Source organism: Duganella kummerowiae, assembly GCF_053572355.1.
Window position 1 is genome coordinate 281,523 of record NZ_JBKFEH010000015.1, and the last position, 53,611, is coordinate 335,133.

The 53,611-nt window shown below is 66.3% G+C and carries 41 protein-coding genes, 3 tRNA genes and 1 pseudogene (1 of these 45 running past the window's edge); 28 read left to right on the forward strand and 17 right to left on the reverse strand.

All coding sequences use genetic code 11. From position 1 onward, the window contains the following. The 5 genes from ilvN to ACLB1G_RS20965 all read left to right on the forward strand — a co-directional run. Nucleotides 1–190: the end of an acetolactate synthase small subunit gene (gene ilvN, locus ACLB1G_RS20945; RefSeq protein ID WP_491629173.1), read on the forward strand. Its footprint begins 302 nt before the window's first position; 190 of the gene's 492 nt are visible here — the last part of the coding sequence; its start codon lies beyond the left edge, outside the window; it ends in the stop codon at nucleotides 188–190. A gap of 67 nt (nucleotides 191–257) precedes the next feature. Then, a complete protein-coding gene (gene ilvC, locus ACLB1G_RS20950; RefSeq protein ID WP_491629174.1) occupies nucleotides 258–1,274 on the forward strand; it encodes a ketol-acid reductoisomerase in 1,017 nt (338 codons plus the stop codon). A gap of 150 nt (nucleotides 1,275–1,424) precedes the next feature. Next, complete coding sequence (locus tag ACLB1G_RS20955; RefSeq protein WP_491629175.1) at nucleotides 1,425–2,192, forward strand: SIMPL domain-containing protein; 768 nt, start codon at nucleotides 1,425–1,427, stop codon at nucleotides 2,190–2,192. A gap of 87 nt (nucleotides 2,193–2,279) precedes the next feature. Then, on the forward strand, nucleotides 2,280–3,146 hold the full coding sequence (gene pssA / locus ACLB1G_RS20960) for a CDP-diacylglycerol--serine O-phosphatidyltransferase (RefSeq protein ID WP_491629176.1): 867 nt from the start codon (nucleotides 2,280–2,282) through the stop codon (nucleotides 3,144–3,146). 54 nt (nucleotides 3,147–3,200) lie between these two features. Further along, the gene (locus ACLB1G_RS20965) at nucleotides 3,201–4,748 is read left to right on the forward strand and encodes a 2-isopropylmalate synthase (RefSeq protein WP_491629177.1); all 1,548 of its coding nucleotides are present in this window, start codon (nucleotides 3,201–3,203) and stop codon (nucleotides 4,746–4,748) included. Here ACLB1G_RS20965 and ACLB1G_RS20970 read toward each other — a convergent pair. Next, nucleotides 4,745–5,551 (reverse strand): hypothetical protein, encoded by an 807-nt coding sequence (locus ACLB1G_RS20970; RefSeq protein ID WP_491629178.1) that lies wholly within the window; start codon nucleotides 5,549–5,551, stop codon nucleotides 4,745–4,747. The two genes, ACLB1G_RS20965 and ACLB1G_RS20970, sit on opposite strands and share 4 nt — an antisense overlap. Nucleotides 5,552–5,804: 253 nt before the next feature. Between ACLB1G_RS20970 and rpsO the strand changes: the two genes are divergently transcribed. The 3 genes from rpsO (at nucleotide 5,805) to ACLB1G_RS20985 (ending at nucleotide 9,085) form a co-directional block, all read left to right on the forward strand. Further along, nucleotides 5,805–6,074, forward strand: a complete 270-nt coding sequence (rpsO, locus tag ACLB1G_RS20975; protein WP_491629179.1) for a 30S ribosomal protein S15 — start codon at nucleotides 5,805–5,807, stop codon at nucleotides 6,072–6,074. A gap of 210 nt (nucleotides 6,075–6,284) precedes the next feature. Further along, nucleotides 6,285–8,405 carry a polyribonucleotide nucleotidyltransferase gene (pnp, locus tag ACLB1G_RS20980; RefSeq protein ID WP_491629180.1) on the forward strand — a complete coding sequence of 707 codons (2,121 nt, stop codon included), beginning with the start codon at nucleotides 6,285–6,287 and terminating at the stop codon, nucleotides 8,403–8,405. Nucleotides 8,406–8,653: 248 nt separating this feature from the next. Next, nucleotides 8,654–9,085: a DUF29 domain-containing protein gene (locus ACLB1G_RS20985; RefSeq protein WP_491629181.1), complete on the forward strand. Its 432-nt coding sequence runs from the start codon at nucleotides 8,654–8,656 to the stop codon at nucleotides 9,083–9,085. Here ACLB1G_RS20985 and ACLB1G_RS20990 read toward each other — a convergent pair whose 3' ends face one another. Then, nucleotides 9,086–10,504, reverse strand: coding sequence for a c-type cytochrome (locus ACLB1G_RS20990; protein WP_491629182.1), 1,419 nt, complete (start codon nucleotides 10,502–10,504; stop codon nucleotides 9,086–9,088). Nucleotides 10,505–10,620: 116 nt separating this feature from the next. Here ACLB1G_RS20990 and ACLB1G_RS20995 point away from each other — a divergent pair, with 116 nt between their 5' ends. After that, on the forward strand, nucleotides 10,621–11,328 hold the full coding sequence (locus tag ACLB1G_RS20995; RefSeq protein ID WP_491629183.1) for an alpha/beta hydrolase: 708 nt from the start codon (nucleotides 10,621–10,623) through the stop codon (nucleotides 11,326–11,328). A gap of 58 nt (nucleotides 11,329–11,386) precedes the next feature. On the opposite strand, the pseudogene ACLB1G_RS21000 reads toward ACLB1G_RS20995, so the two are convergent. The 11 genes and pseudogenes from ACLB1G_RS21000 to fdnG form a co-directional block, all read right to left on the reverse strand. Further along, nucleotides 11,387–11,510, reverse strand: a pseudogene (locus ACLB1G_RS21000) (methyl-accepting chemotaxis protein); the annotation flags it as partial. Further along, nucleotides 11,459–11,986 (reverse strand): hypothetical protein, encoded by a 528-nt coding sequence (locus ACLB1G_RS21005; RefSeq protein ID WP_491629184.1) that lies wholly within the window; start codon nucleotides 11,984–11,986, stop codon nucleotides 11,459–11,461. The gene ACLB1G_RS21005 and the pseudogene ACLB1G_RS21000, both read right to left, overlap by 52 nt. Before the next feature lie 272 nt (nucleotides 11,987–12,258). Further along, nucleotides 12,259–15,405, reverse strand: coding sequence for a DUF4214 domain-containing protein (locus tag ACLB1G_RS21010; protein WP_491629185.1), 3,147 nt, complete (start codon nucleotides 15,403–15,405; stop codon nucleotides 12,259–12,261). 454 nt (nucleotides 15,406–15,859) lie between these two features. After that, the gene (locus tag ACLB1G_RS21015) at nucleotides 15,860–16,714 is read right to left on the reverse strand and encodes a hypothetical protein (protein ID WP_491629186.1); all 855 of its coding nucleotides are present in this window, start codon (nucleotides 16,712–16,714) and stop codon (nucleotides 15,860–15,862) included. Between the two features lie 23 nt (nucleotides 16,715–16,737). After that, nucleotides 16,738–16,830: transfer RNA gene (locus ACLB1G_RS21020), tRNA-Sec, on the reverse strand. A gap of 12 nt (nucleotides 16,831–16,842) precedes the next feature. Next, nucleotides 16,843–18,744: a selenocysteine-specific translation elongation factor gene (gene selB, locus ACLB1G_RS21025; RefSeq protein ID WP_491629187.1), complete on the reverse strand. Its 1,902-nt coding sequence runs from the start codon at nucleotides 18,742–18,744 to the stop codon at nucleotides 16,843–16,845. After that, complete coding sequence (selA, locus tag ACLB1G_RS21030) at nucleotides 18,741–20,177, reverse strand: L-seryl-tRNA(Sec) selenium transferase (protein ID WP_491629188.1); 1,437 nt, start codon at nucleotides 20,175–20,177, stop codon at nucleotides 18,741–18,743. Before selA ends, selB begins: the two co-directional genes overlap by 4 nt. After that, a complete protein-coding gene (fdhE, locus tag ACLB1G_RS21035) occupies nucleotides 20,174–21,175 on the reverse strand; it encodes a formate dehydrogenase accessory protein FdhE (RefSeq protein ID WP_491629189.1) in 1,002 nt (333 codons plus the stop codon). Before fdhE ends, selA begins: the two co-directional genes overlap by 4 nt. A gap of 80 nt (nucleotides 21,176–21,255) precedes the next feature. Further along, nucleotides 21,256–21,912: a formate dehydrogenase subunit gamma gene (locus tag ACLB1G_RS21040; RefSeq protein ID WP_491629190.1), complete on the reverse strand. Its 657-nt coding sequence runs from the start codon at nucleotides 21,910–21,912 to the stop codon at nucleotides 21,256–21,258. Next, a complete protein-coding gene (gene fdxH / locus ACLB1G_RS21045; protein WP_491629191.1) occupies nucleotides 21,909–22,823 on the reverse strand; it encodes a formate dehydrogenase subunit beta in 915 nt (304 codons plus the stop codon). The genes ACLB1G_RS21040 and fdxH overlap by 4 nt, the downstream gene beginning before the upstream one ends. A gap of 10 nt (nucleotides 22,824–22,833) precedes the next feature. Further along, nucleotides 22,834–25,905, reverse strand: a complete 3,072-nt coding sequence (gene fdnG / locus ACLB1G_RS21050; protein ID WP_491629192.1) for a formate dehydrogenase-N subunit alpha — start codon at nucleotides 25,903–25,905, stop codon at nucleotides 22,834–22,836. Between the two features lie 218 nt (nucleotides 25,906–26,123). Here fdnG and ACLB1G_RS21055 point away from each other — a divergent pair, with 218 nt between their 5' ends. Beyond that, a complete protein-coding gene (locus ACLB1G_RS21055) occupies nucleotides 26,124–29,924 on the forward strand; it encodes an ATP-binding protein (RefSeq protein ID WP_491629193.1) in 3,801 nt (1,266 codons plus the stop codon). Between the two features lie 46 nt (nucleotides 29,925–29,970). Here the strand turns inward: ACLB1G_RS21055 and ACLB1G_RS21060 are convergent, their stop codons facing one another. The 3 genes from ACLB1G_RS21060 to trxB form a co-directional block, all read right to left on the reverse strand. Then, nucleotides 29,971–30,609 carry a trimeric intracellular cation channel family protein gene (locus ACLB1G_RS21060; protein WP_491629194.1) on the reverse strand — a complete coding sequence of 213 codons (639 nt, stop codon included), beginning with the start codon at nucleotides 30,607–30,609 and terminating at the stop codon, nucleotides 29,971–29,973. 86 nt (nucleotides 30,610–30,695) lie between these two features. Then, the gene (locus ACLB1G_RS21065; protein ID WP_491629195.1) at nucleotides 30,696–31,367 is read right to left on the reverse strand and encodes a Smr/MutS family protein; all 672 of its coding nucleotides are present in this window, start codon (nucleotides 31,365–31,367) and stop codon (nucleotides 30,696–30,698) included. Between the two features lie 4 nt (nucleotides 31,368–31,371). Then, entirely contained in the window at nucleotides 31,372–32,325 is a 954-nt protein-coding gene (gene trxB / locus ACLB1G_RS21070; protein ID WP_491629196.1) for a thioredoxin-disulfide reductase, read from the reverse strand. Between the two features lie 232 nt (nucleotides 32,326–32,557). On the opposite strand from trxB, the gene ACLB1G_RS21075 reads away from it, so the two are divergent. From ACLB1G_RS21075 to ACLB1G_RS21115, 9 genes are all read left to right on the forward strand, one after another. Continuing rightward, nucleotides 32,558–34,936: a DNA translocase FtsK gene (locus tag ACLB1G_RS21075; RefSeq protein ID WP_491629197.1), complete on the forward strand. Its 2,379-nt coding sequence runs from the start codon at nucleotides 32,558–32,560 to the stop codon at nucleotides 34,934–34,936. Between the two features lie 119 nt (nucleotides 34,937–35,055). Further along, nucleotides 35,056–35,679, forward strand: a complete 624-nt coding sequence (gene lolA, locus ACLB1G_RS21080; RefSeq protein ID WP_491629198.1) for an outer membrane lipoprotein chaperone LolA — start codon at nucleotides 35,056–35,058, stop codon at nucleotides 35,677–35,679. A gap of 50 nt (nucleotides 35,680–35,729) precedes the next feature. Further along, the gene (locus tag ACLB1G_RS21085; RefSeq protein ID WP_491629199.1) at nucleotides 35,730–37,034 is read left to right on the forward strand and encodes a replication-associated recombination protein A; all 1,305 of its coding nucleotides are present in this window, start codon (nucleotides 35,730–35,732) and stop codon (nucleotides 37,032–37,034) included. A 6-nt stretch (nucleotides 37,035–37,040) separates the two neighbouring features. Beyond that, complete coding sequence (locus tag ACLB1G_RS21090; RefSeq protein WP_491629200.1) at nucleotides 37,041–38,024, forward strand: helix-turn-helix transcriptional regulator; 984 nt, start codon at nucleotides 37,041–37,043, stop codon at nucleotides 38,022–38,024. Nucleotides 38,025–38,111: 87 nt separating this feature from the next. Then, a complete protein-coding gene (locus ACLB1G_RS21095) occupies nucleotides 38,112–38,567 on the forward strand; it encodes a hypothetical protein (protein WP_491629201.1) in 456 nt (151 codons plus the stop codon). A gap of 13 nt (nucleotides 38,568–38,580) precedes the next feature. Beyond that, entirely contained in the window at nucleotides 38,581–39,417 is an 837-nt protein-coding gene (locus ACLB1G_RS21100) for a hypothetical protein (RefSeq protein WP_491629202.1), read from the forward strand. Between the two features lie 49 nt (nucleotides 39,418–39,466). Then, the gene (locus ACLB1G_RS21105; protein WP_491629203.1) at nucleotides 39,467–39,721 is read left to right on the forward strand and encodes a formate dehydrogenase subunit delta; all 255 of its coding nucleotides are present in this window, start codon (nucleotides 39,467–39,469) and stop codon (nucleotides 39,719–39,721) included. An 81-nt stretch (nucleotides 39,722–39,802) separates the two neighbouring features. Continuing rightward, nucleotides 39,803–40,639 carry an alpha/beta fold hydrolase gene (locus ACLB1G_RS21110; protein ID WP_491629204.1) on the forward strand — a complete coding sequence of 279 codons (837 nt, stop codon included), beginning with the start codon at nucleotides 39,803–39,805 and terminating at the stop codon, nucleotides 40,637–40,639. 6 nt (nucleotides 40,640–40,645) lie between these two features. Beyond that, nucleotides 40,646–41,749 (forward strand): serine hydrolase domain-containing protein, encoded by a 1,104-nt coding sequence (locus tag ACLB1G_RS21115; protein WP_491629205.1) that lies wholly within the window; start codon nucleotides 40,646–40,648, stop codon nucleotides 41,747–41,749. A 16-nt stretch (nucleotides 41,750–41,765) separates the two neighbouring features. On the opposite strand, the gene ACLB1G_RS21120 is transcribed toward ACLB1G_RS21115, so the two are convergent. Next, nucleotides 41,766–41,957, reverse strand: coding sequence for a DUF2917 domain-containing protein (locus ACLB1G_RS21120; RefSeq protein WP_491629220.1), 192 nt, complete (start codon nucleotides 41,955–41,957; stop codon nucleotides 41,766–41,768). A gap of 18 nt (nucleotides 41,958–41,975) precedes the next feature. Between ACLB1G_RS21120 and ACLB1G_RS21125 the strand changes: the two genes are divergently transcribed. From ACLB1G_RS21125 to ACLB1G_RS21165, 9 genes are all read left to right on the forward strand, one after another. Then, a complete protein-coding gene (locus tag ACLB1G_RS21125) occupies nucleotides 41,976–43,172 on the forward strand; it encodes an aminotransferase-like domain-containing protein (RefSeq protein ID WP_491629221.1) in 1,197 nt (398 codons plus the stop codon). 56 nt (nucleotides 43,173–43,228) lie between these two features. Beyond that, nucleotides 43,229–43,432, forward strand: a complete 204-nt coding sequence (locus ACLB1G_RS21130) for a hypothetical protein (RefSeq protein ID WP_491629206.1) — start codon at nucleotides 43,229–43,231, stop codon at nucleotides 43,430–43,432. Between the two features lie 97 nt (nucleotides 43,433–43,529). Next, the gene (gene serS / locus ACLB1G_RS21135) at nucleotides 43,530–44,822 is read left to right on the forward strand and encodes a serine--tRNA ligase (RefSeq protein WP_491629207.1); all 1,293 of its coding nucleotides are present in this window, start codon (nucleotides 43,530–43,532) and stop codon (nucleotides 44,820–44,822) included. A 66-nt stretch (nucleotides 44,823–44,888) separates the two neighbouring features. Next, a tRNA-Ser gene (locus ACLB1G_RS21140) sits at nucleotides 44,889–44,978 on the forward strand. A gap of 39 nt (nucleotides 44,979–45,017) precedes the next feature. Beyond that, nucleotides 45,018–45,107: transfer RNA gene (locus tag ACLB1G_RS21145), tRNA-Ser, on the forward strand. 406 nt (nucleotides 45,108–45,513) lie between these two features. Continuing rightward, a complete protein-coding gene (locus ACLB1G_RS21150; protein WP_491629208.1) occupies nucleotides 45,514–46,080 on the forward strand; it encodes a PEP-CTERM sorting domain-containing protein in 567 nt (188 codons plus the stop codon). A 311-nt stretch (nucleotides 46,081–46,391) separates the two neighbouring features. Beyond that, complete coding sequence (locus ACLB1G_RS21155) at nucleotides 46,392–48,515, forward strand: CHAT domain-containing protein (protein WP_491629209.1); 2,124 nt, start codon at nucleotides 46,392–46,394, stop codon at nucleotides 48,513–48,515. 57 nt (nucleotides 48,516–48,572) lie between these two features. Further along, the gene (locus ACLB1G_RS21160) at nucleotides 48,573–50,279 is read left to right on the forward strand and encodes a ShlB/FhaC/HecB family hemolysin secretion/activation protein (RefSeq protein ID WP_491629210.1); all 1,707 of its coding nucleotides are present in this window, start codon (nucleotides 48,573–48,575) and stop codon (nucleotides 50,277–50,279) included. 54 nt (nucleotides 50,280–50,333) lie between these two features. Beyond that, nucleotides 50,334–53,611, forward strand: a 3,278-nt coding sequence (locus tag ACLB1G_RS21165; protein WP_491629211.1) for a beta strand repeat-containing protein, incomplete at its 3' end; no start/stop codon positions are given.

The following is a 53,611-nucleotide window of genomic DNA, read 5'->3' on the forward strand; positions in this document are numbered from 1 at the left end:
GAAGCGCACCGCCGACATCTTCCGTGGCCGCATCATCGACGTGACCGAGAAGTCCTACACCATCGAGCTGACCGGCGCCAAGAGCAAGCTGGACGCGTTCATCGACTCGATAGACCGCGCCGCCATCCTGGAAACGGTGCGCACCGGCGGCTCCGGCATAGGCCGCGGCGAACGCATCCTGAAAGTTTAAACAGTACGTTGGTACTATCCCTGGTACGCACGACGTACTGCATCCATACATAGACATAGGAATTATCATGAAAGTTTTCTACGACAAAGACGCTGACCTCTCCCTGATCAAAGGCAAAAACGTGGCCATCATCGGCTACGGCTCGCAGGGTCACGCGCACGCGCAAAACCTGACCGACTCCGGCGTGAACGTCACCGTCGGCCTGCGCAAGGGCGGCGCTTCGTGGAACAAGGTGGAAAAGGCCGGCCTGAAAGTGGCCGAGGTGAACGACGCGGTGAAAGCTGCCGACGTCATCATGATTTTGCTGCCGGACGAGAACATCGCCCAGGTCTACAACGAAAACGTCGCTCCCAACGCCAAAGAGGGCGCGGTGCTGGCCTTCGCCCACGGCTTCAACGTGCACTACGGCCAAGTGGTTCCGCGCGCCGACCTGGACGTGATCATGGTCGCCCCGAAAGCCCCGGGCCACACCGTGCGCGCCACCTATACCCAGGGCGGCGGCGTGCCGCACCTGGTCGCCGTGTACCAGGACAAGTCCGGCAGCGCCCGCGACATCGCCCTGTCCTACGCCTCGGCCAACGGCGGCGGCAAGGCCGGCATCATCGAAACCAACTTCCGTGAAGAAACCGAGACCGACCTGTTCGGCGAACAGGCCGTGCTGTGCGGCGGTACCGTGGAACTGATCAAGGCCGGTTTCGAGACCCTGGTGGAAGCCGGCTACGCGCCGGAAATGGCTTACTTCGAGTGCCTGCACGAACTGAAACTGATCGTCGACCTGATCTACGAAGGCGGCATCGCCAACATGAACTACTCGATCTCGAACAACGCCGAGTACGGCGAGTACGTGACCGGCCCGCGCGTGGTGACCGAAGACACCAAGAACGCTATGCGCCAGTGCCTGAAGGACATCCAGACCGGCGAATACGCCAAGTCCTTCATCCTGGAAAACAAGGCCGGCGCCCCGACCCTGATCTCGCGCCGCCGCCTGACCGCCGAGCACCAGATCGAAGAAGTCGGCGCCAAGCTGCGCGCCATGATGCCCTGGATCGCCAAGAACAAGATGGTCGACCAGTCGAAGAACTAAGCGGTATCTTCGCTGTGCAAAAAAGCCGGGACTGGTTCCCGGCTTTTTTACGTCCATCGTCGGCTGTTACAAACACTCACCATGTCTTACACGTGCGCTGAGGAAATTCGGTTACAGTGCGCTTGTCTTAAATTTAACTGGAGATGAGCCATGACATTCCTGAAATCCCTGATTGCCGTCGCCGCCGTCACCGCCGCGCTCGGTGCGCATGCCGCCGAGGGGGCGGCCACCGCCGGCACCCTGGTGATCGTCCCCGCTTCCGGCGAGGTCAAGCGCGCCAATGACCAGGCCATCGCCACCCTTGCCATCGAGGAAACCGACAAGGACAAGGCCGCCGCCGCCTCGCGCGTCAACCAGAAAATGAAGCAGGGCCAGGAAATCGTGCGGAAAGAGGACCCGCAGGCCAGCCTCAAGACCCAGGGCTATTACACCTATCCGGTCTACCCCGAGGAGCAGCCGCAGCCCAACCAGCGCGGCACCCCCAAGCCGCGCGTGCCGACCGCCTGGCGCGTGGGCCAGTACCTGCAGGTGACCACCGCCAATATCGACAAGCTGCCCAAGACCGTGGCCGCCGCCCAGCGCATCCTGACCCTGAACAACCTGCAGTTCGGCCTGTCGCCGGAAGCCACCCGCCAGCTGGACGAGCAGCGCATCGCTGTCACCTACAAGACCCTGAACGAGCGCGTCGCCGCGATTGCCAGGGCCATGGGCCGCCCGGTCAGCGACGCTACCGTGGAGACCATCGACTTCGCCGGCGCTGGCAATTACGCGCATTACGCGCAGGAAGGCGGCGTGATGATGGCGCGCGCCGCAGCGGCGCCCATGATGAAAGACAGCAACGCCGTCGAGGAGCCCAGCTTCGAACCGGGCGAAACCACGCTGCAGATGAACGTGGTCGGTAAGGTGCGCTTCAAGTAGCTGTTTTGCAGCGGTGAGGCGCGCCCCGGGCGGGGGCTGCCTCCTCTATAATGATGGCGCTAGAACATCAAGAGAGAACGGAACCTTATGGCCAAATTCCCCCGCCGCCGCGCCAAGGGCGCCGCCCAGCCTGGCGCCAAGCCGTCCCGCTTCGCCCGTTTCGCGCGCCAGCCCAAGGGCGACAAGGGCGACAAGCCGCGCCGCCGCGGCATCTATCTCCTGCCCAACGCCTTCACCACGGCGGCCCTGTTCTGCGGCTTCTACGCCATTGTCATGGCCATGAACCAGAAATTCGAACACGCGGCCTGGGCCATCTTCATCGCCATGATACTGGACGGTCTCGATGGCCGCATCGCCCGCCTCACCAATACCCAGAGCGAATTCGGGGCCCAGTACGACAGCCTGTCCGACATGGTGTCCTTCGGCGCCGCGCCGGCGCTGGTGATCTATGAATGGTCGCTGCGCGGCCTGGGCAAGCTGGGCTGGATTGCCGCCTTCGTCTACTGCGCCGGCGCCGCGCTGCGCCTGGCCCGCTTCAACACCAATATCGAGGTGGTCGACAAGCGCTATTTCCAGGGCATGCCCAGCCCGTCGGCGGCAGCGCTGGTGGCCGGCATCATCCTGATGATGCTGGAGCTGGAAGTGTCCGGTCTGGAGCTGGCCTGGGTATCCTGGGGCATCGCCGTATTCGCCGGCCTGACCATGGTCAGCAACGTGCCGTTCTACAGCTTCAAGGACGTCAATTTCCGCAAGTCGGTGCCCTTTATCGTGGTGTTCCTGATTGCGCTGGGCCTGGCCCTGATCGCCATCAAGCCGGCCGTGACCCTGTTCCCGCTGTTTGCCGCCTATGGCATCTCGGGCTACGCGGTGGCGCTGTGGCGCGCGGCCAAGGGCAAGCCGGTCAGCCTGGTGCAGACCACCCACGAGCCGGTAGATCCCAGCGAGCGTTTGTAAGCGGCGAGCGGATACGGGACACAGCAACGCAGCAAACCAGCCACGGAGCACACCATGAGTACCTCGAACCGCCTCATCATCTTCGACACCACCCTGCGCGACGGCGAGCAGTCGCCCGGCGCGTCCATGACACGCGACGAGAAAATCCGCATCGCCCGCCAGCTGGAACGGCTGCGGGTGGATGTGATCGAGGCCGGCTTCGCGGCCGCCTCGCCGGGCGACTTCGACTCGATACGGGCGATCGCCGCGGCGGTCAAGGAATCGACCATCTGCTCGCTGTCGCGCGCCAACGACCGCGACATCGCGCGCGCCGCCGAGGCATTGCAGCCGGCCGCCCGCAAGCGCATCCACACCTTCATTGCCACCTCGCCGCTGCACATGAAGATGAAGCTGCGCATGGAGCCGGAACAGGTGCTGGAACAGGCCAAACTGGCGGTGCGCTACGCCCGCCAGCATACCGACGATATCGAATTCAGCCCGGAAGACGGCAGCCGCTCGGACGAGGATTTCCTGTGCCGCGTACTGGAAGGCGTGATTGCCGAGGGCGCCACCACCATCAACTTCCCGGACACGGTGGGCTACGCGGTGCCGGAAATCTTCGGCGAGACCATACGCCGCCTGCGCGAGCGCATTCCGAATTCGGACAAGGCCATCTGGTCGGTGCACTGCCATAACGACCTGGGGCTAGCGGTGGCCAATTCGCTGGCCGGCGTGATGATAGGCGGCGCGCGCCAGATCGAATGCACCATCAACGGCCTGGGCGAACGGGCCGGCAATACGGCGCTGGAGGAAGTGGTGATGGCGCTGCGCACCCGCGCCGCTTACTACAACCTGGAAGTGGGCATAGACGCCACCCAGATCGTGCCGGCTTCCAAGATGGTGTCGCAGATTACCGGCTTTGCCGTGCAGCCCAACAAGGCGGTGGTGGGCGCCAACGCCTTCGCGCATGCGTCCGGCATCCACCAGGACGGCATCCTCAAGGCGCGCGAAACCTATGAAATCATGCGCGCCGAGGACGTGGGCTGGACCGCCAACAAGATCGTGCTGGGCAAGCTGTCGGGCCGCAACGCCTTCAAGCAGCGCTTGCAGGAGCTGGGCATAGAACTCGATTCCGAGGCCGAGGTCAACGCCGCCTTCGCCCGCTTCAAGGAGCTGGCCGACCGCAAGGCCGAGATCTTCGACGAGGATATCCTGGCCCTGGTCTCCGATGGCGAGCAAGGGCAGGGCAGCGAACATTACCGCTTCGTGTCGCTGGCGCAGCGCTCCGAGACCGGCGAGCTGCCCCATGCGCGGGTGGTGTTTTCAGCGGGCGGGGTGGAGCACAGCTGCGAGGGGACGGGCGACGGCCCGGTCGATGCGACCGTCAATGCGATCGAATCGCAGGCCGCGTCCGGGGCCGAGTTGGTGCTGTTCTCGATCAACGCCATCAGCAGCGGCACCCAGTCGCAGGGCGAGGTGACCATGCGCCTGTCCAGGGAGGGGCGCATCGTCAACGGGGTCGGGGCCGACCCCGACATCGTGGTGGCGTCGGCCAAGGCTTACCTGGCCGCGCTCAACAAGCTGCACTCGAAAATCGAGCGCGTCAATCCCCAGGGGAATTAGAAGCGCAGCTTGACGTAGGCGGCGGGGCCCTTCAGGCGGATGTTGACATCGCCGTCGGTGCGGCCGTCGCGCTCCAGGCTGATCTTGGACACGCTGTAGTCGGCCACTAGGCCCACGTTCTTGGCGAAGAACCATTCCACGCCCACCATGCCGCTGTAGATGTGGCCGGTGATGTTGCCGCCGTTTTTCTTGATGCCGCTGGCCTCGGCGTACATGCGCACCTCGGGCGTGAAGGCGTGGCGCCAGCCCAGTTCCAGCAGCGGAGCCCAGGCGCTTTCGCTGTCGTCATAGCGGGCGTTGCCGGCGATGTTGTTCAGGGTGCCGCTGGCGGTGCCGCGGATGGCGCCCTTGTAGTAGGCCGCGCCCACGCCGATGCCGAACACGTCGTTGCCCTGGCCCAGCCACCATTTGTAGGCGAAGTTGGCCAGGTCCAGCTTGAGCTTGGCGTCCAGGCGGCCATTGCCGGTCAGGGGCTGGCCCAGGTAGTTGGCGCCGCCGGACAGGCGCGGGTTGTAATCCTTGTCGTAGCGGTAGTAATCGAAGGCCAGGCCTTGCGAGTCGCCGATCAGGAGGTCGGCGCGCACGCGCGGCAGGGTGACGCGGTCGGGCTCGTAGTCGCCGCTGTCAATGTTGCCGTACTGGGTGTTGGCGGTGGCCTTGATGGTGGGATCGGCCCAGAAGGCGCCGGCCGAGACGCTGGCGCGGTCCAGGGCGGGCGAAGGCTGGGCCCAGGCCGGGGCGGACAGGGTGAGGGCGGCTGCGGCGCCCAGCAGGAAGCGGGCGGCGGGCAGGGTGCGGGTCATGTTTTTCTCCGGATAGTAGATGTGCAAGGTTGTACTCAATCCAACGATGAGTTGCGGAAATCATAGCAATTGCTCGCTTTTCATCACGTCGGGCGCACCCTCGACGTGGCGTGGGATTTGTCCTACTCGGAATGGTTGTTGGCCGCGCGGTTTTTGGTTATACTCGCGGGTCTGGCCGTTTGGCCGGATTTTTAATGAAGTTCACGGTGGGCAGGGTAGTCACTCCGCGCACCGCATGTGAAAGGTAAATATCATGACCGTAGAAAACATCAACAAAGCCGCCATCATCGCGGACAACGCCCGTGGCCAAAACGACACCGGTTCGCCGGAAGTGCAAGTGGCACTGCTGACCGCCCGCATCAACGAGCTGAACGGCCACTTCAAAGAGCACACCAAGGACCACCACTCGCGCCGCGGCCTGATCAAGATGGTCAACCGCCGTAAGAGCCTGCTGTCCTACCTGAAGAACAAGGACGCAACCCGTTACCGCGACCTGATCGCCAAACTCGGCCTGCGTAAGTAATTCTTGCAGTCCCCCGGTTTCTGACCGAAATGCCTGCGCCAGTTCGCTGCCGCAGGCATTTGTCATTGGAACCGTGGAAAAAATGCCAAGAAGAAGCAACTCTTGGCGGCATGGCATCCGTCATGTAGCAAAGCCGGCCCTGGAGGGCCGGCCGTGGTGAGGTGAACGACAGCCCCTGAAAATCTGTCGGCAAATAGAAAGGGATTACCCATGTTTAATAAAGTAACGAAAACCTTCCAGTACGGACAGCATACCGTGACCCTGGAAACCGGCGAGATCGCACGCCAGGCTTCCGGCGCCGTGCTGGTGTCGGTGGACGACACCGTGGTGCTGGCCACCGTGGTGGCGCGCAAGGACGCCAAGCCGGGCCAGGACTTCTTCCCGCTGACCGTGGACTACGTCGAGAAGACTTACGCAGCCGGCAAGATCCCTGGCGGCTTCTTCAAGCGCGAAGGCCGTCCGTCGGAAAAGGAAACGCTGACCTCGCGCCTGATCGACCGTCCGATCCGTCCGCTGTTCCCCGAAGGTTACATGAACGAAGTGCAAGTGATTGTGCACGTTCTGTCGGTGAATCCCGAAATCGACCCTGACATCGCCTCCATGATAGGCGCCTCGGCCGCCCTGTGCGTGGCCGGCGTGCCGTTCAACGGCCCGATCGGCGCGGCCCGCGTCGGCTACGCCAACGGCCAGTACATCCTCAACCCCACCGTCAGCCAGCTGAAAACCTCCAAGATGGACCTGGTGGTGGCCGGTACCGAAACCGCCGTGCTGATGGTGGAATCGGAAGCGCAGCAGCTGTCGGAAGAAATCATGCTGGGCGCCGTGGTCTACGGCCATGAGCAGATGAAGACCGTGATCGACGCCATCCATGAGCTGGTGCGCGACGGCGGCAAGCCGGAACACCAGTGGACCCCGCCGGCCAAGAATGAAGCGCTGATCGCCAGCGTGACCCGCTTTGCCGACGCCAAGATCCGCACCGCCTACCAGACCAAGGACAAGCAGGCCCGCACCGAACTGCTGCGCGCCATGCAGAATGAAGTGCTGGCCGACGTGGCTGCCGAAGCGGCCGCCGCCGGCGCCGCCGCACCGGACGCCGTGGAAGTGGGCAACATCCTGTTTGAGCTGGAAGCCAAGGTGGTGCGTTCGCAGATCCTGGAAGGCGAGCCCCGTATCGACGGCCGCGACACCCGCACCGTGCGCCCGATCTCGATCCGCACCTCGGTGCTGCCGCGCACCCACGGTTCGGCCCTGTTCACCCGTGGGGAAACCCAGGCCCTGGTGGTCGCCACCCTGGGCACCGCCCGCGACAGCCAGAAGATCGACGCCCTGATGGGTGAGTTCACCGATTCCTTCATGCTGCATTACAACATGCCGCCCTTCGCCACCGGCGAAACCGGCCGCGTGGGCACTCCGAAGCGCCGCGAAATCGGCCACGGCCGCCTGGCCAAGCGCGCCCTGGTGGCCGCCCTGCCGTCGGAAGAGGAATTCAGCTACTCGGTGCGCCTGGTGTCGGAAATCACGGAATCGAACGGTTCCTCGTCGATGGCCTCCGTGTGCGGCGGCTGCCTGGCCCTGATGGACGCCGGCGTGCCGATGAAAGAGCACGTGGCCGGTATCGCCATGGGCCTGATCAAGGAAGGCGGCCGTTTCGCCGTGCTGTCCGACATCCTGGGTGACGAAGACCACCTGGGCGACATGGACTTCAAGGTGGCCGGCACCCGCAACGGCATCACCGCCCTGCAGATGGATATCAAGATCCAGGGCATCACCAAGGAAATCATGCAAGTGGCGCTGGCGCAAGCCAAGGAAGGCCGCGAGCACATCCTGGGCGAGATGCAGAAAGCCGTGCCCAGCGTGAAGACCGAGCTGTCCGACTTCGCGCCGCGCCTGATCACCATCAAGATCAACCCCGAGAAGATCCGCGACGTGATCGGCAAGGGCGGCGCCGTGATCCGCGCCCTGACCGAGGAAACCGGCACCCAGATCGACATCAGCGACGAAGGCGTGGTCACCATCGCCTCGGTGGACGCCGCCGCCGGCCAGGAAGCCAAGCGCCGCATCGAGGAATTGACCGCTTCCGTGGAAGTGGGCAAGACCTACGACGGCACCGTGCTGAAACTGCTGGACTTCGGCGCCATCGTGCAAGTCATGCCTGGCAAGGATGGCCTGCTGCACATCTCGCAGATCGCCAACGAGCGTGTCAACGCCGTGGCCGACTACCTGAAGGAAGGCCAGCAAGTGCGCGTCAAGGTACTGGAGACCGACGACCGCGGCCGCCTGAAGCTGTCGATGAAAGCCGCTGCTGAAGAAGCCGCCGCAGCCGCACAGTAAGCTGCACCACTCTCAGACAGAAACCGCCGGCGCGCAAGCCCGGCGGTTTTTTTTCGCCGGTACGGAACTTCTGGTATGCAGCGCGGTCAAACTGCTCATCAATCGACCGCGCTGGGGACCCATGAGTATCCACTACGAGGACGACACGGCCGCCTGGCCGACCGCGAGGCAGGGCTGCGCGGCTGTCCTGCCGGGTGTCCGTGGAGCGTGCAGCACATACTCGATCCAGACTTTTTTCCGGAGGAGCCATGAGTACCGATTATGAGGAGGATGCGGCCGCCTGGGCGCTGGAACAGGTGGCCTTGTTGCGGGCAGGGCGGTGGTCTGAACTCGACATCGAGCACATCGCTGAGGAGATCGAAGACATGAACCTCAGTAACCGGCACCAAATCGCGCATCGGATGGCGATACTGATGGCCCATTTGCTGAAATGGAAATACCAGCCTCAGCGGCGTGGCGCGAGCTGGGAGGGAAACATACGCCACCAGCGTGACATGATCAATCGCCTGCTGCGCAAGATGCCGAGCTTACGTCCCTTGCTGGACAAGCCGCGCTGGCAGGCCGACGTCTGGAAGGATGCGCTCGATAACGCTATTCATCAGACCCGACTGCGGACTCTTCCGCAGGTCCGGCCCTGGACATTCGAGCAGATCCTGGACAACGACTTCTTCCCGGACTGACTATTTGCCCTCGTAGCTGACGCGGAAGATGCGCCCGCCGAAGTCGTCCGAGATCAGCAGCGAGCCGTCCGGCAGCTGCGCCACGTCCACCGGGCGCGCCACCACCTCATCATCCTTGCCGCGCAAGAAACCTTCCACGAAGGGCGTGTCGCTCACCACCTTGCTGTCGTACAGCGTGATCAGGCGCACCTGGTAGCCGCTCTTGGTGCTGCGGTTCCAGGAGCCATGCTCGGCCACGAAGATGCTGTTGCGGTAGGAAGCCGGGAATTGCTGGCCGGTGTAAAAGGCCAGGCCCAGCGGCGCCACGTGCGGGCCCAGCTTGGCCATGGGCGCTTCGAACTGCGCGCAGCTCTTGCCCTTGGCGTAGTCCGGATCCGGCACCACGCCGCCGTGGCAATAGGGGAAGCCGAAATGCAAACCGGGCCTGGGCGCCACATTGAGTTCGCAGGAGGGCGTGTTGTCGCCCATTTCGTCGCGGCCGTTGTCGGTGAACCATAGCGCCTTCGTCACAGGATGGAAGGAGAAGCCCACCGTGTTGCGGATGCCGCGCGCGTATTCCTCCAGCTGGCTGCCGTCCGGATTCATGCGCCAGATACGGGCGCTCTGGGTGGTCTCGGTGTCGCACACATTGCAGGGCGCGCCCACCGGCACGTACAGCTTGCCGTCCGGTCCGGCCTTGATGACTTTCTCGCCATGCCATTTATCCTTGGGCAGGGCGGTGGAGACCACCTTGTAGGCCGGCTTGCTGGCATAGCTGCGGTCGATGTCGTCGAAGCGTATCACGCGGCTGATCTCGCCCACGTACAGGGCGCCGTTGAGCAGGGTGACGCCGATGGGCGAGTCCAGGCCCTCGGCCACGGTGACCACCTCGGCCGACTGCCGGTCGGCGCGCGGCACCAGCGCATAGACCTTGCCGGCCTTGCGCGAGCCGACATAGACCACGCCGCTGTCCGACACCGCCAGCGCGCGCGCCGTGGCCGCGCCTTCGGCATACAGCGAGATGCGGAAACCCTTGGGCAGCTTGAAGCCGCCCAGGTCGAAGCTGGACGGCTTGGCGCCGGCAGCAGCCGTGGTGGCGGTGGCTCTTGCCGCCGCCACGGCGGGCTTGGTGGCGCGCTCGCCCACGTAGTCGGCCAGCACTGCGATCTGCTCGGCGCTCAGGGCCGGCGACCAGGCCGGCATGCCCTTGTCCGGCACGCCCTTGCTGATCACTTTCACCAGGTTGGCCTTGGTTGGTGCGCCGTGTATCCATGCATGCTGCCCCAGCGTGGGGCCGGTGCCGCCTTCCAGGCTGGCGCCGTGGCAGACCGCGCAATGGTTCTGGTACAGCTGTGCGGCGCTCAGCGCGGGCGCGGCGTGGGCCTGTGTGGCGGCCAGCGCCAGGCCGAGGGCCGTGGCGCGCAGTGCGGAATGATTCATTTGCGGGTTCCGGTCAGGTTACGATCCGCTATTGTGCCACCGCGCGGCGCGCATGGACAATCCGGCAGCGATTGCCTACACTGCGTCGTTTCATACTAGGGCGAGGCGGGAGCGGCATGACGGCAGGCGTAATCGATTTCAGCGTGGCGGTCGAGGGTGCGCTGCTGCGCGGCGACCAGTATGTGGGCGCGGACAGCAACCGGGTGCTGTACGTGCACGGCGCCGGCAACAGCAGCCGCCATGGCCACCGCCTGCTGCGCGGTGCGCTGCAGGATCGCGGCATAGGCAGCACCTGCTTCGATTGCATAGGCCATGGCGAGACCGGCGGCGCGTTGGCGCAGTCGTCGGTGGCCAGCCGCACGCGCCAGGCGCTGGCGGTGGCGCACCAGCGCGAGCTGCCGCAGCCCCTGGCCATCATTGGCGCCAGCATGGGCGCCTACAATGCGCTGCGCCTGACGCGGCATGCGCAGGTCGATGCGCTGGTACTGATCGTGCCCGGCGTGTACACCCCGCCGGCCTACGAGGTGCCGTTCGGTCCGGAATTCTCGGCCATCATCCGGCGCGAACGCAGCTGGGCGGATAGCGACGCCTGGGACATCCTGGCCGGTTTCCGTGGCCGCCTGCTGGTGATCGCGGCCGAACACGACGCTGTGATCCCGCTGGAGATTCCGCAGCGCTTGGTGGCCGCCGCCCGCCAGGCGCAATCGAGCGTGCTGCACGTGGTGCAGGGCGCGCAGCACAACCGCCTGTGGTCGCTGCTGGCCGAACAGCCGGCGCGCTTCGATCACGCCGTCGGGCTGGTGGCCGATACGGTGCGCGGCTGAGGCTCCAGGGGGAACACGGCAACCGCCTCCACCAGGTTGTGCGCCTGCGTGTTCACGTTGCGGACCTGGCTGGCGACCACGGCAAAGCCGCGTCCCTGCTCCCCGGCGCGGGCGGCTTCCACCGCCGCCTTCAAGGCCAGGATATTGGTCTGGAAAGCGATACCATCGATGACAGCGATGATGTCCACGACGCGGCGTGAGCTCTCGGAAATCTGGCCCATGGTAACCACACCTGGCCGACCATGGCGCCGCCGTGTTCGGCCGCGCTCCTGACGGTGGAAGCAAGTTCGCTGGCGCGGTCGGCAGTGGCGGCGTTCTTGCTGACGCTGGCGGTGATCTTGTCCATCTGCGCCGCGCTCTGCTGCAAGTTGGCCGCTTCCTGCTCGGTACGGGCGGACAGGTCGGAATTGCCGGCGGCGATTTCCTGGGAGCCCGATTCGATGGCGCTGGCAGAGGCGCGCACGCTGGTGACCATGCGCGCCAGCGATTGCTGCATGTCGGCCAGGGTGGCCAGCACGCTGTTGGGCGGGGCGGCGGCGCTGCTGGGCAGCGGGCTGAGGTCGCCCGAGCTGACCTGCATCGCGGCGGCGCACAATTGCTGCGGGCCGGCGCCCAGCGAGCGGTGCACGCTGCGCTTGATCATGGTGCCCAGCAGCACGGCGCACGCCACCGCTACCTACACATTGGGGGAACAGGAGGGCGATGGCCGGGAAGGAAAGCGAACGCTGGCAGGAGTGGGGCCAACGTGCCGGGAGCGCACGTTAGGTTGCTGTGACGTAATGGTATCGCTGAGCCTGCTTTGGTGTATAGCGTTGCGCAGTGACTTGTGGTAAATCCGGCAGCGGTGTTGCGGCAAGCCCGGCGCACTGCACGGCGTGCGCCGGGCTGAGCAGCCGGCGCGCTTCAATCCGGTCCGGACAGGGGCCCGCCCTAAAGGTAGGCCAGGTAGCTGATGCCGTTCTTGATCGTCCCGATCAATTGCGTTTGATTTTCGGGGCTCTCGCTGAAGCTGCTCAGCACGTCAGCACTGTTGGCGCCACGGTCCAGCACATCTGTCCAGTACGCCGCGCCGGCCGCGTCAGGAGCGCGGTGCAGCACGTTCTGGTACAAGTACGTGACCAACTCGCTGTTACCTGGATGGGCGCCATACAGGCTGGCGAATTCTGCGCTATGGACAAAGCTTTCTGCTACCTCGTGCAGCGTAGCGCCACGGTCCATCTGCGCGATCCAGTAGCCCAGCCCTGCCTTGTCGGGGGGGCGGCCGAAGGCGGCCTGGTACAGGCGATAAGCCTGCCCGGCAGCGCCGGCCACGTCGAAGGCGATCGCACTGTCGCTGAACTGAATCCGCTCCATGTTCACCAGCAGTACCGTGCTGTCCCTGGTGCTGAGCGTGACGCCTTCCGCCGCCACGCCCACGGTGTAGGCGCTGGATGGCCCCGTGACGGTTGCCGTGTCGACGCCTGCACCGCCATTGACGGTGTGGCTTCCCGTCTCGACCGCGATGATGTCGGCCCCGGCGCCGCCCAGCTGCGCCTTGCCGGCCTGGACCTGCAGCTTGAGCGCGGCGCCGGGCAGGGAGCCATTACCGAGTGCGTCTATTGCAATCGCCTTGAAGGAATAAACGCCGTTTGCCAAGTCATCCGATTGCCATAGCCAATGACCGTTCTGGTCCGCCTTCGCGCCGCCCATTATCTCGCCATCGCGCAGGATGGAGACCAGTGCGCCCGCCTCGGTATCGCCCTGCAGTACGGGGCGCGATCCCAGCGCCGCGCCGTCCGCACCCAGCTGTACCTGGATGACGGGGCTGGCTGGTGCGGTGGTGTCGGTGGTGACGCTGACCGGTATGCTGGAAACCGATGTTCCGCCCGCGCCGTCTGTCGTCACCGCGCTAAGGACGTGCTTGCCATCTGTCAGCAATAAAGCATTGGCGCTCCAGAGTCCGGTGGCGCCGGCCTTGGTGGTGGCGACCACGGTATCGCCCTCTTTCACGTCGACGATGGCATAGGCGTCGGCGGTGCCGGACAGGGCCACTTGCCGGCTGGCGTACACTTCCTTGTTTTCCACCACTTGCATGGTGGGAGTACGCATGGTCACCGGCATCGGCCCGACCTGCAAGGTGAGGGCCGGGCTGGGACTGGACGCGTGGCCGAAACTATCGCTGGCGGTGGCGCTGATCGTGTAGCGGCCATTTTCCATTGCCAGTTCCAGTTTCCAGGCGCCCCACTGATCGGCCTGCACCTTGGCCAGTTCGACACTGTTATTCCACAGCTGTAGCCAGCTGCCGGGTTCCGCCACTCCGCTGAAGGTTACGTTGTTGCCTTGGGGAGTGCTGGCTTTCAGGCTGGGCCGGAAAGGCGGCGTGGAGTCCATTGTCAGGGACAAGGTGTTGCTGGAGATCGAGAGCTTGCCGGCGGTATTGCTGGCTATCGCGTAGACCTGGTGCATGCCATCGGCCAGCAGGGCGGTATAGCTGAACAGTCCGGCGGCGGTGGCGGTGGTAGTGCCCAGCAGCATGCCTGCTTCGTAGAACTGTACCTTGCTGCCGGCCCCGGCCTTGCCGCTCAGGATGATGCTGCCTGTGCCGCTGCTCAGGGCGGTGGTATCGAGTACCGGGGCAGGCACGCCGGTTCCGCTTTGCTCGGCTGCGATGCCATAGCTGACCGTACCGATGGTGCTGTACACCTGCAGGTAGTAGCTGCCGGTCGCGGCGGCGATGTAAGTCATCTTGCCGACCGAGCCGCTCTGGTCGACCAGTGCCGCGCCGACTTTGCTGCCGTCGGCGGCCAGCAGTTGCAGGGCGGCGCCGAGCGCCGGCAGGCCAGTGCCGCCGGCTATGCTGTCGATATAAAAGTCATAGCTCACTCCGGCTTCCAGCCTTAACTGGTACATATCGATATCGCCGGTCTCCTCGATTGCGCCCCAGCGCGCGGCCGCACCCAGGGATAGCAGGGCGGCGCCGGCCAGCGTATCCGCCACATCGTCCTGCAGTGCGGCCAGCTTGTAGGAAACCCGGTACGAGGCCGTGCTGTTGAAGAAGGCTTGCACATCCAGGGTATGGTAGCCGGTGGAGGTGGCCTTGTAGCTCAGGTATTGATGGCTGCCGGCGGTACGCACGCTCCCCAGGTAACCATCGAAGTCCAGCGACTGCAACAAGGGCGTCAGGCTGCCCGCGCTGCCGGACAGCGTTTCTATGTCGAATTCGTACACTTTGCCGGCGGTCAGCTTGGCTGCGAAGAAGTCGCGGTCGCCGTCGCGGTCCAGGCGGCTCTCGACCGCCACACCGGCACTGAGTACCTGCGGTGTACCCGCTGCATCCGACACGTCGCCTGCCGCCGTCAGTGGGGCTTCATGCGCTGCCACGGTATAGGTGCCGGTACTCTTGCCCAGCTGTTCCGAGACCGCGAGAAAAAAGCCGCTGAAGCTGAGGCTGTCGACCGGGACCGTGAATTCAATGCGGGGATCACCGTCCAGCCCGCCCTTGGTGGCGGTGGCAAGCACTTTGCCATTGGCGTCCATCAGCGCCAGTTGCGGAACCGCGGCGCCATCCTGACCCAGGCTATTGCCCGAACTGGCGGCCGAGTAAAGTTCCAGCGTATAGCGCTTGCCCGGCATCAGATACACGGCTACCCAATCCACATCGCCCGCATGTTCCAGGTTGCCGCTGATGCCGCTGCCCGGCGTGACGCGGCCGGTGGTATAGATATCCGGCGTGAAGCCGTCGTGTTCTATGGTCTTGGCGACTTGCAGGTGGTAGTTGCCGCTGTCGGTACCGATGCCGCTTACCACGAGGGTAGTTTCCTTCCTGCTGGCAAAGCTCAACTGGAGCACGATGCTGGTCTGGCCAATCAGGTAGACGAAGGGCGTCTGGCTCCATTTGCCGTCAAGGTAAAGGTCGACCGTGAGGAGGGCCTGCGCCGGCTTGTCCAGTATGATGGTGTAAGGCTGCCAGGGGTCCAGGTCCAGCTTGTAGACGTCGGCATCCATCCAGCCGTCGATGCTGCCGTCCGCCGCCGTATTGCGGGGCAGGGCAATGGGCGTCGCCAGCGTGTTCCCCGCCTTATCCGTATCGCTTTGCACCGCAGTCGCCATCGAGAGGTATAGCCGCCCAGGGCCGAATGGCTGTCGGCCTTCACATAGTAGTCGCCGCTGGCCAGCGGGGTGTAGCCGAAGGTCTTGCCGGCTTGACCGTATTGTGTGGAAATGTATGCTCCCGGTCCGCTGGTGCGGCCATCCGCGCTCTCCACGGACAATGAAAAAGCCAGGAGCGACGAGAAGTCGGTGCCGGGATCGCCATCCAGCGAGAAGAGATAGGATTTGCCCGCATCCAGGTGCACGCGGAACCAGTCACTATCGCCAGCCTGCTCGAAGCTGGCGTGGATGCTGCCATTGTTGCTCAGTTTGCCTTTGGTGCTTGCATTCCCTGCGTAGTCGTCGCTCGTAGCCAAATCGATCTCGAATATTGTTCAATGTTAATTGACACTATAGCATTCAAGAAAGTAAATGTGATGTGAATACATGCCGGGGTGACGTATCAGCGCAGCAGCCAGCGGCGCGACAGATAGTCCAGGGTGATCACGTGGCCGTTCAAGTGCCGCAGGCCCAGCAGGCCGGCCAGTTTCTGGCCTGGCTTGAAGGCGTCCAGCACGCAGTATGAGGCTTGCATTTGCGGCACCTCCAGCATATTGCCGATGCCGACCGGGGCCGCGACCTCGGTCTCGTAGCAGGGTATCTGCTTGCCCCAGCTGTTGACCTGGAAGGTGGCCACGCCCGGACCCTCGGCGGCCGGCAGGCCACCGGTCAGGCGCGACCAGCCCTGTGCATCGAGCGCGCTGACGCCAAAGCGCGCCGCGCCCGTGTCCAGCATGGCGTAATCGACGGCGCCGCCGGGCAGCCGCAGTTCCACCAGCAGGTGGCCGCCGCTGCCATACCACTGCGCGTAAATCAGCGGCTGGGCCTCGCGTTGGCTGGCCAGCAGCGCCGCTTCATCGTAGCGATAGCGGTCCCGGGCCAGATCCAAGGTCAGCGTGCCGCGATCGAAGAAGGCATTGCCCAGCGAGGCCAGTCCCTCGCAGCTGCCGGTCCGCAGCGATGCGATGATGGCCTCGCTGGCGCCGGCTTCGCTGCGCACGCCGCCCACCTCGACCGGGATCATGCGGCGCGGCGCATCGTGGCCGCTGTCGCCATGCCACAGCACGGCGCCGTTGGCGCCGGTGTCCAGCTGCACCTTGCAAGCCACGCCGTCCAGTTTCGCGTCCAGCATCAGCGCCAGGCGCTCCCTGGGCTGGCCCGGCGCCACGCTGCCGTATTGCCAGGTGATGGGTAGCCAAGTGGCGGGCGCCGCTGTGGCGGCAAGGGGCAGGCACAGGGCGAGGAATAATGCGCGCATCGCAACCTTGAATGAGGAATGGGCGGAAGGCAGTAGGAGTCGAACTTACGAGGGAGCGGCTGACGCCCCCCACCGGGTTTGAAGCCCGGCCCCATCACCGGATGAGTATGCCTTCCGTGGGCCCTGGATCAGCTGCCGTGATAGGACCACGTCACATTGGGCCGCAGCAGGTGGGTATTGCCCAGGCGGCGAGTATAGCCGACACGGTCGAAGAACTCCAATATCTGGATGGCGCGCTTGCGTCCCAGGCCGGTGGCGTCGCGGAAGCTGGCCGCCTGCACTTCCGGCAGTCCGGCCACCAGCTGCGCCAGTTCCGCCAGCCGGGCCGGATGGTAGAACAGGTCCGGCACCACCTGGCTGATCTCGCCGCTCTTGGACAGCTTGCGCAGCAAGCGCCGCACTTCCGCCTCGGGCATGCCGTGCTGGCGGCCCAGGTCGCGCACCCAGGGCGGATCGTAGCGCCCGTCCAGCAGCGACTTGAGCAGCGGCGCGGCGGCCGCCTGCTCCTGTTCGCTGAGCTGGGCGCTGTGTTCGGGCAGGTGCAGGCTGCGGCCGCGCTGGCATATCTGGCCCTGTACCAGCATGTCGTCCACCAGGCGGCTCCACAGCCTTTCCTCCATCTCGGGCGAGACCATGCGCTTCAGGCGCCACAGTTCCGGTCCGGCCTCGTCCGGGGCGCGCTGGTGGAACTGCGCCAGGCCGTCCAGGATGCGCTTGCGCAGCGCCAGCACGTGCGGCGCCGGGATCAGCAGGGTATCGCCGCCCTGCAGCACGATCTGCTGCACGTCCGGGGGCAGGGCGATGCGGCCGGCCGGCAGCTGCGCCAGCCGCACCAGGGCCGACATGCGCATGCCCAGCGGGCTGTGCGCCAGCAGGGCGGCGCTGTCGCCGTCGGCGATGAAAACGGCCAGCGCCTCCAGCCAGGCCAGGCGCGCCGGGCTGCGCCGCTTGCGCGCCGGGCCGAAGGGATCGAGCACCACGCCGCCGCCTATGGTGGCGGTGGCCTGGGCGTTGCGCACCACGTAGCGGTCGCCGGGCGCCGCGTGCACGGGCGCGTCCAGCACCAGCTGCGCGCGCGCGGTCTGGCCGGGGGCGATGCTGTCGCCGTCCAGCGGCACCACGTGCGCCGTCAGGTGGGCCGCGCCCAGGTGCACGTGCAGGGGCGTCCAGGCCTTGAGCGGCTGGCCGGCGCCCGCCGACAATGTCAGTTCCGTGTCCATGCGTTCGCAGCACTCGGCCAGCGCCGGCGAGACCACCCAGCTGCCGCGCGCGATGTCGTCCCTGGCTACGCCGGCCAGGTTGAGTGCCAGGCGCTGCCCGGCGCGGCCGCTGTCGGCGGCGCGGTTCTGGGCGTGGATGCTGCGCACGCGGACCTGCTGCCCGCCCGGCGCCAGGGTAAGCACATCTCCCACCGCCACCCTGCCGGACAATGCGGTGCCGGTCACGATGGTGCCCTGGCCGGACAGGGTGAACACGCGGTCCACGCCAAGCCGGAACAAGCGCTGCTCGTCCAGCGCCGGCAGCGCTGCCGACAGCGCGGTGAGATGCGCCAGCAGGGCCGCCACGCCAGCATCGGCGGGATCGACGGCGCTGGTACGGAACAGCGGCGCGCCGGCGAAATCGGTGCCGGCCAGCAGGGCCCGCAGCTCGGCCTCGACCTGCTGCAGGCGCGCTTCATCGGCGCGGTCGGTCTTGGTCAGGGCCACCATGCCGCGCTTGACGCCCAGCAGGCGCAGGATGGCCAGGTGTTCCAGGGTCTGCGGCATGATGCCATCGTCGGCCGCCACCACCAGCAGTGCGGCGTCGATGCCGGTCACGCCGGCCGCCATGGTGCGGATGAATTTCTCGTGCCCGGGCACGTCGATGACGCCCAGCGTGTGGCCATTGTCCAGCTGGCGGTAGGCGTAGCCCAGCTCGATGGATATGCCGCGCGCCTTTTCCTCCTTGAGGCGGTCGGTGTCGACCCCGGTCAGGGCGCGGGTGAGGGTGGTCTTGCCGTGGTCGATATGGCCTGCGGTGCCGACTATCATGCTGCCAGATGCTCCAGTTGGGCGATGAAGCGCTGCTGCTGGTGCTGGTCCAGGCAGCGCAAGTCCAGCCACAGGGCGTCCTGCGCCACGCGGCCCACCACCGGGATGGGTAGCGCGCGCAGGCGCTGCTCCAGCAGGCCGAGCGCGTTGCTGATGCGGGCCCCGGGCGCGCTGCGCACCACCAGGCCGTGGCTGGGCAACTGGTCGACCGGCAGGGCGCCGCTGCCGATCTGGCTCAGCATGGGTTCCGAGGACACCGCGTAGGCTGGCCCCAGCACCCCTTGCAGCAGCGGCTGCAGGGCCTCGGCCTGGGCGCGCATGGCGGCGGCGGGACGGGTCAGCAGGCGGATGGTGGTCAGGCGTTCGGGCAGCAGGTCGGGCGCGCGGTACAGGTTGAGCACCGGCTCCAGCGCGGCCAGGGTCAGCTTGCCGACCCGCAGGGCGCGCTTGAGCGGGTTGCGCTTGATCTTCGCGATCAGGTCGGCGCGGCCCACGATCACACCGCACTGCGGGCCGCCCAGCAGCTTGTCGCCGCTGAAGGTGACCAGGTCGGCGCCGGCGGCGATGGTCTCGCGCACCGTGGTCTCGTGCGGCAGGCCGTATTGTTCCAGGTCCACCAGGGTGCCGCTGCCCAGGTCCACCGCGACCGGTATCCCCTTGCTGCGCGCCAGCGGCACCAGCTCGGGCAGTTCCACGCTCTTGGTGAAGCCGGTAATGGCGTAATTGCTGCAATGGACCTTCATCATCAGCGCGGTCTGTTCGCCGGCCGCCTCGGCGTAATCCTTGAGGTGGGTGCGGTTGGTGGCGCCCACTTCACGCAGGGTGGCGCCGGCGCGCGTCATGATGTCGGGGATGCGGAAGGCGCCGCCGATTTCCACCAGCTCGCCGCGCGAGACGACCACTTCGCGGCCCTGGGCCAGGGTGTTAAGCAGCAGCAGTACGGCGGCCGCGTTGTTGTTGACGATGGTGGCCGCCTCGGCCCCGGTCAGTTCCAGCAGCTGCTGTTCGACCAGGTTGTCGCGGTCGCCGCGGGCGCCGGTTTCTATGTCCCACTCGAGGTTCATGGGCCAGCGCAAGGCCTCGGTCACCGCCTGCACCGCCTCGTCGGGCAGCAGGGCGCGGCCCAGGTTGGTGTGCAGCACGGTGCCGGTCAGGTTGAACACGGGCCGCATTTGCGCCTGGTTGGCCTGCTCCAGGTGCTGCTCCAGGCGCGCGACCACGGACGGGATGTCCGTATCGAGACCGGCGCTGGCCTGGCTGTCGGCCAGCAGCAGGGCGCGCAGCGCGGCCAGCACTTCGCGCGCGGCAGCCGTCACCTGGCTGCGGCCGAAGCGCTGTATCAGGGGCAGGCTGGCCGCGTGGCCCAGCACCAGGTGCACGGCGGGCAGGCGCAGGCGCGCGCCGGCGGTGGTGGTGGTGTCCTTGTCGCTCATTCGTCCTTGAACCACAGCAGGGGATTGCCGCTGGCGCGGGCGTAGCCGGCTTCGCCCACCAGCACGTCCAGCGCCAGGCTGGCCAGGTCGTCGGCCAGCGGCTCGACGTGGAAATCGTGTTCCTGGTTGAAGATCTTGCGGTAGGTGTGGCAATCGTCGCAGGTTTCCGCGCGCGCCACCTTGCTCGGGTCGTTGGCCTTGTTCCTGCTTTCATCGGCGGCAGCTTGCGCACCCTCCGGCTCCAGGCTCTGGTAGGCGATCTTGCCATTGCCCTCGCAGCAGCTGCACTTGACGCGCACCATATGCCATTCGCTGCAGCAGGTGGCGCAGTGCAGGTAGCGGTAGCCCTGCGACTGGCCGCCGATGCGGATCACGCTGGCCACCGGGTGGGCGCCGCATACGGGACACAGGGTGTTGGTGACCAGCGGCTGCACGCGCGGCGAGTCCAGCTGCGCCGCCTGCATGCTCCACACCACCTGCAGGGCGGCCGCCACGAAGGGCGCGTGCAGCGGGTGCACGCCCTCGGTCAGCTCGGACAGCACGGCGTCGGCGCAGCCTTCCAGTTCGGCGGCATCGAGCGCGCGCAGCTCGGCCAGCACGGCGGGCAGCTGCGGCTGGCCCTCGGCCAGCGGCTGCAGCTGGTCCAGCAGGCCGCCGAACACGGCGCGCCACATGGGCGGGCGGGCGCCGGTGACGGGCAGGGGCGGCATGTGGTGTTCCAGCGCGAGCTCGATCTGGCGCTGGTCCGGCAGCGGCACCGCGTCCGGCGCCATGGCTTGCACCAGGCCGGCCTGGGCCTCGGCCACGGCCGCCATCAGCAGCACATAGCCGCGCAGGGTGTCGCCGACAGGGATGCCCTGGACCTCGTTGTTGGCCAGCTGGCGCAGGCGCGCGGCGCGCGCGGCAAACAGGGCGCGCGGCTGCGGCAGCAGCAGGCGCGGTATGGCGTTGTGGTCCAGCGCTTCGATCTCGCCGGGTTGTAGTAGACGTTGTACCAAGGTGGATGACCCCATAAAGGCAAACAGGCCGGCTGCACGAGGCAGCCGGCCTAGTCTGTTTATTCTAAACGAAATGAAAACTAGTCGCGTGGTTCGCGGGGCAGGTTACGGGCCACCTGCTCGAACCAGCGCGGATGGTGCTTGCGCGCCCACCCATACGTCACCGTGCCGCGCACCATGGCGCCGATGGAACCCTTGACCCAGAAGGCGGCGTAGATGTGGACGATGATGGAGCAGATCAGCACGAAGGCGCAGAAGGCATGCAGCAGGGCCGCCAGGCGCACCACCTCGATAGCGAAGTAGAACGCGAAGTAGGCGCGCCAGATCACGATGCCCGACAGCAGCAGGCCGCACATGGAGGCCAGCAGCACGAAGAACAGCACCTTCTGGCCGGCGTTGTACTTGCCGACCTTGGGCAGCTTGTCCTCGCGCGCATGCAGCACGTCGTCGACGCGGCTCAGCCACTCCTTGTCGCCCGGTTCGAAGCGGTTGTGGTGCCAGAAGCGTACCACCAGCAGCGCGAACGAGACAAACATCACCAGCCCGATGAAGGGATGGAGGATGCGGGTCCACTGGCCGCCGCCCAGGAACACGGCCAGCCAGGCCGTGGCCGGATGGAACATGGCCAGGCCGGAGATGGCCAGCAGGATGAAGCAGATCGCCGTCACCCAGTGGTTGCTGCGCTCATTGGCGGTATAGCGTTCGATGAGCGGATTGCCGTCTTTATCGCGTTTCATTTGGCGTCCTCCCGGATGCGGTTGGCCTCATGCAGCGCTTCGGCTTCCTCTTCCTTGCTCACTTCGTTGGGGCCGACGCGCGAGTAGTGGAACCAGCCTGCCAGCGCCGTGACGGCCATGCCGGCCAGGGCCAGCGGCTTGGTCAATCCCTTCCACAGTCCCACGGTGGGGCTGATCGCGGGATCGGCCTTCAGGCCGTGGTACAGGGTGGGCTGGTCGGCGTGGTGCAGCACGTACATGACGTGGGTGCCGCCCACCCCGGCCGGGTCATACAGGCCGGCGTTGGCGTAGCCGCGCGACTTGAGGTCCTCGATGCGCTCCTCGGCGTGGGTTTTCATGTCCTCCTTGGTGCCGAACACGATGGCGCCGGTGGGACAGGTTTTCACGCAGGCCGGTTCCTGGCCCACGGCCACGCGGTCCGAGCACAGCGTGCACTTGTAGGCGCGGTCATCCTTCTTGGAGATGCGCGGCACGTCGAACGGGCAGCCCGCCACGCAGTAGCCGCAGCCGATGCAGTTCTCCTGGTGGAAATCCACAATGCCGTTGGTGTACTGCACGATCGCGCCAGGCGAGGGACAGGCTTTCAAACAGCCCGGGTCCTCGCAGTGCATGCAGCCGTCCTTGCGGATCAGCCATTCCAGGTTGCCGTCCTCCTTTTCGTGTTCCGAGAAGCGCATCACGGTCCACGATTGCGGCGACAGGTCGGCCGGGTTGTCGTACACGCCGACAGTCTCGCCGACGTCGTCGCGCAGGTCGTTCCACTCCATGCAGGCGGTCTGGCAAGCCTTGCAGCCTATGCATTTGGAGACGTCGATCAGCTTGGCCACGGTGCCGGTGACCGGCGTGCGCGCCACCGGAGTCTGCACCGTGGTGGCCGACATGCGTTTGATATCTAGTGATTGCAGTGCCATCGTTATCCCCTTATGCCTTTTCCACCCGCACCAGGAAGGACTTGAATTCCGGTGTCTGCGAGTTGCCATCCCCTACCGACGGGGTCAGGGTGTTGATCAGATAGCCGGGCTTGGTCACGCCCTTGAATCCGAAGTGGATGGGCAGTCCGACCGTGTGGGTCTTCTTGCCGTCGATGGTCAAGGCCTTGATACGCTTGGTCACGACTGCCTTGGAAATGATCTGGCCGCGCTTGGACGTGATCTTGACCCGGCCGCCATTGGCCACGCCGATTTCCGCCGCCAGGTCCTCGCCGATTTCCACGAACTGCTCGGGCTGGATGATGGCGTTCAGGCGCGCATGCTTGGTCCAGTAGTGGAAGTGCTCGGTCAGGCGGTAGCTGGTGGCCACGTGCGGGAATTCCTCCTTCTTGCCCAGCTTGGCCCGGTCGCCCGCGAACATGCGCGCACCGGGATTGCTGGTGGCCTTGGGATTGTTCGGGTGCAGCGGGTTGTGGCCTATGGGCGACTCGAAGGGCTCGTAGTGCTCGGGGAACGGACCCTCGTTCAAGCCGTCGCGCGCGAAGAAGCGCGCCACGCCTTCACCCAGCATGATGAAGGGGCCCATGCCGTTTTCCGGCGGCTCGTCGGCCTTGTAGTCGGGCACGTCGGCCCCGCCCCAGGCGCTGCCGTTCCAGCCGATCAGCTTGCGGGTCGGGTCGAACGGCTTGCCCTTGGTGTCGCAGGAAGCGCGGTTGTACAGCACGCGGCGGTTGGCCGGCCAGGCCCAGGCCCAGTTCAGCGTATTGCCGATGCCGGTGGGGTCGCTGTTGTCGCGGCGGCCCATCTGGTTGCCGGCGGCAGTCCAGCTGCCGGCAAAGATCCAGCAACCGGACGCCGTGCTGCCGTCGTCGCGCAGCTGGGCGAAGCCGGCCAGCTGCTCGTTCTTCTTCAGGATCACCTTGGTCGGGTCCTTGGGATCGGTCAGCTCCTTGAGCGCCTTGCCGTTGTATTCCATGGCCAGTTCTTCCGGCTGCGGGAAGTCCGGACGGGCATACGGCCAGGTCAGGTTGAGGATGGGGTCGGGGAACTTGCCGCCCTCGGTCTGGTACATCTTCTTCATGCGCAGGAACAGGCCGGCCATGATTTCCAGGTCGGAGCGGGTGGCGCCGGGGCCTTCCGCGCCCTGCCAGTGCCATTGCAGCACGCGCGAGGAGCTGACCAGGGAACCGCGTTCCTCGGCGAAGCAGGTGGTCGGCAGGCGGAACACCTCGGTCTGGATCTTGGTGGGATCGACCTGGTGGAACTCGCCGTGCGGGCGCCAGAATTCCGAGGTTTCCGTGGCCAGCGGGTCCATCACCACCAGGAACTTCAGTTTCGACAGTCCATCGACCAGCTTTTGCTTGTCCGGGACCGAGGCGATCACGTTGAAGCCCTGGCAGATATAGCCGTTCATCTTGCCCTGGCTCATGAGCTCGAACACTTGCAGCACGTCGTAGGGCTTGTCCAGCTTGGGCAGGTAGTCGTAGGCGAACTTGTTGTCTTCGGTGGCGGCGTCGCCCCACCACGACTTCATGAAGCTGACGTGGAACTTCTTGTAGTTGCTCCAGTAGGACAGCTGGCCCGGCCGCAGCGGCTTGATGGCGCGCTTGCCGATATAGGCGTCGAAGTCCTGCTCGGCCTCGCCCGGCAGGGTCATGTAGCCCGGCAGCAGGTTGGACATCAGGCCCAAGTCGGTCAGGCCCTGGATGTTGGAGTGGCCGCGCAGGGCGTTCATGCCGCCGCCCGCAATGCCGATGTTACCCAGCAGCAGCTGCACCATGGCGCCCAGGCGCAGGGTTTGCGCGCCGGTCGAGTGCTGGGTCCAGCCCAGGGCGTACAGGATGGTCGCGGCGCGGCCCGGCACGGCGGTCGAGGCCAGGGTTTCCGCCACTTTCAGGAACTTCTCGGGCGGCACGCCGCACGCTTTCTGCACCATTTCGGGCGTGTAGCGCGAGTAGTGTTTTTTCAGCAGCTGGTAGACGCAGCGCGGATGCTCCAGGGTCGGATCGACCTTGGCATAGCCATCGGCGTCCATCTCGTAGTTCCAGCTGCTCTTGTCGCTGTACTTGCCGGCCACCGGGTCGTAGCCCGAGTAGATGCCATCCTCAAACGCGAAATCCTCGCGCACGATGAAGGGCATGTCGGTGTAGTTGCGCACGTATTCGTGCTGGATTTTGTCGTTGGTCAGCAGATAGTTGACTATGCCGCCCAGGAATACGATATCCGCGCCGGTACGGGTAGGGACGTAGTAGTCCGCCACCGACGCCGTGCGGGTGAACCGGGGATCGACCACGATCAATTTGGCGCCACGATGCGCCTTCGCTTCCGTGACCCATTTGAAGCCGCATGGATGCGCTTCTGCTGCATTACCGCCCATGACGAGGATGACATCCGCATTCTTGATGTCCACCCAGTGATTCGTCATCGCGCCGCGGCCAAACGTCGGGGCAAGACCTGCCACCGTCGGGCCGTGTCAGACACGGGCTTGGTTGTCGAATGCGAGCATGCCGAGACTGCGCATGGTCTTATGGGTCAGATAACCTACTTCATTGGTGGCTGCCGAGGCGGCCAGCATGCCGGTGGTGAGCCAGCGGTTGACGGTCTTGCCGTCTTCAGTTTTTTCGATGAAATTGGCGTCGCGGTCGGCCTTCATCAGCTTGGCGATGCGGGTCAGGGCATCGTCCCACGACATCTTGGTCCATTCGGTGGCGCCAGGGGCGCGGTACTCGGGGACCAGCAGGCGGTTGGGGCTGTGGATGAAGTCGATCAGGCTGGCGCCTTTCGGACACAGCGTGCCGCGGTTGACCGGATGGTCCGGATCGCCTTCGATGTGGATGATGCTGGCGCTGGCGTTCTTGGCGCCGTCGCCCAGGCCGTACATCAAAATACCGCAGCCGACGGAGCAGTACGGGCAGGTGTTGCGGGTTTCAGTCGAGCGCGCCAGCTTGTACTGCCGGACTTCGGCCAGGGCCGTGCCCGGCGCAAAGCCGAGTAATGCGATGCTCGATCCCGCGATGGTGGCGCCAGTTACCTTGAGAAACTGCCGCCTCGACATCTGGTTCATGATCGGAACCTTTCACGAGAGGGGTGGAATGACCTCAACAGTGTATCACTTCGGTTGGAAACGTTCTGTACGGGAATGTACGGATTGTTGTTGCAAGGCCAAAGGAATAGCTTCAGGTCACTATTTAGTAATAGGCAAGGTTGTCTAGCGTGCTCGACGCACAACGGCGCTGTGTTACAGTCGCCCTGCCACCCGACAGAAAGCCCGACGAGAGTCCGATGAGCCAGCCCAGCAGTGCCCCCGCCAGTTCCGCCCCCCACAGCTTTCTGGCTTCGCCCGGCGAGATGGGCCGCCTGATTGCCGCCTACGACTGGTCGCGCACCCCTTTGGGGCCGCTGGAGCGCTGGCCGCAAAGCCTGCGCACCTCCGTCAACCTGATGCTCAACTCGCGCCACGCCATGTGGATAGGCTGGGGGCCGGACATCACCTTCCTCTACAACGACGCCTACATCGACGTGCTGAGCCGGGCCAAGCACCCGGCCGCCCTGGGACAGCCAGCCAGCGAGGTGTGGGCGGAGATCTGGGACTTTTGCGGCCCGCTGGCCCGCAAGGTATTCGAGCAGGCCGAGGCCACCTTTGTCGACGACGTGCAGCTGTTCATGAGCCGGGGCAGCTATCTGGAAGAGACCTGGTTTTCCTTTTCCTACAGTCCCATCAACGATGAGTCGGGCGCCGTGGGCGGCCTGTTCTGTCCGTCCACGGACGCCACCGCCAGCAACCTGAACCGGCGCCGCCTGGCCACCCTGTCGCGCCTGTCCTCGCTGGCCCTGCGCGAGGACACAGTCAGCGGCGCCTGTGCGGCGGCCGCCGCCACCCTGGCCGGCAACCCGTCCGACCTGCCGTTCGCGCTGCTCTACCTGTGCAGCGAGGACGAGGCCGTGCTGGAGCGGGCCGTGCACCTGGCGCCCGGCGCGGCGCCGGCCAGGGTGGCGCTGGCGGCGCCACCCGCCGTGCCGGGCCTGCCGGCGGCCGTGGACCGGGACGACCCGTTTGGCGTGGCGCTGGCGGCCGCCAACGGCGCCAGCCTGCTGCTGGACCTGGCCGGGGCCCCCGGCCTGCCGCCCGGGCTGGCCAGCCAGCCAGTCACGCGCGGCCTGGCGCTGCCGCTCAACCAGCCCGGCCGCGAGCGTCCGGCCGGCGTGCTGGTGGTGGGCGTCAGCCCGGCGCGCCAGCTCGACAGCGAATACCGCACCTTCCTGGGCCTGGTGGCGGGCCAGGTGGAAGTGGCCATCCAGAATGCCTCGGCGGCCGAGGAACAGCGCCGCCACGCCGAGCAGTTGACCGAACTGGACCGTGTCAAGACTGCGTTTTTCAGCAATATCAGCCATGAGTTCCGCACCCCGCTGACCCTGATGCTGGGCCCCCTGGCGGACGCCCTGGGCGACGGCGCCGCGCCGCTGGCGCCGGTGCAGCAGGAGCGCCTCAGGCTGGTGCAGTCCAATGCCCAGCGACTGCAGAAGCTGGTCAACGCCCTGCTGGACTTTTCGCGCGTGCAGGCCGGGCGCATGCAGGCCGCCTTTGCCGAGGTCGACCTGGGCGCGCTGACCGCCGACCTGGCCAGCGGCTTCCGCTCGGTGCTGGAAAGCGCCGGGCTGGCGCTGGAAGTGCGCTGCGAGCCGCTGGACGGCCCGGTGGTCGTGGACGTGTCCATGTGGGAAAAAATCGTCCTCAACCTGATGTCCAACGCCTTCAAGTTCACCTTCGCGGGCGGAATCCGGGTCTGGCTGCGGCGCGAGGATGGCATGGCCGTGCTGAGCGTGGCCGACAGCGGCGTGGGCATCGCCGCGCGCGACCAGGCCACCATTTTCGAGCGCTTCCAGCGCGTGGAGGGCGCGCGCTCGCGCACCCACGAGGGCTCGGGCATCGGCCTGGCCCTGGTGCGCGACTTGGTGGAGCTGCACCAGGGCCGCATCACGGTCGACAGCGCGCCGGGGCGCGGCTCCACCTTCACGGTGGCCATGCCGCTGGGCCGCGCCCACCTGCGCGACGAGCAGCTGGCCGGGCTGGAGGGCGGCGGCCCGCCCGCTGGCGCGCCCAGCAGCGCCGCCATCGCCACCTACACCAGCGAGGCCAGGCGCTGGCTGCCGCAGGCCGGCCGCGAGGCCTCCGAACAGGATACGGAAGGCGGCCAGGCGGCCGCTCCGGCGCCGCAGCTGCTGATCGCCGACGACAATGCCGACATGCGCGGCTACCTGCGGCGGCTGCTGGGGCGGAACTGGCGCATCAGCGTGGCCGGTGACGGCGAGGAAGCACTGCGCAAGATACGCGAGCGGCGCCCCGACCTGGTGCTGTCGGACGTGATGATGCCGCTGCTGGACGGCTTCGGCCTGATCGCCGCCCTGCGCGCCGATCCGGACCTGAGCGACCTGCCGGTGGTGCTGCTGTCGGCGCGGGCCGGCGAGGAAGCCCGTATCGAAGGCTTGAACGCGGGCGCCGACGATTACCTGGTCAAGCCCTTCTCGGCGCGCGAGCTGCAGAGCCGGCTGGACACCCAGCTGGCGCGGGCCCGCATGCGCGCCGTGGAAAAGGCGCAGGCCGAGCGCATGGCCGCCATATTGCGCCAGGTCCCGGCCGGCATCGCCATCCTGCGCGGCCCGCACCATGTGTTCGAGGTGGCCAATGCGAGCTACCTGGAGCTGGTCGGCCACCGCGACCTGCTGGGCAAGCCCATGCGGCTGGCCATGCCGGAGCTGGAGGGCCAGCCCTTCTTCGGCCTGCTGGACCAGGTGTACGCCAGCGGCGAGCCCTATGTCGGCCAGTCGCAGCGGGTCGAGCTGGCGCGCGGCGATGGTGGCGCGATCGAGGAACGCTATTTCGATTTCGTCTACCAGCCGCTGCGCGCGCTGGCCGGGCCGGTGGAAGGTGTGATCGTGGTGGCCTTCGAGGTGACCGAACTGGTGCGGGCGCGGCGCGAGGCCGAACTGGCCAACCGCGCCAAGGATGAATTCCTGGCCATGCTGGGCCACGAGCTGCGCAATCCGCTGGCGCCCATCGTGATCGCGCTGGAACTGATGCGCATCAAGGGTACGGCCGGGTTGAGCCGCGAGCACGCCGTGATCGAGCGCCAGGCCCGCCACCTGGTGCGGCTGGTGGACGACTTGCTGGACGTGGCCCGTATCGCCCAGGGCAAGGTGGTGCTGAAGCCCGAGCCGGTGGAGCTGGCCCAGCTGGCGGCCCAGGCGGTGGAAACGGTCAGTCCGCTGCTGGAGGAAAAGCAGCACAGCCTGCGGCTGGAACTGCCGCCTGAACCGGTGTGCCTGAACGCGGACCCGACTCGTTTCGCCCAGGTGCTGTCCAACCTGCTGACCAATGCCGCCAAGTACACCAACAACGGCGGCAGCATCGTGCTGCGGGCGCGGGTGGAGCAGGGCATGGCCGTGATACAGGTGGTCGACAACGGCATCGGCATCGAACCCGAGATGCAGGCCCTGTTGTTCGACAGGTTCGTGCAGGAGCGCCAGGCGCTGGACCGCTCGCGCGGCGGCCTGGGGCTGGGGCTGGCCATCGTCAAGAACATCGTCGCCCTGCACGGCGGCACGGTGGCGGTGCATAGCGACGGCGCCGGCCATGGCAGCACTTTCGAGGTACGGGTGCCGGCCAGTGTGCGCGCTGACGCAGGGTTGCGCCACGCGGCCCAGCAGTCCGCCGCCCGCTACCAGCCACATGACACCGTGCTGCTGGTGGACGACCATCCTGACGTGCTGGACATGCTGGGTACGCTGCTGGAGAGCCAGGGCTACCGGGTGGTGGCGCTGGCCGATCCGGCCGCCGCGCTCAAGCTGGACGAGTCGTTCGCGCCTGCCGTCGCCATACTCGACCTCGGCCTGCCCGGCATGGATGGCTACGAGCTGGCGCGCGCGCTACGCCAGCGGCCCGGCTTCCACGACACCCGCATGCTGGCCCTGAGCGGCTACGGCCAGGCCGAGGACCGGGTGCGCTCGCAGGCTGCCGGCTTTGCCGGCCACCTGGTCAAGCCGGTCGGCGGCCCGGAACTGCTGGCGGCCATCGCCACCGCTTGACTTAGTTCCTCCACCATCGAAAGGCGGAGGGGAAAGGAAAGTAAGCTTATCCTATTTGATGACCTTTCAGGCGCCAGCCGAACTGCCAGGTCACCAGCCGTATCACGGTGATGAAGGCGGCGCTGGCCCATAGCGCGAAGTCGTCCGAGACCGTGGTGTACTGCAGGCCGATGTACATCCAGGCCCCGAAGAAGGCGCAGATGGCGTAGGGCTTGCCATCCCTGAACACCATGGGCACCTCGTTGCACACGATGTCGCGCAGCACGCCGCCGAAGATGCCGGTGATCACCCCCATCATCGAGGCAATAAAAATCGGCATTTGCGCGGCCTGGGCCTGCGCCACCCCGGCCACGGCAAACAGGCCCAGGCCGATGGCGTCGGCAATCACGATCACGCGTTCGGAAATGATCTGGCGCAGGGTCTTCATGAGCGGCGCCGCGATCAGCGCCAGCACGAAGATGAGGATGGCGTATTCCTGGTGCATGACCCAGAACAGGGGCCGCTTGTCGAGCAGGATGTCGCGCAGCGTGCCGCCGCCGAAGGCCGTGATGAAGGCCACCGTGAACACGCCCACGATGTCCATGCGCTTGCGGCGCGCTTCCACGAAGCCCGATAGCGCCCCCACCAGGATCGCCATGATTTCGATGATGGTGATCAGGGAGACGTGGACGGGGACGTGCTTCATCTAGGCGATTAACAAAAAGTTGCTGACCGCATAGGTTAACACGTGCCCGCGGGCACGTGGTACTTAGTTTCTACTTGGGAATGTTTTTAGTAGCGCGCAGGCTGCAGCGCGGCGCGCAGCAGCACCATCAGCGCGCCTTCGCCGCCGCCCGCAGGGCGCGCCTGGCAGAAGGCAATCACTTCTTCCTTCTGCACCAGCCAGCTGTGCACCATGGACTTCAACACCGGTTCCTGCCCCCTGGAGCCGAAACCCTTGCCATAGATGACGGATACGCAGCGGTGGTTGCGCATGGCGGACTTGCGCAGGAAGGCGCCGACCGCCTCGCGCGCCTCGTCGCGCCGCAGGCCGTGCAGGTCCAGCTCGTCCTGCACCGGCCAGTAGCCCTTGCGCATGCGCTTCATCACATCCGGACCGACGCCGGGCGCCACGTAGTTCAGGGCCGGGTCTTCTTCCAGGTAATGGTCGACCTCGAACAGGTCCGAGAGCGACTCGCGCAGCACGGCCGCGTCATCCTCGGCCTGGGTCAGCTTGCGCGCCGGTGCGGCGGCCGGCGCCGAGGACTGCGGCCGGCCGGGCACGTAACGGTCGCTGTCCGGCAGCTTCTGCACGCCGGACAGGCTGGCGCGGAAGATGTTCGCCTCGACCTTTTGCACCTGCTCGCGCTTGGCGCGCTCGGCCTCGGCGGCGGCGCGCTCCCGGGCCTGTTCCTTGAGCTGCTGGCCCAGGGCTTTCAGGCCGGCGAAGTCCTTCAGGCCCATGGATTTACTCCTGGGCTTCCAGGTAGCGCTGGGCGTCCAGGGCCGCCATGCAGCCGGTGCCGGCGCTGGTGATGGCCTGGCGGTAGATATGGTCCTGCACGTCGCCGGCGGCAAACACGCCCGGCACGCTGGTGGCGGTGAACATGCCGTCGGTGCCGGCGCGGGTCTTGATGTAGCCGTTGTGCATCTCCAGCTGGCCCTCGAAGATGCCGGTGTTGGGCTTGTGCCCGATGGCCACGAACAGGCCGTGCACCTTGACTTCGCTGACGGTGCCGTCCACGGTCGATTGCAGTTTCAGGCCGGTGACGCCGCTGTCGTCGCCGGTCACTTCCTGCAGGGTGTGGTTGTACTTGATCTCGACCTTGCCTTCGGCGACCTTGGCGTTCAGGCGGTCGATCAGGATGGCCTCGGCGCGGAACTTGTCGCGGCGGTGTATCAGGGTCACCTTGTTGGCGATGTTGGACAGGTACAGCGCTTCCTCGACAGCCGTGTTGCCGCCGCCGATGACCGCCACTTCCTGGTTGCGGTAAAAGAAACCGTCGCAGGTGGCGCAGGCCGACACGCCCTTGCCCATGAAGGCTTGCTCGGACGGCAGGCCCAGGTACTGGGCCGAGGCGCCGGTGGCGATGATCAGGGTGTCGCAGGTGTACTCATGGCTATCGCCGATCAGGCGTATCGGTTTTTCGTTCAGCTTGGTGGTGTGGATGTGGTCGAACACGATCTCGGTCTTGAAGCGCTCCGCGTGCTGCAGGAAGCGCTGCATCAGGTCCGGGCCTTGCACGCCCATGGGGTCGGCGGGCCAGTTTTCCACGTCGGTGGTGGTCATCAGCTGGCCGCCTTGCTCGACGCCGGTCACCAGCATGGGGTTGAGGTTGGCGCGCGCGGCGTAGATGGCGGCGCTGTAGCCGGCCGGGCCGGAGCCAAGTATCAGGACACGGGCGTGTTTGGTAGTGGTCATGGAGGGCTTCTTCTGAAAAGTGTCGATATCACCAATGTGGGGGCGTCGGCATGGCCGGCAAGGGCACAAGGCTGCAAGCGGCCATTGCAATAACGCAAGCAATGCAGGATTATAGTCCAAGCCGCGCACGGGCATGAATCGTGGGACCGGTTGGCGGCGTATGCCTTAGAATACCGGTACTTCGATATGTCAAGGTCGATAACATTGCCTCACCCTTCAGCCGTATCTATTTATGAGCAGTAAAAAAGCGCAGGAACGCGCGCCGCGCGCGGCGGCCAACACTTATCACCGCGATGGCCGCGCCACCGAGCGGCAACCCCTGCCCAACCGCCTGGTGCGCCTGCTGTCGGAAGCGCGCTGGTTCGCCCTGGCCGCGCTGGGCCTGTATTTCGTCCTGATCCTGGTCAGCTTCTCCAAGGCCGACCCCGGCTGGTCGCACGCCAATGTGGTGCCCAAGGTACACAACCTGGGTGGCCGGGCCGGCGCCTGGCTGTCCGACCTGCTGCTGTATATTTTCGGCTTTTCGGCCTGGTGGCTGTGCTTCGGCATGCTGCGCATCGTCTGGCAGGGCTACCGCCGCCTGACCCAGAAATTCCTCATGACCCGCGAGCCGGAACCCGAGCATCACCATGAGGGTCTGATACGCCTGGTCGGTTTCCTGTTCATGTTCACCGGCAGCATGGGCCTGGAATACCTGCGCATGTACACCCTGCATGCCGAGCTGCCGCGCGCGCCGGGCGGGGTGCTGGGCCAGCTGATCGGCCATTCCTCCCATGTGGCGTTCGGCTTCACCGGCGCCACGCTCTTGCTGCTGCTGCTGTTCGGGCTGGGCTTCAGCCTGTTCTTCCAGGTGTCGTGGCTGGCGCTGGCCGAGCGCATCGGCGCCGCCATCGAGACCGGCATAGACTGGTTCATCCTGCGCTACCAGTACCGCGAAGACAGGCGCCAGGGCGAGGTGGCGGCCGTCAAGCGCGAGGAAGTGGTGGTCACCGAGCGCGCCAAGCATATCGAGAAGCATGTGGCGGCGGCGCCGGTCAAGATCGAGCCGCAGGTGGTCACCGTGGTCAAGTCCGAGCGCGTCGAGAAAGAGCGCCAGGCCGTGCTGTTCCAGGACCTGGGCGGCGACAGCCAGCTGCCGGCCCTGTCCCTGCTGGACGAGCCGCCGCCGGTGCAGGAAACCGTGCCTGTCGAAACGCTGGAATTCACTTCGCGCCTGATCGAGAAGAAACTGTCCGACTTCGGCGTCGAGGCCAAGGTGATGGCGGCCTATCCCGGCCCGGTGGTCACGCGCTACGAAATCGAGCCGGCCACCGGCGTCAAGGGTTCGCAGATCGTCGGACTGGCGCGCGACCTGGCCCGTTCGCTGTCGTTGACCTCGATCCGGGTGGTCGAGACCATCCCCGGCAAGAACTACATGGCGCTGGAGCTGCCCAATCCCAAGCGCCAGATCGTGCGCCTGAGCGAAATCCTCGGCTCCAAGGTCTACAACGACAACCAGTCGCCGCTGACCGTGGCGCTGGGCAAGGACATTGCCGGCAAGGCCGTGGTGGCCGACCTGGCCAAGATGCCGCACTTGCTGGTGGCCGGCACCACCGGCTCGGGCAAGTCGGTGGGCATCAACGCCACCATTTTGTCGCTGCTGTACAAGGCCGATCCGGCCGACGTGCGCATGATACTGATCGACCCCAAGATGCTGGAGATGTCGGTGTACGAGGGCATTCCGCACTTGCTGGCGCCGGTGGTGACCGACATGCGCCAGGCCGGCCACGCCCTGAACTGGGCCGTGAACGAGATGGAGCGGCGCTACAAGCTGATGTCCAAGCTGGGCGTGCGCAACCTGGCCGGCTACAACGCCAAGATCGCCGAGGCCACCAGGAAGGAAGAACACATCCCGAATCCGTTCAGCCTGACGCCGGACTCGCCGGAACCGCTGGAAAAGCTGCCCACCATCGTCATCATCATCGACGAGCTGGCCGACCTGATGATGGTGGTCGGCAAAAAGGTGGAGGAACTGATCGCCCGTATCGCCCAGAAGGCGCGCGCCGCCGGCCTGCACCTGATCCTGGCCACGCAGCGGCCGTCCGTGGACGTGATTACCGGCCTGATCAAGGCCAACATCCCGACCCGTATCGCCTTCCAGGTCTCGTCCAAGATAGACTCGCGCACCATCCTCGACCAGATGGGCGCGGAAACCCTGCTGGGCATGGGCGACATGCTGTACATGCCGCCCGGGACCGGCCTGCCGGTGCGGGTGCACGGCGCCTTTGTCTCGGATGACGAGGTGCACCGGGTGGTCAACCACTTGAAATCGACCGGGGAACCGAACTACATCGAGGGCATCCTGGAAGGCGGCACACTTGAAGGCGAGGGCGGCGCGGACGGCGCTCCGGCCGGGGAAGGCGGCGGCGAGGCCGACCCCATGTACGACCAGGCGGTGCAGGTGGTGCTCAAGCACCGCCGCGCCTCGATATCACTGGTGCAGCGTCATTTGCGCATCGGCTACAACCGTGCGGCGCGTTTGCTGGAGCAAATGGAAAATAGCGGTGTGGTCTCGGCCATGCAGTCTAACGGCAACCGGGATATCCTGACGCCGGGCGCCAGCGCCGAGTGAGCCGCCGGCCATACAGCCTCGGCATAGGCTCCTGCCTGCCCTGGAGGGCCGTCACTCCCGCGCAGGCGGGAGTCCCATGCCGAGCGGGCAGATACGCGAACTTAACAAGGACAACCAGTATGTATCGTTTTAAAGCCATCATCGCCATCGCCGCCTGTCTGGCCGCCAGCGCCGTACAGGCCGGCGCCCTGGAACAGTTCAAGGATTTCGTCGGCAGCACCAAGGCCGCCAAGGGCGAATTCACCCAGCGCCAGGTCAAGTCCGGCGCCAACGCCAAGCCCGGCGTCACGTCCAGCGGCAACTTCACCTTTGCCCGCCCCGGCAAGTTCATCTGGAACTACGTGAAACCCTATGAACAGGTGCTGCAGGCCGACGGCGATCAGCTGTATATCTACGACAAGGACTTGAACCAGGTGACGGTCAAGAAGCTGGGCGACGCCCTGGGTTCCTCGCCGGCCGCCATCCTGTTCGGCAGCAACGACCTGGACAAGAACTTCACCCTGTCCGAAGCCGGCAGCAAGGATGGCCTGGAATGGCTGAAAGCCGTGCCCAAGGCCAAGGACAGCAGCTTCGAGCAAATCACCATCGGCCTGCGCAACGGCCTGCCCGAAGCCATGGAGCTGAAGGATACCTTCGGCCAGCTGTCGGTGCTGTCGTTCAAGAACATCCAGAAGAACCCGGCCCTGAACGCCGCCAGTTTCAAATTCGTCATGCCCAAGGGCGCCGACGTCTTCAACAATTAAGCAATCATCGGGCTTTAGCGCGCCGCGCCGGTCCCGGGCGGCATGACACCATGGCAGACTTATTTTCAACTGATCCGCGCCAGCCGCTGGCCGAGGCCCTGCGTCCCAAGACCCTGGACGAGGTGATAGGCCAAAGCCATCTGCTGGGGCCGGGCCGGCCGCTGCGCCTGGCCTTCGAGTCGGGGCAGCCGCATTCCATGATCTTGTGGGGGCCGCCCGGGGTCGGCAAGACCACGCTGGCGCGCCTGACCGCGCGCGCCTTCGATTGCGAGTTCATCGCATTGTCCGCCGTGTTTTCGGGCGTGAAGGATATCCGCGCCGCCATGGAGCAGGCCGAGCACAACCTGCAGCAGGGCAAGCACACGATCTTGTTCGTGGACGAGATCCACCGCTTCAACAAGTCGCAGCAGGATGCCTTGCTGCCGTATGCGGAATCCGGCCTGGTGACCCTGATTGGCGCCACCACCGAGAATCCCTCGTTCGAGGTCAATTCCGCGCTGCTGTCGCGGGCCCAGGTCTATGTGCTGCAATCGCTCAACGAGGACGAGCTGCGCCAGCTGGTGGCCAAGGCCCGCGACAAGGCGCTGTCGCACCTGGAATTCGACCAGGCCGCCATCGATACGCTGGTGGGCTATGCCGACGGCGATGCGCGCCGCCTGCTCAATTTGCTGGAGCAGACCAGCACCGCCGCCAACGCGGCCCGCACGGCCCACGTCACGCCGGAATTCATCCAGAACGCGCTGACGCTGAATGCGCGCCGCTTCGACAAGGGCGGCGACAATTTCTACGACCAGATCTCGGCCCTGCACAAGTCGGTGCGCGGCTCGCATCCGGACGCGGCCCTGTACTGGTTGTGCCGCATGCTGGACGGCGGCGCCGACGCGCGCTATTTGTCGCGCCGCATCGTGCGCATGGCCTGGGAAGACATCGGCCTGGCCGATCCGCGCGCCATCCAGCTGGCCAACGACGCCGCCGCCACCTTCGAGCGCCTCGGTTCGCCGGAAGGCGAGCTGGCCCTGGGCCAGGCCGTGGTCTACCTGGCGGTGGCGGCCAAGTCCAACGCCGGCTACAACGCCTACAACCAGGCCATGGCTTTCGTGAAGAAGGATAAGTCGCGCGAGGTGCCGGTGCATCTGCGCAACGCGCCGACCAAGCTGATGAAGGAGCTCGGCTATGGCCACGAGTACCGCTACGCCCACGACGAGCCGAATGCCTACGCGGCCGGCGAAACCTATCTGCCGGACGGCATGCGCGAGCCGGGCTGGTACCAGCCGGTGCCGCGCGGCCTGGAAATCAAGATCGCCGAGAAGCTGGCCACCCTGCGCCAGTGGGATGAGGAAGCGGGGAAGAAATAAGCCGGCATGGATCAGCGCCTCAGCCATTTCATCCTCGACCTGTACCGCGATGCCCAGGCAGCGCCGGTGCCGGAGTTCGCCGATGCCATGATGCGCGGCATGCGCGAGAGGGTGGCCTTCGATTCCGGCGGCCTGCTGCTGCTGCACGTGAACGAGCAGGGGCGTACCGTGATGACCGGACACAGCGTCTTTAACGTGGTCCCGGACAAGGCCGCCATCCGCGCCGAACTGATGGGGGCAGAGAGCTTTACCGTCGATGGTGGCTTCTCTACCCGCGACCCGCTGCTGCGCCAGGCCATGGCCGGGCCGGGCCGCGCGCACGCCCTGTCCAGCCTGGCGGTCGACGACGACGGTGTGCGCGAGTACGCGCGCCGCACCCAGTCGCTCAACGCGTTTGCCTTCATCACCCGCCAATCCGGCAAGAGCATTTCCAGTTTCTCGCTGTGGCGGGCCAGGGCGCGGGATGTCTTCACTGCCGCCGACCTGGCCATGGCCGACCTGCTGGTGCCGCACGCGCTGCAGGCTATCTCCATCAACCGCAAGCTGGCGGCCAGCCCGCTGACGGCTGGCGCTTCCCAGGCCGGCTTCATCGTGGCCGAGCCCAACGGCTGGATACACCACCTGGACGACAGCGCCATCCTGCTGCTGCGGCGCGAATATCCGGACTGGCTGTCGCACCAGCTGCCGCCCGAGATCCTGGCCGGCCTGGCGGCGGACAGCGGGCAGCGCTATGTGGGCCGCCACGTCATCCTGGCCCTGCGGCGCCAGGGCGGGCTGTTGATGATAGGCGTGCAGGGCAGGGAGCCGGGCCGCAAGCTGACGGCGGCCGAGCTGCGCGTGGTGGAGAAAATCGTCGAATTCGGCACTTACAAGGAAGCGGCGCGCCAGCTGGGCGTCTCGCCCGCCACGGTGCGCAACCAGCTGCACGCTATCTACCAGAAGCTGGGAGTGAACAGCAAGAGCTCCCTGCTCAAGGCCCTCGAACCATAGGATATGCGCATAGGACATCTGTTCTATGGAGCCTTCGTTGCCGGAATGGTTTAATCCTTTCATAACGTTTATGAAAGGAATTATTTTATGCAGGAGATTACGGGCATCCTGGGCATGCTGGGCAGCGGCGTCGTGATACGCAACGCCATCGGCAAGTCCTTCGTCAAGTTCGACACCATCGAGATCGGCGGCAGGGTGCTGCAGAAGATGACCACGGCCCGCAGCCTGGAGGACTTCATGACCCGCGGCCTGGGCAGCGAGGTGACCCTGTACCTGGCTGGCAAGTCCATTGTCGGCGTGCGGCTGGGCGACGGCAAGCTGTATTACTGGTCGCGCAGCAAGACCACTGTGATCATGGTCGGCCTCTTGGCGCTGGGCGTCGGCGCCATGCTGTTTGGCGGGCTGCAGGGCGGCGTGGCCGGCATGCTGGCCCTGCTGGCGTTCTGGGCTTACCTGTACGCCTTGTTCCGCAACGAATTCCAGCACATCCTGCAGGTCCAGCCCAAGCTGGCGGCCCAGGGTGGCATTCCCCTGAAAAGCTGAACGGAGTCCCACCATGAAAACCCTGCTGAGCGCGGCCGCACTGTGCCTGGCCATGGGCGCCGCCCACGCCCAATCGCCACGCGTGACCAATGCCGACATCCTGGGCATCGGCTTCCAGACCAGCCCCGAGCAAGCCATCGCCTTGCTCAAGAAGCAGTATCCCAAGATGAAGGTGAGCACCACCAAGCGCGAGGTGTCGGCTGGCAATCTGCATATCTATTACGACGCCATGTACGAGATCGTGCTGGAGCAAAACCCCGACGGCGCCGTCATCACCGGCGATTACCTGCACCTGAACTACCTGCCGGACGGCAGCCTGGCCGGCGCCAGCCGCACCATCGTGTTCAGGAAGCGCAAGCAGTTCATGAACGATATCGTCAAGTCGCTGACGCAAAAATACGGCGACCCCGTGTTCCAGGCGCCGGGCACCAATACGGAAACGGCCGAGGTGCTGTGGTCGGACCGCATGCAGCCCGGGCTGATGCTGATCGGCACCCAGTACCAGCAGGCCGGCGGCGTGTACACCACCAATCCCGGCATCACCCCCTATCCGCAATGCCGGGGCGAGATGCTGCGCTATACCGACGAGCTGTTCAAGCCGGCCGAGCTGACCCGCTCGCCCAACCATCAGCCCATGTGGAAAAGCTGCGGCACCGTGGTCAACCTGCTGATCTACTCCGACGGCTACCAGCTGTATGCGGACCGCATCGAAATGCGCATCGCCAACGTCAGCGGCATGCCCGAGGTGGCGGCCAGGATGGGAGAGCTGATTGCCAAGAACCCGGCCCACCAGAAGATGATCACGGCTGGCAGCGAACCCGAGCGGCCGATCAATGCGCCCAAGTTCTGAAGAATGATGCAGAATAGGCAGACATCTATCCACAGCCAGGAGAGGCAAGATGAATGTCGCCAACCTAGTCACCATGGCCAACCAGATCGGGGCCTTCTACGAGACCTTCCCGGACCGCGAGCAAGCCTCGGTGGAGGCGGCCCAGCACCTGAAGCGCTATTGGGCGCCCATCATGCGCAATGAGTTGTATGCCTACATCGACCACGAGGGCGGCAGCGACCTGTCGCCCTTCGTGCGGGCCTCGATCGCGGCGCACCGCGCCGAGCAGGCCGCGCCGCCGCCGCCGGGCGGCGATGCCGGCTGAGCTGGCCTACCGGACTGACTGTTGTTAAGATAGGAACTTTGCGGGGTTCGTGGCCCCGCTAGTCTACAGCAGGGGAGTGGCATGCAGCAGATCGTCCAGGTCGGCGAGATCGACGTCTACATCGAAGGCGAGGGCGCCGAAACCATCGTCATGGTGCACGGCTGGCCGGATACGCACCGGCTGTGGGACGCCCAGGTCGAGGAACTCAAGCACCGCTACCGCTGCGTGCGTTTCACCCTGCCCGGATTCGACATCACCAAGAAGCGCCGCTCCTACTCGCTGGACGCCACCATGCGCGTGTTCCTGCACGTGGTCAAGCAGGTCAGCCCCAACGGCAAGGTGATCCTGATGCTGCACGACTGGGGCTGCATTTTCGGCTACGAGTTCTACATGCGCCAGAAGGCGCTGGTGTCGTGCATCATCGCGGTGGACGTGGGCGACGCCACTTCCAAGGCCGTGCAGCGTTCGCGCAGCCTGTCGCAGAGCATCAAGTACAACGGCTACCAGAGCTTCCTGGCGCTGGCCTGGAGCATGGGCGGCCCGGTGGGCGACATGATGACCAAATGGATGGCCGGCGCTGCCAAGGCCCCTGCCAAGCGGCGCTACATCCACTCGGGCATGAACTATCCGTATTACATCGCCACGGCTGGCGCGGCCGGCTCCTACCACGGCCTGCTGGCTTTCGTGCCGCAGTGCCCGGTGCTATTCATCTACGGCAGGCGCAAGCCCTTCATGTTCCATTCCGAGCCCTGGGCCGAAACCCTGGCGACCCGGCCCGGGTGCAAGGTGATCGCCTTCGACACCGACCACTGGCCCATGGTGCGCCAGCCGGACAAGTTCAACCAGGCCGTGCTGGACTGGCTGGACGCCCCGGCGGAGGCCGACGCGGGCGATGGCGACGGCGCGGCGGCGGCCTGAGCCCCCATGATGCGGCGCCGCCCGGTTCCGCCCGGCTTGCCCGGTCCGCTGACTGGCTGGCGCCTATCCGCCGTGCTGGTCTGCATGCCCGGCTGGATGCGCGCCTGCATGGCGGCCGGCATGGCCATGTTGCTGGCGGCGCTACCGGTGCAGGCCCAGGATGACGGGCTGGAGCGTGTGCTGCAAAGCTGGGACCGGGATGAGCATCCGGACCTGCGCGCCGTGGTCATCCTGCGCTCAGGCCGCCTGGCGGCCGAACGTTATTACAACGGCGAGACAGCCGATACCCTGCACGACATCCGCTCGGCCGGCAAGAGCATCACGGCGCTGCTGGCCGGCGCCGCCATCGATCGCGGCCTGGTCGCCGGCGTGGACGACACTGTGCAGCGCTATTGGCCGCAGTCGCAGGGCAGCGCCGTGGGTGGCGTCGTGCTGGCCGATTTGCTCACCATGCGCTCCGGCCTGGCTGCCTTTGACGAAGATCCCAAGTCGCCGGGCAATGAAGATTTCCTCGACGAGGCGGCCGATCCGCTGGCCTACACCCTGACCATCCCGCGCGAGACGGCGCCGGGCACACGCTACCGCTACAACTCCCTGGCCAGCTACCTCACCGGTATCGTGATCGAGCAGGCCAGCGGCCAGGACCTGGAAGCCTTTGCGCGGGAAGCCCTGTTCGCACCGCTGGACATACAGCGCTGGCATTGGGGACGCGACGTGGCCGGCCATCCCAAGGGGCAGGGCAACCTCTCGCTGGCGGCGCGCGACCTGGCGCGCATCGGGCAGATGGTGCTGGATGGCGGCGTGTACCAAGGCCGGCGCGTCATCAGCGCCGCCTGGCTGCGGGCCGCACTGGCGCCGCGCGTGGCCATCGCCGACGTGGACCGCTATGCCGACGGCTACGGCTATTTCTGGTATTTCAAGACGCATGAGATCGATGGCCGCAAGGTGGAGGTTTCCTTCGCCTCCGGAAATGGGGGCAACAAGCTGTATGTGATCCCGTCGCGCCGGCTGGTGGTGGCGGTCACCTCCAGCGCCTATGGCAAGGGCTATGGCCAGCGCCGCTCGGAAGCCATCCTGAAGGCGGTGCTGGCGGCCGAGCTGCGGCGATGAAGCGGCGGCGCGGGGCTCAGCCCTGGCGGCAGTGGCGGATGGTGGCGCTGCCGCTGCCCACCGCCTCGACCAGGGTCAGGCCATTGTTGGGCACTTCGAAGCTCTGGCCGGCGCGCAGCATGATGTCGGTGCGCAAGCCATAGGCCGTGATCCACGCCGTGCCCGACAGACACTCGATACGCCGCCCCGCCGCGCGCTCCAGCCGCACAACGAACTGGGCGGCCTGATCAGCAGCCGCGTGTTCGCGCCCGGCGACCGGCTGCCCTCCATCCGCCACCTGGCGCAGCAGAAGCGGCTGTCGGTCAGCACCGTGCTGCAGGCCCTGCGCCTGATGGAAGACCGGGGCCTGGTCGACGCCCGGCCCCAGGCCGGCTACTACGTGCGCCACCGCGCCCGTACCGCCACTGTGGCCGACGAACACGGCCCGCTCAGGGAAGCGGCCTATGTCGGCATCAACAACCTGCTGATGCGGGTGCTGAAGGCCAACGAGACGCCCGGCGTCATGCAGCTGGGCTCGGCCTGGCCGCCGGACGAACTGCTGCCCGTCAAGCGCATGCAGAAAACCGTGGCCGCCACCGCGCGCCGCGATCCCGGCTTGCTGACCCGGGTCAGCTGCTACGAGACCAATGTACCGGAATTCGTGCGCCAGATCGGCCGCCGCGCCCTGGATTGGGGCCAGATCGATCCTGCCGAAGTGGTGGTGACGGGTTCCTGCACCGAAGCCATCAGCCTGCGCCTGCGCGCCGTGGCCAGGCCGGGCGATACCATCGCGATCGAATCAGCCACTTATTTCGTGCTGCTGCAGCTGATCGAAAGCCTGGACATGAAGGCGCTGAAAATCCCCACCCATCCGCAGTCGGGGCCATCGATCGACGCCCTGGAACTGGCCCTGAACGCCGGCCTGGCGCAAGCCATCCTGCTGGTGCCGAACGCGAACAACCCGCTCGGCTGCGTGATGCCGGAAGCGAACAAGCAGCGCCTGGCGCGGCTGGTGGCGCGCCATGGCGTGCCGCTGATCGAGGACGATGTGTATGGCGACCTGTGCTTCGCGGCCCAGCGTCCGTGGCCGCTCAAGGCTTACGACAGCAGCGGCCATGTCATGCTGTGCTCGTCCTTTTACAAGGCGGTCAGCCCTGCCGCGCGGGTAGGCTACGTGGTGGCCGGGCGCTACGCCCAGGAGGCGGCAGTGCTCAAGATGGTGTCCAGCGGCGCCACCAGCCACTTCTTCCAGGCCGTGCTGGCCGATTTCCTGCAGGGCAGCGCCTACGAGAACCAGGTGCGCAAGATGCGGCGCGCGCTGGCGCAGCGCATCGGCCGCATGTCGGACGCCATCTGCGCCCAGCTTTTGGCGCCGTTTTTTTGCATTCCAGGCCCGCTTTCCTGCACTCCGTCGCATCCTGATGGCGACCCATACGCCCTTTAGGTACAGTACAACCATACCGCAACGCCCGATCAACCAGATACCTCAAGGAGCTGAAAATGAACATCACCAAACACATGGAAGCCATCTTTGTCGCCGCCGCCGTGCTGGCCACCGCTTCGGCCTTTGCCACCGCCCACGAACCTGCGATCCAGGTCGCCGCCCGCGCCCCGGTGCTGGCCGCCCAGGCCGACAGCAAGATGCCCGTGGTCGTGGTCAGCGCCAAGCGCCTGTCCGCCGCCGAGAAAGCCGCCCTGATCTGAGCCGTCGCGTCACATTGCTGCACCCGTGAAAACTGAGGAGTAAGCGGCTGCGTCTTGGTACAATTGACGTTTTCGTTATAAACGGCTTTTGTTTCCCATGATAGATATCCAACTTCTCCGTAAAGACATCGCCACCGTCGCCGCGCGCCTGGCGACCCGCAAGTTCCAGCTGGACGTGGACGGTTTCAACGCCCTGGAAGCGGAACGCAAAGCGATCCAGACGCGCACCGAGGAATTGCAGGGCAAGCGCAATACGCTGTCCAAGCAGATCGGCATGCTGAAGGGCAAAGGAGAGGACACCTCGGCCGTGATGGCGGAAGTGGCCGGACTGGGCGACGAGCTCAAGGCCAACGAAGTGGCGCTGGCCGCCGTGCAGGCCAAGCTGGCCGAGTTCATGCAGAGCATCCCCAACCTGCCGCATGAATCGGTCCCGGTGGGCAACGACGAGAGCGGCAACGTGGAAGTGCGCAAGGTCGGCGCCCCGCGCAGCTTCGATTTCGAGATCAAGGACCATGTCGACGTGGGCGGTCCGCTGGGGCTGGACTTCGACACCGCGACCAAGCTGACCGGCTCGCGCTTCTCGGTCATGAAAGGCGGCATCGCACGCCTGCACCGCGCCATCGCGCAGTTCATGCTGAACACCCATACCGACGAGCACGGCTACACCGAATGCTACACCCCCTACATGGTCAACGCCGACTCGCTGTACGGCACCGGCCAGCTGCCCAAGTTCGAGGCCGACTTGTTCTCGGTGAAGAAGGGCGGCGCCGAAGGCGAAGGCGAGACCTTCTACCTGATCCCGACCTCGGAAGTCTCGCTGACCAACATCGTGCGCGACGAGATCGTGGCGGCCGAGACCCTGCCCCTGAAAATGACGGCCCATACCCCGTGCTTCCGCTCGGAAGCGGGCAGCTACGGCCGCGACACGCGCGGCATGATACGCCAGCACCAGTTCGACAAGGTCGAGATGGTGCAGGTGGTGCATCCCGACACTTCCTACGCCGCGCTGGACCAGATGGTGGGCCACGCCGAGACCATTTTGCAGCGCCTGGGCCTGCCGTACCGCGTGATGTCGCTGTGCACCGGCGACATGGGCTTCGGCGCCACCAAGACCTATGACCTGGAAGTATGGCTGCCGGCGCAGAACACCTACCGCGAGATTTCCTCGCTGTCGAACTGCGAAGCGTTCCAGGCGCGCCGCATGCAGGCGCGTTTCCGCAACGCCCAAGGCAAGCCCGAACTGCTGCACACCCTGAACGGTTCCGGCCTGGCCGTGGGCCGCACCCTGGTGGCGGTGCTGGAGAACTACCAGCAGGCCGATGGCAGCGTCGAGATTCCGGAAGTGCTGCGTCCCTACATGGGCGGGCAGACCCATTTGAAGCCGGTGTAAATTGTCCTTCCATTTTCGGGATGGCCTGCTATAATCTTGCCTTCTCGCAGCAGCAGGTGGGAAAACGGAGAGGTGGCAGAGTGGTCGAATGTACTTGACTCGAAATCAAGCGATGGGGCAACCCATCCGTGGGTTCGAATCCCACCCTCTCCGCCACATTACGTTGTTGCGGAAAAAGTAGTAAATGCGTCACCAGGAGAGGTGGCAGAGTGGTCGAATGTACTTGACTCGAAATCAAGCGATGGGGCAACCCATCCGTGGGTTCGAATCCCACCCTCTCCGCCAGGACATCGTCCAGTAAGCTTGACGGACATCAGAAAAACCGCTGTTCCCATTCTGGGCAGCGGTTTTTTTGTTTTGATACGTGCGTCAACGTGCGCCGTGTTCCAGCGATGTCGGGGGTAGTGCTTGCTGCCTGTGGTGTGAACGAACTTGCGCCGCCAGGGCGGTTACAAGCCGGACTGGCGGGTGCTGTACCGGCCGGCTCCGGATCGCGGTCGGACCGATCCCCATGCTTACGCTGACATGCTTCACACTCAGCCCCTGCTCGGTGACCATGCGCGCCACTTCCAGGATGCCCTGGGTCTGATTTATATGACTACAAGAAATTTGAAGATGAAAGTTGATTATAATTATGATATCGTGGCGAACCAAGTCCACGAGCTTGGTACATCAACTTGACGGGGATCCAATGAAAATTAAAAAGCTAGTCGCAGCATTGCTAATGGCTGCGGCATCATTCCAGGCGGCGGCGGGCACGGTTACCTTCGACGAGTTGAGCCCCAAGCAGAACGGGGAAGTCATATCGGCCAGCTACGCCGGCCTGATATGGGAGAATTTCGCCGCCGTGACGGCAGCCGACTTTGCGGGCAGCGGCTACGAAGCCGGTCTCGTCAGCGGCTCGAATGTCGGCGTCAACTGGGGAGCGCAGCCTGCTTCGTTCTCCAGTGCAACTGCCTTCACGCTCGATTCCTTTTATGTCGCCCGGGCTTGGTACGATGGCGTCACGCATGTAAGCGGCTACAACGGATCGACCTTGCTGTATTCGGCAGACATCTATTCGACCACGGCGGCAGCCACCTTGGCCACCTTCAATTGGACAAATGTGACCAGGATAGTCATTTCGGACGGGACTGGAAACAGCCAATCCGTTATCGACAACATCTCGATCAGTGCCGTCCCCGAGCCGGATACCTATGCCATGTTGCTCGCTGGCCTGGGCCTGGCTGGCGCCATTGCAAGGCGCCGGCGCGGTTAAACACCTGGCCGTCTGCCAACGCTGGCCCCCGCCCTAAGCGGGGAGGTGTTCAGCACTGACAGGCGCGCTGGCGGCCGCTGGCGCTGGCGTGGAGATTTCACGACATTTTCTTAAAAGATAATTCCGCAGCTCGTACAGGCATAGCTGCACAGTATATAATCGTGACGTTCTGACAAGGCTTCCAAGCCAACCGGTATTGCCCCACGATGGTGCAGGGTGGCGCCGCCTTGGTCGAGGCCAACGCACAGTGTCGCTCGGCACCCAGCTCCCGACGCGCGCGTTTTTCCCCCGCCATATTGATTGGTACTGCCATGCGCCGTCGTCCTCAACGCGTCTTCTCCCGTCTGATGCTGGTATGCCTGGTCGCCGTCAGCGCGGCCGCCCATGGGCCGCTGGCGGCCGCCGACAGCTCCGCGGCTGGCGGCAGCCGTTCCCGGCTGCAGGATGCCGAAACCCTGAAGACGCTGACCGATGAGGGGCGACTGCTCTACCAGCGTGACCGGGTCAAGCTGGAAGGATTCCAGTACTGCGGCCAGTCGGTCGCGCTGGCCGAGCGCGGCGAGTTCCGGCTCAGCATCCAGGCGGCGGCCAAGGCCATCGTCATAGGCTTGCAGCAGGGCGACCACAGCCTGGTGGCCTCCGCCAAACGCGACCTGGCCATCTCCTACAGCTATGCGGGCGACCTGGAGCATGCGGAACAGTATGCGCGCGATGCCATCGCCAGCGGCGGCGAGCATCAGCCCGCCATTGCCGGCCCCGCCTTGAAGACCCTGGGCGATGTCGCCGCCCGCCGTGGCCAGTACGACACGGCCATCGCCTTTTATCAGCAAGCGGACACGGCCGCCAGCGACAAGTTTCGTCCGCTGGTGAAAATTTCCCTTGCGAATGCCTATTTGAAACATGGGCAGCTGGCCCAGGCGCGCGCCCTGTACCAGCAGCTCGGCCAGCCGGAGCCGGCGCTGGCGATGGCGTACAAGCGCAGCCTGGGAAATTTGAACCTGGCCGAAGGCAATTATCCGGAGGCGCTGCGTGCATTTGCCGACGTGGTGCGCAGCGCCAGCGGATCGGACGCCGCTTACCACCGCCTGTGGGGGCAGGAAGGCATGGGCCGCACACTGGCCTTGATGAACGACGCGCCCGGCGCGCGCCAGGCGTATATGGACGCGGTGCGCACGTCGGAAACCATCCGTGAGCGCTTTCGCAGCGAAGAGTTCAAGTCCGGTCTGTTCGGCGACGTCCAGCAGATTTTCGACCGCGCCATCGCGCTGTCCATGGGCGCCGGCGACGCCGATGGGGCGTTCGCCCTGAGTGAACAAAGCCGCTCGCGCGCGCTGCTCGACCTGGTGCGAGACCGCGCCGCCGTCAAGCGCAGCGGCGTCGGCGGCGACAGCGGCCGGGTCACTCCCGCCACCGTGCGCGCCGCCCTGCGCGAGGGCGAGGCGATCGTCGAATTTCATACCCTGGACGACCAGCTCATCGCCTGGGTGGTGCGGCCCTCTGGCATGCAGGGCTATCGCATCGGCCGGTCGCGCAAGGAACTGGCGGCCGATATCGCGGCGTTCCGCCAGGCCATCCTGGAGCGCAAGCCGGCCGCGCGCGAGCTGGGCCGCCGCCTGTATACGCTGCTGCTGGCGCCGCTCGACATCGCGGCCGGCGAGCAGTTGCTGATCGTGCCGCACGACGCCCTGCACTACATGCCGTTCCAGGCCCTGCATGACGGCGCCTCCTACCTGATCGAGCGGCATGCCCTGGCCTTTGCGCCATCGGCCGGGGTGGCGGTGCAGCTGGCACGGCGCAGCGTGGACCAGGAGGCGCCGTTGGTGGCGTTCGGCAATCCCGGCACCGATGCCCGCCTGGCCTTGCCCGGCGCCGAGCGTGAAGTGGAGCAGATCGGCGCCCTGTTTACCGGTTCCCAAGTGTTCATCCAGTCTGCCGCCACCAAGTCCCGCTTCCGCGCCAGCGTGGCCCAGGCCGGTATCCTGCACGTTGCCGCACATGCCGAGGTCGATCTGGTCGACCCGCTGCAGTCGCGCATCCTGTTCGCCCCGGAAGGCGCCGACCCGGGCTTTCTGGAAGCCCGTGAAATCTATGGCATCAACATGGGCAATGTGTCCCTGATCACCCTGAGCGCCTGCGAGAGCGGCCTGGGGCGGGTGGCGCGCGGCGACGAAATCCTCGGTTTCACGCGCTCCTTCCTCAGCGCCGGCGCGGCCGGCCTGCTGGTGTCGCTGTGGCCGGTGGAGGACAACTCCACCGAGCTGCTGATGACCACCCTGTACCGCAGCCTGGCGCAGGGGCAACCGTCGGCGGCGGCCATGCAGCGCGCCCAGCTGGCCGTGCTGGGCAACGCGAAATACCGCGATCCGTATTTCTGGGCCGCGTTCGACCTGGTGGGCGATTGGCGCATGCGCCTGCGCAGCCGCGCTTCGATCTGACCCCGCCGGCCGACGCCGCGGGATGACTGCTTTACCCTGTTCATGAAGGCTGTCAAGATGAAAAATCTGCTGCGTCCCCTGTGCGCGCAAGCCGGCCTGCTGCTGGTGTGCGGCCAGGCCGCCCAGGCCCAGGTGCTTGACGCCGGCCGCGCGCTGCGCGAGTCCGAGGCGGCGGCCCGCCAGCCCGCTGTCCCGGGTCCGGACCCGGCGCTGGCCATGCCGGCCGCCAGCGCCGCATCCCAGGCTGCCCGGACTGCCACGCCGGCGGCTGCCCAGCCCACTTTCACCTTGACCGCCATCGCCTTCCGGGGCAACACCGTGTTTGCCGACGCCGTCCTGCAGCAGCTGGTGGCGGACAAGCTGGGTCAACGGGTCAGCTTCGCCGAACTGGCCGGCCTGGCCGAGCGCGTCTCGGCGCATTACCGCGCGGCCGGCTACCTGTTCTCCGAGGCCTTCGTCCCGGCCCAGGAAATCGAGGGCGGCAAGGTCGAGATATCGGTGCTGGAAGGGCGCCTGGCCCGGGTCCGCATCGAGCACATCGATGATGCGCCGGTGGCCGAGTCGCGCATCGCGGCCATCGCCGCACAGCTGCCCACGGACCGCCCGCTGACCCAGCAGGAACTGGAACGGGTTATGCTGATCCTGTCCGATACCCCCGGCATGGCCACCCAGGCGGCGCTGGAGGCGGGCGACGCACCCGGCACCTTCGACCTGGTGATCGAAGTGAAGCCAGCGCCGCGCAGCACCATTACCGCCGACCTCGACAACCAGGGCACGGCCAGCACTGGCCGCTACCGCGCCGGCTTGCTGGCCCGCTACAACAGTCCGTTGGGCATAGGCGACAATCTCGACCTGCGCCTGCTCAATTCCTTAGGCAAGGGCCTGCTGTTCGGCCGCCTGGCGTATGAGCTGCCGCTGGGGCCGGGCGGGTTGCGGGCCAGCGCCGCCCTGGGCCGTATCCAGTATCAGCTGGGCGCCGATTTCGACGCCCTCGACGCGCACGGCAGTGCGGACGTGCTGGAACTGGCGGCCACTTATCCGCTGCTGCGCTCGCGCATGCAGAACCTGTTCGGCAAGCTGAGCCTGGAGTACAAGCGCCTGGACGACCACATCGACGCGGTGGGCACGGCATCCACCAAGTATCTGGCCAACCTCGACCTGGGCATGGTGTATGAGCGGCGTGACCAGTATTGGGGCGGCGGCTACGTCAGCGGCGGATTCGACCTGTACCGGGGCCACCTGGACATCCGTTCGCCCCAGGAGCGCGCGCTCGACCAGGGCCCGGCCGGCCGCCATACCAATGGCAGCTATGTGCGGTTGACCTACCAGGCGTCGCGCCTGCAATACGTGAGCCGCGCGCTGAGCGCCTACCTGGCCGTGGCCGGGCAATGGGCTAACCGCAATCTCGACAGTGCGGACAAGATCGCTACCGGCGGCGCCCGTGCGGTCAGGGCGTTTTCGTCTTCGGGCGGCATCGGCGACCATTCGACGCTGCTCAATGCCGAACTGCGCTGGAGCGTGTCGGGCAGCACCACTTTCAGCGCTTTCTATGACATCGGCCGGGTACGCGTCAATCACGCCCCGGCCGCAGGCGAGGCCAACCGGCTTACCCTGGGGGGGCCGGGGCTGGGCCTGTTCAGGGTGGTCGCCACCGGCGTCACGCTGCGCGCCAGCGTGGCCTGGCCGACGCTGCAGTCCGGTACGCCGGAGAGCGGCCGCGAACACGGGGCGCGCGTGTTCGGGCAACTGGTCAAGGCGTTTTAAAACAGCGATGGGATGGCGCGCCCGGGCGCGCTGCAAGGCCAACAGGAAACCGATATGAACCACGATTTTTTTGCCAAGTCCGTCCGCCGCCTTCCTGCCCGGCGCCTGCGCAAGCCCTTGGCCACCGCCGTGGCGCTGGCCCTGGCGGCGCCGCCGGCCGTGCTGGCGCCAGGTGCCTTTCCGGTGCTGGCCGCCGGCGGCGCCAGCACCGGCACCCAGATCGCGCAGACCGGCGGGACCAATCCCACCCTGGTGATTACGCAAAGCACGCAGACCGGTATCAACAACTGGACCAGCTTTTCCATCGGCAGCGCCGCATCGGTGCAAATCAACCAGCCGCAGGCCAGCAGCGTGAGCCTGAACCGGGTCGCCGCGGGCAGTGGCGCCAACGCCGCGCCCAGCGAAATCTTCGGCACGCTCAGCTCGAATGGCAAGGTATTCCTGGTCAATCCCAACGGTGTGCTGTTTGGCGCCGGCGCCTCGGTCAACGTCGGCAGCCTGGTCGCATCCACCCTGGCAATCGACGACGCCGAATTCAACAGGGCCGCCAACGGGGACGGTATTTTCCACTTCAGTAAGGGTGCCAGCACGGCGGCCATCAGCAATGCGGGTAGCCTGACGGCCACCGGAACGGCAAACGGCGGCGGCACCATCGCCCTGCTGGGGGCGACGGTGAGCAACACGGGCACCGTCACCGCACGCCTGGGTACGGTGGCGCTGGCGGCCGGCAACGGCGTCTCGCTGGACTTCAGCGGCGACGGCCTGACCCGCGTGGTGGTGGACGCCGCCACCTTCGCGACCCTGGTCAGCAACGGCGGCGCCGTACTGGCCGATGGCGGACAGGTGATCATGAGCGCGCGCTCGGCCGCCGGCGTGGGCGCCGCGCTGGTGCAAAGCGGGACACTGCGGGCCCGCTCGCTGGTCGAGCGCAACGGCAAGCTGGTACTGGACGCCGGCGCCGGCGTGGTCACGGCCGGCGGCGCCTTGGACGCTTCCGGCACTGGCGCCGGGCTGCAGGGCGGCGCGGTCTCGCTCAGCGCAGGACAGGTCAGCCTGGACAAGACCTCCAGCATCGACGTGCGCGGCGACGCCGGCGGCGGGACGGTGGCGGCTGCCGCCGCCACCATCGCCATGGACGCCATGGCCGCGATCAAGGCCGATGCCAGCGGCAGCGGCAATGGCGGCCAAGTGACGCTGTCGGCCACTGGCGCCGGCAGTTTCCTGGGCAGCGTCAGCGCCCGGGGTGGGGCGCTGGGCGGCGACGGCGGCGGCGTCACCACCTCGGCCAGCCAGTTCGACCTGTCCGGCTGGCGCGCGGATGCTGCATCGGCCCATGGCGCGGCGGGCGGCTGGACGCTGCAGGGCGCGGGCGCATCCAGCGTCGGCACCGCCATGGCCGCAGCCATAGGCCGGGTGCTGGACCAGGCCACCAGCGTGCAGGTGAACGCCCTGGCCGAAGGGCAGGGCATCACCGTGGGCGCCAGCATCGCCAAGACCGGGGCCGGCGCCGCCACGCTCTCGTTCAACGCGGCGCGCGATATCGTGGTCGATGAGCGGGTGGCCATCGGCGCCACTGGCGGAACCCTGGGGGTCAACCTGAACGCCCATGCGCTGCCGGATGCGGCAGGCACCGGCAGCGGCGCCATCGTGATGAAATCCGGCTCATCCATCCTGACCAATGGCGGCGACATTGCCCTGTATGGCGGCAGCGACAAGGTCAAGGGCTATGCCGTGGGTGACGCCGAGCACCTGGACGGCGTGCGCCTGACCGGCGCCCTGCTCGACACCCGGGCCGGCCAAAGCGACGCCGGCGCCGGTGGCAGCGTCCTGATCCACGGCATCGGCGCGCGCAGTTTTTATGCCCGTCCCGGCGCCGGCCATGGCGTGGCCCTGGCCGACAGCAGCATCCGCAGCGCCAGCGGCGCCATCGACCTGGTTGGCTATGGCGGTATCGGCATGTATGCGGCCAGCCAGTCTCCCCGGGGCGGCACCGGTATCGACATCGTGCTGGCCACGGCCGGCACCGGCCTGTCCAGCAGCTCTGGCGCCATTACGCTGCTGGGATATGGCGGCGGCGTGCTGGCCGGCGCCGGCATAGACGGCGGCTATGGCAGCCATCTCCAGTTGGGGGCAGGCACCAGCCTCAGTTCGGGCAGCGGCGCGGTGTCGGTGACCGGCTACGCCACCGGGGCCGGCGCCGACGGCAGCGGCGGCTATGGCACCGCCATCGGCGGCGTGGTGACCGCCGGCGGAACCCTGTCCATCGTCGGCGTGGGCGACAAGGCCGCGCCGGCCGGGGTGCTGCTGAACGGCGCCAACCTGTCCACCAGCGGCGGCGCCAGCTTGCGCATCGCGGGACGCGGCACCACCGGCGCCGGGGTCGAGATGCATGGCACTGCCATCGCGACCGTTGCCGGTGCGCTGGGGCAGGGCGATGCATATCTCGCCGGGGAGTCGGCGGTCTCCGGCGCCGGCCTGCTGTTCGACCGCGTGGCGATAGGTGGCGGCGCGATGCAGGGCAAGGTGGCGCTGAGCGCACTCAACCACAGTACCCGGGGCGCGGCGATGATCACCGTTGCGGCCGGCCAGTCGACCTCGATCCAGACCGGTGGCGTGATCAATTTCCGTCCGGGCGGTGTGAGCAGTACCGGCGCCGGCACCGAAGCGCTGGCCGTGCCCATCACGGTCGGCGCCAGCGGCGGCGGATTCCAGGTCGCGCTGTCCGACTTCGGCATCGGCCGCGCGGCGGCGGCGCGGGTGGTCATCGGCAGCAGTGAACACAGCGGCGCAATCACCTATGCCGGCCAGGGCAGCCTGAACGGCGACCTGACCTTGCAAAACGACGGCGCCGGCAGTGGTGGCATCGTGATCAGCTCGCCCTTGCAGGCCAGCGGCCTGGTGACCCTGTCCTCGGGCGGCAAGGTGGCCAGCGACGCCGCCATCACGGCAGCCGGTTTGCTGCTGCACGGCTCGCAGCCGGCCTCGGCCTTCCAGCTGACCAGCGCCGACAACGCGGTCGCCACCCTGGCCGCCGTGTTCGACGTGGCGGCGGCCAACGACGGCAGCGTCAACCTGGTCAATCGCGGCGCGCTGACGATAGGCGCGCTGTCTGGCCAGGGCTACAGCACGGTCCGGCCAGGTGCGGCCAACATCACCGCCACCAACAGCGTGGTGGCCGGCGACATCCTGGTGCGCAGTAGCGGGGCGCTGACGCTGGCGCAGAACCTGTCCAGCAGCGCCGGCAACATCACGCTGGTGACCGGCGCCACCTTCAGCAACGCCAGCGGCAGCAGCCTGGGGGGGGGGGGGGGGGGGGGGGGGGGGGGGGGGGG

What these genes read in the sequence shown, in the direction of transcription:
- ilvC (WP_491629174.1), top strand. Translation starts at nt 258, where the DNA reads ATGAAAGTTTTCTACGACAAAGACGCTGACCTCTCCCTGATCAAAGGC.
- ACLB1G_RS20955 (WP_491629175.1), top strand. Translation starts at nt 1,425, where the DNA reads ATGACATTCCTGAAATCCCTGATTGCCGTCGCCGCCGTCACCGCCGCG.
- pssA (WP_491629176.1), top strand. Translation starts at nt 2,280, where the DNA reads ATGGCCAAATTCCCCCGCCGCCGCGCCAAGGGCGCCGCCCAGCCTGGC.
- ACLB1G_RS20965 (WP_491629177.1), top strand. Translation starts at nt 3,201, where the DNA reads ATGAGTACCTCGAACCGCCTCATCATCTTCGACACCACCCTGCGCGAC.
- ACLB1G_RS20970 (WP_491629178.1), bottom strand. Translation starts at nt 5,551, where the DNA reads ATGACCCGCACCCTGCCCGCCGCCCGCTTCCTGCTGGGCGCCGCAGCC.
- rpsO (WP_491629179.1), top strand. Translation starts at nt 5,805, where the DNA reads ATGACCGTAGAAAACATCAACAAAGCCGCCATCATCGCGGACAACGCC.
- pnp (WP_491629180.1), top strand. Translation starts at nt 6,285, where the DNA reads ATGTTTAATAAAGTAACGAAAACCTTCCAGTACGGACAGCATACCGTG.
- ACLB1G_RS20985 (WP_491629181.1), top strand. Translation starts at nt 8,654, where the DNA reads ATGAGTACCGATTATGAGGAGGATGCGGCCGCCTGGGCGCTGGAACAG.
- ACLB1G_RS20990 (WP_491629182.1), bottom strand. Translation starts at nt 10,504, where the DNA reads ATGAATCATTCCGCACTGCGCGCCACGGCCCTCGGCCTGGCGCTGGCC.
- ACLB1G_RS20995 (WP_491629183.1), top strand. Translation starts at nt 10,621, where the DNA reads ATGACGGCAGGCGTAATCGATTTCAGCGTGGCGGTCGAGGGTGCGCTG.
- ACLB1G_RS21015 (WP_491629186.1), bottom strand. Translation starts at nt 16,714, where the DNA reads ATGCGCGCATTATTCCTCGCCCTGTGCCTGCCCCTTGCCGCCACAGCG.
- selB (WP_491629187.1), bottom strand. Translation starts at nt 18,744, where the DNA reads ATGATAGTCGGCACCGCAGGCCATATCGACCACGGCAAGACCACCCTC.
- selA (WP_491629188.1), bottom strand. Translation starts at nt 20,177, where the DNA reads ATGAGCGACAAGGACACCACCACCACCGCCGGCGCGCGCCTGCGCCTG.
- ACLB1G_RS21040 (WP_491629190.1), bottom strand. Translation starts at nt 21,912, where the DNA reads ATGAAACGCGATAAAGACGGCAATCCGCTCATCGAACGCTATACCGCC.
- fdxH (WP_491629191.1), bottom strand. Translation starts at nt 22,823, where the DNA reads ATGGCACTGCAATCACTAGATATCAAACGCATGTCGGCCACCACGGTG.
- ACLB1G_RS21055 (WP_491629193.1), top strand. Translation starts at nt 26,124, where the DNA reads ATGAGCCAGCCCAGCAGTGCCCCCGCCAGTTCCGCCCCCCACAGCTTT.
- ACLB1G_RS21060 (WP_491629194.1), bottom strand. Translation starts at nt 30,609, where the DNA reads ATGAAGCACGTCCCCGTCCACGTCTCCCTGATCACCATCATCGAAATC.
- ACLB1G_RS21065 (WP_491629195.1), bottom strand. Translation starts at nt 31,367, where the DNA reads ATGGGCCTGAAGGACTTCGCCGGCCTGAAAGCCCTGGGCCAGCAGCTC.
- trxB (WP_491629196.1), bottom strand. Translation starts at nt 32,325, where the DNA reads ATGACCACTACCAAACACGCCCGTGTCCTGATACTTGGCTCCGGCCCG.
- ACLB1G_RS21075 (WP_491629197.1), top strand. Translation starts at nt 32,558, where the DNA reads ATGAGCAGTAAAAAAGCGCAGGAACGCGCGCCGCGCGCGGCGGCCAAC.
- lolA (WP_491629198.1), top strand. Translation starts at nt 35,056, where the DNA reads ATGTATCGTTTTAAAGCCATCATCGCCATCGCCGCCTGTCTGGCCGCC.
- ACLB1G_RS21085 (WP_491629199.1), top strand. Translation starts at nt 35,730, where the DNA reads ATGGCAGACTTATTTTCAACTGATCCGCGCCAGCCGCTGGCCGAGGCC.
- ACLB1G_RS21090 (WP_491629200.1), top strand. Translation starts at nt 37,041, where the DNA reads ATGGATCAGCGCCTCAGCCATTTCATCCTCGACCTGTACCGCGATGCC.
- ACLB1G_RS21095 (WP_491629201.1), top strand. Translation starts at nt 38,112, where the DNA reads ATGCAGGAGATTACGGGCATCCTGGGCATGCTGGGCAGCGGCGTCGTG.
- ACLB1G_RS21100 (WP_491629202.1), top strand. Translation starts at nt 38,581, where the DNA reads ATGAAAACCCTGCTGAGCGCGGCCGCACTGTGCCTGGCCATGGGCGCC.
- ACLB1G_RS21105 (WP_491629203.1), top strand. Translation starts at nt 39,467, where the DNA reads ATGAATGTCGCCAACCTAGTCACCATGGCCAACCAGATCGGGGCCTTC.
- ACLB1G_RS21110 (WP_491629204.1), top strand. Translation starts at nt 39,803, where the DNA reads ATGCAGCAGATCGTCCAGGTCGGCGAGATCGACGTCTACATCGAAGGC.
- ACLB1G_RS21115 (WP_491629205.1), top strand. Translation starts at nt 40,646, where the DNA reads ATGATGCGGCGCCGCCCGGTTCCGCCCGGCTTGCCCGGTCCGCTGACT.
- ACLB1G_RS21130 (WP_491629206.1), top strand. Translation starts at nt 43,229, where the DNA reads ATGAACATCACCAAACACATGGAAGCCATCTTTGTCGCCGCCGCCGTG.
- serS (WP_491629207.1), top strand. Translation starts at nt 43,530, where the DNA reads ATGATAGATATCCAACTTCTCCGTAAAGACATCGCCACCGTCGCCGCG.
- ACLB1G_RS21150 (WP_491629208.1), top strand. Translation starts at nt 45,514, where the DNA reads ATGAAAATTAAAAAGCTAGTCGCAGCATTGCTAATGGCTGCGGCATCA.
- ACLB1G_RS21155 (WP_491629209.1), top strand. Translation starts at nt 46,392, where the DNA reads ATGCGCCGTCGTCCTCAACGCGTCTTCTCCCGTCTGATGCTGGTATGC.
- ACLB1G_RS21160 (WP_491629210.1), top strand. Translation starts at nt 48,573, where the DNA reads ATGAAAAATCTGCTGCGTCCCCTGTGCGCGCAAGCCGGCCTGCTGCTG.